Below are 57,461 nucleotides of genomic sequence, written 5' to 3'. Positions count from 1 at the left end.
CTGCTCTACCTCTTCGAACACGTCCTCGACGCCGACGGCAGCGCGCTCCGCGACGCCGATTCGCGGCACAGCAGCGCGCTGCTCGCCGAACTCGCGGACGCCGGCTTCTCGACCGCCGAGATCCACAAGGCCTTCGACTGGCTCGACGCACTCGCGCAGGCACGCCCGGCGCCGCAGCCGTCGCGTGGCGCCGGCCCCGTGCGCGTCTACGCCGGCGCCGAACTCGAGAAGCTCGACGCGGATACGCGCGGTTTCCTGCTCTTCCTCGAACAGCACGGCGTACTGGATGCGGGCCAGCGCGAGCTGGTAGTCGACCGTGCACTGGCGCTCGAGCAGGACGCGGTCGACATCGACGATCTGAAGTGGGTCGTGCTGATGGTGCTGTTCGACCAGCCCGGCAGCGAAGCGGCCTACGCGTGGATGCAGACGCAGATGTTCGACGACGAGCCCGAGCCGGTACATTAGGCACCGGACGGCGCCTGGGGAGGCGCCGCACGCATCGACCGGGGGACTGTTTGGACTGGTTTTTCCACGATCCCGGCCAGGGTCGGGTCGGGCCGCTGTCGCCTGACGAACTGCGCACGCGCTATCGCGACCGCCGCATCCAGCGCGACACCCTGGTCTGGCGGGACGGCATGCGCGAATGGCAGCCGCTCGACCGCATGGCCGAGGAACTCGAGCTGTCGTCGGTGACGCCCGATGCGCGCCTGCCACCGCCACTCCCGCCGATCGCCACGCTGGCCCACGCGGGGCCCGCCCCCGTCGGCGGCGCCTATCCGCACGCCGCCCGGCCGATGCCGCGCCCGCGGATGTCCGGGTGGCTGATCGCGGTCGTCGTCGGCCTGGTGCTGGCGGTGCCCCTGATCGGCATCACCGCGGCGATCGCGATCCCGGCCTACCACGCGTACCTGGACCGCTCGAAGGTCGCTGCCCGCGTCGATGCGCTGGCGCCGGCGATCGAGGCCGCCGTCCAGCAGGCCCGGGCCAACGCGGGCCGCTGCCCGGCGTCGGCCCGCGAGGCCGGGCTCGGCGACGTCCCGACTCTGGCCTTCGGCGAGGTCGACGGCCGCTGCGCATTCCGCATCACCGTCCAGGGCGTGAATCCGCGGATCGACGGCCGGTCCGTCGTGTTCGTCGCGCCCGCGTCGCCCGCCGACGCCTGGGACTGCACCGGCGGCGACCTGCCCGCCCAATACCGCCGCCCGGCGTGCCGGGCCGAGGACCGCACGCCATGACCGCCTGGTACTACAGCGACACCGACCGCAACCGGCTGGGGCCGGTCGCCGCCTCCGACCTCGCCGAGCTGCACCGCAACGGGCCGCTGCAGCCGGGCACGCTGGTCTGGCGCGAGGGCTTCGGCGACTGGATCCCGTGGCACCGGGCGATGGACGAGGTGCTGGGGCCGCGCGCGCCGTCGCCGGCCGCCGCGCCGTCGAACGCAGCGGCGTCGCTCTTCGCGCTGCCCGCCGACGAGCCGGGCCTCGCCGTGGCCACCGGCTACAACCCGTACCAGGTGGTGGATCGCGTCGCCGCCTCGCCCTATGCACCGCCGGCCGCCCGGCTCGAGGACCAGACGCTGCTCGTGCAGGGCGGCGAGGTCGTGTACGCGGGCTTCTGGAAACGCGTCGCCGCCTATTTCATCGACCTGTTCATCGTGGTCGTCGCCAGCGCGTTCGTCGGCGGCATCATCGGCGCGACCGCTGCCGTCGGCGGCGCGCGCGGCACCGAGATCAACTGGGTCGTCCAGCTGCTGACCTCGCTCGGCGGCCTGCTCTACTTCATCGCCTTCCATGCGTCCCGCCTGCAGGCCACGCCGGGCAAGCTCGCGATCGGCATCAAGGTGGCGCGGCCGGACGGCCGCCGGATCGGCGTCGGGCGGACCATCGGCCGGTATTTCGCGACGATCCTGAGCAGCCTCGTGCTGATGATCGGCTACGTCATGGCCGGTTTCACCGACCGCAAGCAGGCGTTGCACGACATGGTTTGCGATACAGTGGTCGTCGACCGGTGGGCGTTCACCGCCCACCCGGAGCGGCAGCGCCCCGGGCTGGGCGCGGTGGCGATCGCGGTGATCGCCGCGGGCGTCGTCCTGACGCTGCTGGCCCTCGTGGCGTTCGCGGGACTGGTCGCGGCCTTCGCCGGCATGGCCCGCTGATTTCCCACCCGCACCGGTCCGGCTTGACAGCGCCGGCCGGCGCGTGATGACACTAGATATAGAGAATGACACGCCCGCGGACGCCGTCCGCGGGCGTCGCCGCTTTTCCACGTCCCTTTTTCATGGCCGCGCGGACCCTTCGCGCTGCCGGATTCCGGGCCGCCCGCCCCCACGGAGCCGCTCATGGCCAAGAACCTCCTCCTCGTCGAGTCGCCCGCCAAGGCCAAGACGATCAACAAGTACCTGGGCAAGGACTTCACCGTCCTCGCCTCCTACGGCCACGTGCGCGACCTCGTCCCCAAGGAGGGTGCGGTCGATCCGGAGCACGGCTTCGCCATGCGCTACGCGCTGATCGACAAGAACGAGAAGCACGTCGACGCGATCGCCAAGGCGGCCAAGGGCGCCGAGCACCTGTATCTGGCGACCGACCCGGACCGCGAGGGCGAGGCGATCAGCTGGCACATCGCCGAGATCCTGAAAGAGCGCGGCCTGCTCGCCAACCGCTCGCTCGAACGCGTGGTCTTCACCGAGATCACGCCGCGCGCGATCAAGGAAGCCATGACCCGGCCGCGCGCGATCGCGGAGCCGCTGGTCGATGCACAGCAGGCGCGTCGCGCGCTCGACTACCTGGTGGGCTTCAACCTGTCGCCGGTGCTCTGGCGCAAGGTGCAGCGCGGGCTGTCCGCGGGCCGCGTGCAGTCGCCGGCGCTGCGCATGATCGTCGAGCGCGAGGAGGAGATCGAAGCCTTCATCGCGCGCGAATACTGGACGATCGAGGGCGAGGTCGCGCATCCGTCGCAGCAGTTCAACGCCAAGCTCACCAAGCTCGACGGGAAGAAGGTCGAGCAGTTCACGCTGACCGACGAGACCGACGCGCATGCCGCGCGCGACCGCATCGTGCGCGACGCCGCCGGCATGCTGCAGGTCACGGACGTGACCAGCAAGGAGCGCAAGCGTCGCCCGTCGCCGCCGTTCATCACCTCGACGCTGCAGCAGGAAGCCGCGCGAAAGCTCGGCTTCACCACGCGCCGCACGATGCAGGTCGCGCAGAAGCTGTACGAAGGCCTGCCCATCGGCGCGGAAGGCACCGTCGGCCTGATCACCTACATGCGTACCGACTCGGTGAACCTGTCGCAGGACGCGATCGTCGAGATCCGTGACGTGATCGCACGCGACTTCGGCACGCGCGCCGTGCCGGACAAGCCGAACACGTACACCACGAAGTCGAAGAACGCGCAGGAAGCGCACGAAGCCATCCGCCCGAGCTCCGCGCTGCGTACGCCGGCGTCGGTGGCCAAGTACCTGCCCGACGACGAGCGCCGCCTGTACGAGTTGATCTGGAAGCGCGCGGTCGCGTCGCAGATGGTGCCGGCGACGTTGAACACCGTGAGCGTCGATCTGGCCGCGGGCAGCGAGCACAGCTTCCGCGTGTCCGGCACGACGGTGGTCGACCCCGGCTTCCTGGCCGTCTACGAGGAAGGCAAGGACACCAAGGGCGCCGACGACGACGAGGAAGGCCGCAAGCTGCCGGCGATGAAGACCGGCGACCGCCTGCCGCTCAACCGCGTGGTCGCCGACCAGCACTTCACCGAGCCGCCGCCGCGCTTCTCCGAAGCCTCGCTGGTGAAGGCGCTCGAGGAATACGGCATCGGGCGGCCGTCGACCTACGCGTCGATCATCTCCACGCTGCAGGCGCGCAAGTACGTCGAACTCGAGAACCGCCGCTTCCGCCCGACCGACGTCGGTCGCGCGGTAAGCAAGTTCCTGTCCGCGCACTTCACCCAGTACGTCGACTACGACTTCACCGCCAAGCTCGAGGACGAGCTCGATGCGGTGAGCCGCGGCGAAGAGGCGTGGGTGCCGCTGATGGAGCGCTTCTGGAAGTCGTTCAAGACGCTGGTCGACGACAAGAAGGACAACATCGACCGTGCCGACGCCGGTAGCGTGCGCGTGCTCGGCACCGATCCCAAGAGCGGCCGCCCGGTGAGCGCGCGCATCGGCAAGTTCGGTCCGCTCGTGCAGATCGGCACGAGCGAGGACGAGGAGAAGCCGCAGTTCGCCTCGCTCAAGCCCGGGCAGAGCATCTACTCGATCTCGCTGGAGCACGCGCTGGAGCTGTTCGGCCTGCCGCGCACGCTCGGCGAGAGCAACGGCGAGGCGGTCACGGTCGGCATCGGGCGCTTCGGCGCGTTCGCCAAGCGCGGCAGCACCTACGCCTCGCTCGCGAAGGAGGACGATCCGTACGCGATCAGCTTCGAACGCGCGGTCGAGCTGATCGAGCAGAAGGAAGAGATCGCGCGCAACCGCATCATCAAGCAGTGGGACGGCTACGACGTGCAGGTGCTCAACGGGCGCTTCGGGCCGTACCTGTCCGACGGCAAGTTGAACGGGCGCATCCCGAAGGATCGCGATCCGGCGACGCTGTCGCTGGTGGAAGCGCAGCAGATGCTGGAAGCGACCGGCAAGCCGATGCGCGCGCGCTTCGCAAAGAAGGCGACCAAGAAGGTCGCGGCGAAGAAGACCGCCGAGGCCGCGCCGAAGAAGGCCGCCGCGAAGAAGCCGACCGCCAAGAAGGCCGCGAAGAAGGCCACGAAGAAGGCGGCGAAGACGTCGACGGCGAAGAAGGCCAGCGCCAAGAAGGTGTCCAAGGTCGCGGTGGAGAAGGCCGCGACGAAGGCGGCCGCGCTGGCCGACGACGACACGCCGTTCTGAGGCGCCGATGCGCGATGCCGCGCCTGCGCTGAACCCGGCGGCGACGTCCAGCGACGTCGCCGCCATCGACGCACTCGTCGCCGCGTTCTACGCGCTTTTCGACAACCGCGACGCGCCGTCGCCGCTGCTGGATGCGCCGCATCGCGTGTTCCTGCCCGGCGCGACGGTCACGCGGCGCGACGGCGACACGGCGTCGACCCTGACGCTCGACGCCTTCCTCGCACCGCGTCGGGCGTGGCTGGCCGACGGCACGCTGACCGGCTTCCATGAATGGGAAACCGCCGAGCGGACGCACGTCGCGGGCGGCATCGCCACGCGACGGTCGCGCTACCGCAAGCGCGGGCGCCGCGACGGCGTCGCCATCGACGGCGCGGGCGTGAAGTCGCTGCACCTCGTTCGCACCGGCGACGGCTGGCGCATCGCGGCCGTGCTGTGGGAAGACGGCGACGACCTCGACTGGCCGACGACGCCGTGAACGACGGCACGCTCAACATCGCGAGCGCGGTCGCCCTGCTCATCCGCGGCGGCGTGCTGGCCTACCCGACCGAGGCCGTATGGGGCCTGGGCTGCATTCCGTTCGACGGCGAAGCGGTGCACCGCCTGCTGGCGATCAAGCGCCGGCCGGTCGAGAAGGGGCTGATCCTCGTCGGCGCGCGCGCCTCGCAATTCGACGGCGTGGTCGACTGGTCCGCGCTGGATGCGGCGCAGCGCGCACGCGTGGAGGCGGGCTGGCCCGGCCCGCATACGTGGGTCGTGCCCGCAAAGGCGTCGACGCCCGCGTGGATCACCGGCGGCCGCGCGGACGTGGCGGTGCGGGTGAGCGCGCATCCGGTGGTCGCCGCGCTGTGCACGCGGCTGGGCGGGCCGATCGTCTCGACCAGCGCCAACCTCACGGGCGAGCCGCCGGCGCGCCGGCGCGACGAACTCTCGCCCGCGTTGCGGGCACTGGTCGACGGGGTCTGCGAAGGCGAGACCGGCGGCCTCGCGACGCCCACGCCGATCCGCGACGCCCGCAGCGGCGACGTGCTGCGCGACTGACGCGGCCGGGCTGAACCAGCGCGAACACGGGCCGCCGGCCGGCTTCCGCGTCCCCGGTGCCGGGCGCAAGATGCCGGCATGTCGCGCCTGACCGCCCCGCCCTGGCTGCTCGGCCTGCTCGGCCTGCTCGGACTGCTGGCGCTCCCGTCGCCGGCGGCGTCGGCCGGGCCGCCGGTCACGATCTACCGCTGCACCGACGCGCGCGGCCACCTCACGCTGCGCGACTCGCCCTGCCGGCCGGGCGAACGCCAGGACGTGCGCACGATGCTCCGCCCGACCGACCCGCCGCCGTCGCGCGCCGTCGCCACGCGCGCGCGGGATCGCGGCCCGGCGGTGCTGCCGCCCACGCACGTCGTCTATCGCACCGCGCCGCGCCCGGTCTACGAATGCGTGACCCCGGACGGCGAGCGCTACACGAGCGGCTCGCCCGAGGGGAATCCGCGCTGGGTGCCGCTGTGGACGCTCGGCCACCCGGTGGTCGGCGTCGCGCCGCCGGCGGTGGAGGGCGGCTACGGCGCGCGCGTCGAGCATCGCGACGGCGGCACGCGCATCCGCGTGGACGCCGGGCGGCGCTGGCGCTATCCCGGCTACGGCGGCGTGCCGGTCGCGACCGCCGGTGGCACGTGGGTGCGCGATGCCTGCGAGCCGCTGCCGGCCAGCGAAGCCTGCGCGCTGCTGCGCGATCGCCGCGACGCATTGGACCGTCGCTGGTTCAGCGCGCTGCAGGGCGATCGGGACGCGATCGAGCGCGAGCAGCGTCGCATCGATGCCCAGCTCGGCGAGTCCTGCCCGTGACCGGCCCGCAGCGTGCGCTGCTGGCGCTCGCCCTGGCGCTCGCCCTGGCGCTCGCGTGGCCGGCGTCGGCGGGCTCGCTGGTGATCTACCGCTGCGTGCCGCCGACGGCGCGGTGACGCTGCAGAACGGTACGAAGTGTCCGAAGGGCACCCGGCAGGCGCGGCGCGTCGTCGCGACGCCGGCCGTCGTGGCACCGGTCGCGCCTCGCGCGCCCACCCTCGCGCCGGCGCCGACGCCCGTCGCGCCGGTGGCCGGGCCCGCCCTCGTCCCCGTGCCGCCGTCGGCCGCGGCCGGCGAGCCCGCGAGCGTTACCGCGCGGCTGCCGCCACCGATGCTCTACGCCTGCCTCACCGCCGACGCGCAGCGCTATTACAGCGAGGACGCCGAGAGCACGCGGTGCGCGCCGGTCGACGCCGTCGGGCTCGACGGCCGCAGCCCGGCGCCGGCGCAGGCCTGCGAAGTGGTGCGCGACCGCTGCACCGAGGTGGCGGAAGCCGAGCGTTGCGCGGCCTGGGCCGAGCGCCGTCGCGTCGCCGAGCAGGCGCTGACGTTCGCACCGGAAAAATTCGACGCCGCGCGCGATGAGCTGGCGCGCGTGGACGCGGCGATCGCCGGCACCGCCTGCGCGCACTGACCACGGGTCGGCGGCCTCGACCCGCGGGTGCGCCGGCGGGCTATTACTGCTCGTCCTCGTCGGCCGGCTCGGGCTCGGGCGGCGGGGCGTCCGCAGGCGGCGCGTCCTCGGGCGCGTCGACCGGAATGGGCACGTCGATCACCTCCACCGGCGCGTCGGCATCCTCCGGCGGGAGCGCGCTCACGTCCTCGACCGGCTCGGGCAGCACCTCGCCCTCGCCGCCGAACATCGAGTCGTCCGGCATCGCCACCGGTGGCGGCAGCGCGCGCTGCGGACGCAGCATCGGGCCGGCCGAGGGCGCGATGCGCACGGCGCCCTTCATGAAGTCGCGCCAGATGCGCGCGGGCAGCGAGCCGCCGGTGACGCGCTTCATCGGCGTGCCGTCGTCGTTGCCGACCCACACGCCCACGACCAGGTCCCCGGCCATGCCCACGAACAGGGCATCGCGATGCTCCTGCGTGGTGCCGGTCTTGCCGAACGCCGGCATGTCGCCGAGCCGCGCGGCGCGGCCGGTGCCGCGGTCGACGACCTGCCAGAGCATGTCGAGCATCATCGCGCGCAGGTCCGGATCGATCGGCGTCGACGGCCCGACCGGCGCGCCGGGCAGGCCGTGCGGGGTCACCGGCGCGGCGCCCTGCGCGAAGGCGGCGTAGGCCGAGGTGAGTTCGAGCAGCGTGACTTCGTACGTGCCGAGCGCGATGGACGGATCCGTGCCCAGCGGGCTGGCGACGCCGAGGTCGCGCGCGGCCTGCACGACCGAGTGGGGTCCGACCTGCTGCGCCAGCCGCACCGCGGCGACGTTGCTGGAGCGCGCGAACGCGTCGCGCAGCGGAATCGGGCCGGCGTAGCGCCCGTCGTAATTCGACGGCGACCACGTGCCGAGCTTGAGCGGCGCGTCGTCGATGAGCGTGTCGGGCGTGGCGCCGCTGCGCAGCGCGGCGTAGTAGGTGAACAGCTTGAAGGCCGAGCCCGGCTGGCGGCGCGCCTGCGTGGCGCGGTCGAACTGGCTCTTGGCGTAGTCGCGGCCGCCGACCAGCGCCAGCACCTCGCCGTTGGGCGTCATCGCGACCAGCGCGGCCTGGGTGGCGCCCACGCGCCGGCCTTCCCCGCCGAGCCAGTGCCGCACCAGGCGCTGGGCAAGCTTCTGCATGCGGGCGTCGAGCGTCGTCCGCACGCGGATCTCGCCGTAGTCGGCGTCGAACGCCTCGCGCGCCTGCGGGGCGACCCAGTCGGCGAACCACGTGCCGCCGGTCAGGCGCTCGCTCGAGGCCAGCACGCGCGGGTCGCGCACGCGCTTGGCTTCGCCCTCGCTGATGACGCCCGCGTCGGCCATCGCCTTGAGCACCACCCGCATGCGCTTGAGCGCGGCCTTGCGGTCGTGGGTGGGCGACAGCGCCGAGGGCGCCTTGATCATGCCGGCCAGCATGGCCGACTCGCCGATCGAGAGCTTCTCCGGCTCCTTGCCGAAGTAGTGATGCGCCGCGCCGCGCAGGCCGTAGACGCCGTCGCCGAAATAGATCGAGCTGAGATACCGCGAGAGGATCTCGTCCTTGCTCAGCCGCGCCTCGAGGTATACGGCGATGAGCGCTTCGCGGATCTTGCGGCGGATCGTGCGGTCGGGCTCCAGGAACGCGGTCTTGGCGAGCTGCTGGGTGATGGTGGAGCCGCCCTGCTTCACGCCGCCGGCGCGCCAGTTGCGCGCCATCGCGCGCGCCACGCCGCGCGGATCGATGCCGAGGTGGTGGTAGAAGCGCCGGTCCTCGATCGCGACCACCGCGCCCGCCACGTGCGGCGGCAGCGTCGTCACGTCGACGGGCGGCTCCTTGACCGCGCCGCGGCGCGCGAAGTCGACGCCGTTGCGGTCGACGAGCACGAGCGTGGGATCGGGCAGCGGCTCGAGCGCGCGATTGAGCGGGAGCCGCCACGCGGCCCAGGCGAGCAGGAGCACGAGCACGCCCAGCGCGACCAGCCCGATACGCACGAGCCGGCGTTGCAGGAAGGGAATGGGAGCGGTGGTGGAGGCGGGGGCGGACGGATCGGAGGCCGGCGCGTCGCCGTCCTCGTCGAAGGGCATCTTCAGCATGCCGACGGTGTACCACCGCGCGCGTGATCGCGACAGGTGCGTCGCCCGCAAGCGCGAATCGGTCCACGCGCGGCTGCGCCACACGTCGCGACATCGCTGAAAGACCTGAACCCCGTTAGTTGCACTTTCACCGTGCCAAAGCCGCCTGCTAACGGCCGCGTTCCTAGCATCGATCGCGGATCGGGTCGAAGGCATGCCGACGGCCCCGTTCCCGACGACAGACCGGACCCTTTTCCCCCCACGCGACCCCACGTCGCAGACAAGGAGCTTGGACATGGCGAACAACAACGACGGCAACAACGGAGGCCGCAGCAACCGCGGTTTCGCGGCGATGGACCCACGTGAGCAGCGCGAGATCGCCCGCAAGGGCGGCGAGGCGGTCAGCCAGGATCGCGAGCACATGGCCGCGATCGGCCGCAAGGGCGGCGAAGCCTCGGGCGGCGGCAACCGCGGGGGCAACCAGGGCGGTCGCGGCGGCAACGAGGGCGGTCGCGGCAACGAGTGACTGTTCCATGCTTCACCCGGTGAAAAGCGCCCCAAGCGGGCGCTTTTCCATGTCCGGCGTCAGAAGCCGTAGTGCAGGAAGCCGCCGTCCACGGCGATGCATTCGCCGGTGATGTAACCCGCCGCGGGCAGGCACAGGAACGCCACCGCCGCGGCCACCTCCTCCGGCTCGCCCACGCGGCCCAGCGGCGTGCGCAGCAGCACGTCGTCGAGATAGTCCGGATCGGCCAGCTTGGTCGACGTCCGCCGCGTGCGGATGTACCAGGGCGCCACCGCGTTCACGCGCACGCCGTCCTCGGCCCATTCGACCGCGAGGTTCTTGGTCATCTGGTGCAGCGCGGCCTTCGCCATGCCGTAGGGCGCGCCGGTGCGCACGTGCGTCAGGCCCGACACGCTGCCCACGTTCACGATGCTCGACTGCGGATGGCGCACCAGCATCGGGTGCGCGTAGCGCGACAGCTCGAAGGCCGAGAACAGGTTGACCTCGAAGATCTGCCGCCATTCGTCGTCGGCGTAGTCCGTGGCCGGCTTGCTGAGGTTGCCGCCCGCGTTGTTGACGAGGATGTCGAGCTGGCCCTCGCCCTGGTCCTCGACCCAGTCGAGCAGCTCGCGGCGTTGTTCGTCGACGCCGACGTCCGCCGTGAATGCCATCACCAGGCGGTCGGGGAACTCGTCGGCCAGCTCGGCGCGCGCGGCGTCCAGCGCGTCGCCATCGCGCGCGGCCAGCATCACGTCGGCGCCGAAGCCCAGCAGTTCGTGCGCGATCGCGCGGCCGATGCCGGCGCTTCCGCCGGTCACCAGCGCGAGCCGGCCGTCGAGTCTCCAGCGTCGATCGTCCATGCGTCCTCCCGCGGTGTGGCGCGTAGGATAGCCGTCGACGGACGGCCCTTCGTCCGCTGGAGTCCGCCCATGATCCGCGTGCTCACCGCCGTCGCCGTCCTCGCCCTGCTCGCCGCCTGCTCCAAGCCGGAGATGCCCGACAAGGACAAACCGGTCGAACCGAAGGCCACGGCGCGGCACGACGACCTCGCGCGGGCGGTGCAGGCGCCGTTGCGGCAGGCGCGCGCCTCGCAGGCCGCGCTCGACGCGGCCTCGAAGGCGCAGGACGCGGCGATCGATGCCGCCACCGGGGACGCAGCCGCGCCCTGAGGACGCGTCAGTCCGCCGGCTGGCCCTGCTCGCGGCAGGCCTTGGCGATCCCGAGCAGCGCCTCCACCGACGCCGGCTTGCGCAGCACGCGCACGCCATAGCGCGACTTGAGGTCACGCGAGAGCGTCGGGTCGACGTTCGCGCTCAGCACCGTCACCGGGATGCGGTCGCCGTCCTCGCGGCCATGCAGCACGTCGAGGAACGTCCAGCCGTCCATCACCGGCATCGACAGGTCGAGCAGGATCAGGCACGGCTCGACGTGGTCGTCGTCGAGGCGGTGCAGCGCGTCCTGCCCGTTCTCGGCGACGTGCACGTCGAAGCCTTCCAGCTCGAACAGCGTGCGGAAGATGTCCCGGATGTCCGGGTTGTCCTCGACGATGAGAATGGCTTTGCCGGAGGTCATGGGACTGCCGCGAAGCGCCGGGTGGCGCCGTTCGCGGCCAATCTCGCGTGCGGCGTCCGTAGCGCGCGTGAAACGCGGGCGCGCGTACGGCCGGTATTCAGCCGGCGAACAGCTGCCGCTCAGCCGGCGAGCAGGGCCATCACCGTCGCCGGATCGACCGGCTTGGTGAGGTAAGCATCGAAGCCGGCTTCGCGCGTGCGGTCGCGGTCCTCGTCGCGCCCCCAGCCGGTCACCGCGACCAGCCGCGCGGCCGCGCTGCGCGGGTCGGCGCGCAGGCGCCGCGCGAGTTCGTTGCCGCTCATGCCGGGCAGGCCGATGTCGAGGAACGCCACCTCGGGCACGAAGCGCTCGAGCAGTGCGAGCGCTTCGCCGCCGCTGAACGCGGTGCGCACGTCGTGCCCGCCGAGCGCGAGCAGCGCGGCCAGCGTGCGCGCCGCGTCGGCGTTGTCGTCCACCACCAGCACGCGCCGGCCGGCCGACGGCGCGACCGAGGGAACCGCGCGCGGGGCGGCGACCGCGCCCGCGTCGGCGAGCGGCAACTCGACGGTGAAGCGGCTGCCCTGCCCCGGGCCGTCGCTCTCGGCCCACAGGCGGCCGCCGTGCAGCTCCACGAGGCGGCGCGCCAGCGTGAGGCCGATGCCGAGGCCGCCGTGCATGCCCGCACCGGCGCCGCGCACGAACATGCCGAAGATCGAATCGAGCTGCGCGGGCGCCAGGCCGATGCCGGTGTCGCTCACCTCGATGCGCAGGCGCGCGTCGTGCAGGGCCGCGCGCAGCGCCACGCGACCGCCGCGCGGGGTGAACTTGGCGGCGTTGTTGAGCAGGTTGGTCAGCACCTGGACCAGCCGTGCGTCGTCGGCCTCCAGCAGCGCGCCGGGCGCCTGCACGTCGACGTCGAGCGCGAGCCCGGCCGCCGCGAGCAGCGGCCCGCTGGCCTCGACGGCGCCGGCGACCACGCGCGCGCCGCGACCGGCCGCCGCTGCAGTTCCACGGTGCCGCGGGTAACGCGCGAAAGGTCGAGCAGGTCGTCGATCAGCCGCACCATGTGCGCGAGCTGGCGCTCCATGATCCCGCGCGTGCGCGCATTGCGCTCGGGGTCGGTGTCGGCCTGCAGCAGCGCGAGGCCGGTGCGGATCGGCGCGAGCGGATTGCGCAGCTCGTGCGCGAGCGTGGCGAGGAACTCGTCCTTGCGGCGGTGCTCGTCCTGCAGCTGCGCATAGAGCCGCGCGTTGTCGACCGCGGCGGCGGCGCGGCGCGCGAGCTCGAGGGCCAGCCCGACGTCGGCCTGCTGGTAGCGCCGGCCGCTCTCGGCCTGCACCAGCGTGAGCGTGCCGATCACCGTGTCGCGCGCGATCAGCGGGACGATGATGTACGAGCGCAGCTCGAGCTCGGCGAGCATGCGCGCCTGCTCCGCATCGACCGCGCTGGCGCGGATGAGCGCCGGCGGGATGTCGGCCGCCCATTCCGGGTTGCGCGTCTCGATCACCTTCCACGCACCGCTGCCGCGCTGCGGCGGATAGCGCTCGAACAGGCGGGTGGCGATCGCCACGCGCGCGGCATCCGGATGGTGCACGGCCACGCGCTGCAGCGCGCCGTCCTCGGTCACCAGGTCGACGGCGAACCAGTCGGCCACGCGCGGCACGACCACGCGGGCGAGGTTGTCGAGCGTGGCCTCGTAGTCGAGCGAGCGGCCCAGGATCTCGCCGGCATCGGCGAGCATGCGCACCGCCTCCTCGGCGTGGAAGCGCTCGGTGATGTCGACCGTGACGCCGAGCATGCGCACGGGCCGACGCTCGGCGTCGAACTCGACGTGGCCGCGCGACTGCACCCAGCGGCCGCGCCCGGTCGCCGACGCCAGCCGGTACTGCATGCGCTCGAAGATGCCGGTCGCGAGCGCGCGTTCGGCGGCCGCGTTCACCTTCGGCAGGTCGTCGGGGTGGATGGCATCGAGGAACGCACCGGATTGCCCGACGTCGAGCCCGAAGAAGTCCGCCGCGTTCTGCGAGCACTCGATGCGGTTGCTGACCAGATCCCAGTCCCAGACCACCAGCTCGCCGGCCGCGAGCGCACGGTTGAGCCGCTCCTCGCTCCCGCGCAGCTTCAGCTCCGCGCGCCGCGATTCGGTCACGTCCTCGTGCACCAGCACGACTTCACGGATCGTGCCGTCGTCGTCGCGCACCGGATACGCATAGGCGCTGATCCAGCGCGTGGCGTCGTCGCGGTGGTTCGCGGCCGGGACCGACATGGCCGGGTCGTAGGCGATCACCGGCAGCGCGGTCGGCGTGCCGGCGAACGCCTGCCGCAGCAGCGGCGCGATGCCCTTTTCCTCGAGTTGCGGATCGGTGAGCACGCTGTAGTCGCCGAGCGATTCGAGCGTGAGGCCCCACAGGCGTTCGAAGGCCGCGTTGACGCTCACGGTGCGGCCGTCGCGCGCGAGGCGCTGGGTCGACAATGGCGATTGCTCGGTGATCGCACGGAAGCGCTGCTCCGACAGCCGCAGCGCGGCCTCGGCCTGCTCGCGCCGCGCGATCTCCTGCTGCGCATTGCGGTACAGCCGGGCGTTCGCGACGGCGAGCGCGGCGCGACGCGCGATCTCCTCGCCCAGCTCCTGGTCGTCCGGCCCGTAGCGGCGATCCGATTCGGTGATGCCCAGCGTCATCACGCCGACCACGTCGTCGTGCGCGCGCATCGGCACGATCAGCAACGAGCGCACGCCGAGCGCGTGCGCGAGCCGCGCATGCTCGTCGCTGTGGGTGTTCGCGTCGATCAGCGCATCGGTGACTTCGTCGATGCGCTCGGTGATGCCGCTGGCCAGCACGCGCGCGGCGGGCGCGGGCGAACGCGACGGATCGGGGTTCGCCTGCGCCAGTGCCTCGACCAGCGCTCGGCGGTCGGCGCGCACGTGCTCGGTCGCGACGCGGCGCAGGCCGCCGTCCTGCGCGACGTCGACGACGCACATGTCGCCGAGCTCGGGCAGCGCGAGCCGCGCGACGTGGCGCAGCGTCGCTTCGTAGTCCAGCGAGGAGGCGAGCAGTTCGCCGGCGCGCGCGAGGAATTCCAGACGCCGCAATGCACGGGTATCACCGTTGGGCATGGGCGGCGGCGCGTCGGGCGGGAGGCCGGCCACTATAGCCGCGGCCCGTGCAGGCGCGATGCGACGCGCGGACGCGAAGAAGGCGGCCCGGGGGCCGCCTTCGTTCGCTGGCACAACGGTTCAGAGTCCGCAGAAACAGTAGGCCACCGCCTTCACCGGCGCGCCACGGCGATCGTTCGCCGAGGCCTCGAGGAACTGCAGGTCGCGCGCGGCCTGAGGCGCCGACTTGGCGAGCAGCGCGCGCGCCATGTCGGATTCGCGCAGCAGGCCGAGACCGATGCGGCTCTGCGCCATGCCGGTGAAGAACTTCTCGAACGGCGTCGGCGTCTTCTCGATGTAGCGCACCTGGTATTCGCCGCGCTTGCCGAGCTTCGCCCGCTGCGCGGCGTCGTCGAGCGCCACCTGCAGGCCGCCCATCGAATCGACGATGCCACGCTGCATCGCCTGCGCACCGCTCCACACGCGGCCCTGCGCGATCGCGTCGATCTGCTCGACCGTGCGGCCGCGCGCCTTCGCCACGCGACCGGTGAAGTCGCGGTAGCCCTTCTCGATCACGCTCTGGATCATGCCGCCGACGGCCGGGTCCAGCGGGCGCGTCAGGTCGAACGCACCGGCGTAGGGCGTGGTGCCGACACCGTCGGTGTGCACGCCGATCTTCTCCAGCGCGCGCGACAGCGTGGGGATCACGCCGAAGATGCCGATCGAGCCGGTGATCGTCGACGGATCGGCGTAGATGCGATCGGCGTTCATGCTGATCCAGTAGCCGCCGCTCGCGGCGACGTCGCCCATCGACACCACCACCGGCTTGCCGTCCTTCTTCAGGCGCTCGACCTCGCGGCGGATCTGCTCGGAGGCGAACACCTCGCCGCCCGGCGAGTTCACGCGCAGCACGACCGCCGCGACGTTGTCGTCGTCATGCGCCTCGCGCAGCAGCTCGCTCGTGGAGTCGCCGCCGACCTTGCCCGGCGGCAGGTCGCCGCCGGCGATCTCGCCCTCGGCCACCACCACCGCGACGTGCTTCTGCGGCAGCGCGCCTTCCAGGCCCTTGTCGAGGTGCGCAAGGTAGTCGTCGAGCTCGATGCGGCGGAAGCCGCCGGTCGCGTCGTCGTCGGCCACGCCCTTCTCGCGCAGCAGGTCCCAGACCTCCTGGCGCGTCTTCAGGCCGTCGACCAGGCGCTGCGAGAGCGCGAGCCTGGCCAGGTCGCCCTGCGCGGCGGCCACGCCCTGCGGCAGCGTCTGGACATCGGCGTTGAGGCGGGCGGCGTCGATGCGGCGCGCCTTCGCGACGTCGCCGAGGTAGCGCTGCCACACGTCGTTCATCCAGAACAGGTCGGCTTCCTTCGACGCCGGCGACGCGGCGTCGAGCACGTAGGGCTCCGCCGCCGACTTGAACGTGCCGACCTTGAACAGGTGCACGTCGACGCCGAGCTTGTCCTGCAGGCCCTCGCGGAAATACTGGCGGTAACGCGACAGGCCCTCGAGCGTCACCTGGCCCATCGGGTCGAGGTAGACCTCGTTGGCCTGCGCGGCGAGCAGGTACTGCTTCTGGTCCATCTGCTCGGAGAACGCGACCACCGGCTTGCCCGCGGCGCGCACGCGCGCGATGGCGTCGGCGACTTCGCGCAGGCTCGCCATGCCGCCGGCCTGCAGGTCGTCGACGTGCAGGAACACGCGTTCGATGTTGCGGTCGGTGCGCGCGGCATCGAGCGCGCGAAGCACGTCACGTAGCTGCAGTTCCGAATGCCGGTTGCCGGCCACGCGCTCGAGCGCGCGACTCACCGGATCGGACGTGTACTGCTCGACCAGCTCGCCTTCGGGCGCGATGACCAGCGTGGTGCGCGCGAGCAGCGGGTGCGCGTTGCCGCCGGCCAGCGAAGCCAGGACAAGCAGCGCGACCAGGAGGACCAGGCCGAAGAAGACCAGGTTGAGGATCAGCCGGCGCGTGAAGTTCATCACGTCCCACAGGCCGACGAAGAAGCTCGCGATCGGGCCGCGACGGGGGGCATTCATCGGGGAGGTGTCTCGGAAAGATGCACGCACAGGGTACCGCGTGCATCCGTGCGGTCATGTCCCGGAGGTCATCGGGTCGACCTGCCCGGTCGTCAGTCCGTGGATGCGCGCCGGGCGGCTGGACCGGGCGAAGCGGCCGCCGAGCAGCAGCGCCGCGACGGTCAGCCCGGCGATCAGGCCGGCCCACATGCCGCGGGGCCCGGCAGGCGGTCCGCCGAGCAGCCCGAGGCCGAGCGTCGCGCCCAGCGGCATGCCGATGCCCCAGTACGCGAACGCGGCCAGCAGCATGGGCATGCGGGTGTCCTTGAGGCCGCGCAGCGCGCCGGCCGAGAGCACCTGGATGCCGTCGGGGAACTGGAACGCGGCCGCGTACAGCAGCAGCGAGGCGGCGAGCGTCGCCACCGCCGCGTCGTGCGTATACAGCGAGACCACCGCGTGGTTGCCGGCCACCAGCGCGATCGCCGACAGCAGCTGCGTCGCCAGCACGATCGCGTAACCGGCCAGCGCCGCGCGGCGCACGCCGGCGGCGTCGCGGCGCCCGAGCGCATGGCCGACGCGCACCGTGGTGGCCTCGGCCACCGCCAGCGGCACCATGAAGCACAGGCTGGCGACGTTGATCGCGATCTGGTGCGCGGCCGCCGGGACCGGGCCGAGCCGGCCGATCAGCAGCGCGGTGCCGATGAACAGCCCGCCCTCCATCAGCACGGTCACGCCGATCGGCAGGCCCGTGGCCAGCAGGCCGCGGATCACCCGCGGCCGCGGCGGGTCGAACCGCGCGAACACCTTAAGCGGCCGCATCCGGCGCGCGCGCATGCACCAGCGCGAAGGCCAGCGCCTGCAGCCACATCATCACCGAGGAGGCCAGGCCCAGCCCGCCGGCACCGAACTCCGGCAGGCCCGCCACCCCGAAGGTCAGCACGTAGCCCAGCGGCACCAGCACCAGCAGGCCGCCGCCGCCGAGCAGCATCGTGGGCAGCGTCCAGTGCAGGCCTTCGGCGAGGTAGCGCATCGCGAGGTAGCAGGTCAGCGCGGGCACGCCCCAGCGGATGCCGTGCAGGAACGCGGTGGCGCCGGGCACGATGTCCGGCGCGATGCCGAACGGCGTGAGCGCGTACGGCACCAGCGTGAGGAACAGGAACATCAGCAGGCCGAGCCCGAAGGCCAGCCACAACGACTGCCGGAACAGCGGCCCGATCTCGTCGCGACGCCCCGCGCCGTCCAGGTGGGAGACCGCCGGCGGCATCGCCATCAGCGTGCCCATCGGCACCATCATCGGCAGCCAGAACAGTGCGGTGCCGACCGCCACCGCCGCGAGCGTGCCGGTGCCGTGCTGGCCGGCGATGGTGCTGTCGACGAAGCCGATCAGGCCGGTCGAGACGTGGCCGGCCACGAGCGGCGCGGCCAGCGTGGCGGTGCGGCGGATCTCCTGCGGGAGGCGGGCGGGCGCGGACACGGCAGCCTCGGCGTTCGGCGCGCCATCGTAGCGGGTCGGGCTGCACGGCATCGTCGCAACGTGCTGCAATGCACGCCGACGACGACGCGAAGGGGACGCGATGCACGCCGCCGCCGATACACCGACCGCCTGCGAGAACTGCGGCACCGCGCTGATGGGCGACTACTGCCACGCCTGCGGGCAGGGCGCGCACAACCCGTTGCGCGACATGAAGCACGCGCTGGAGGAAGTGTTCGAATCGTTCTGGCACCTGGACGGCCGCGTGTTCCGCACGCTGCGCGACCTGCTGGTGCCGGGGCGCGTCGCCTGCAACTACCTGCGCGGCCACCGCGTGCGCTACATCCCGCCACTGCGCCTGTTCGTGGTGCTCATCGTGCTCACCTTCTTCGTGGGCCGCCTGACCATCGGCGGCGACGAGGGAACGACCGGCGGCAAGGGCGGCACGCACGTCAACGTCGGCAGCCAGGGCGGCTCGGGCTTCGACAAGGCGGAGACCGAGGCCGAGGTGCAGGCCGAACTCGATCGCGCGCTCGCCGGCATCGCCCAGGGCCGAAAGAAGACCAAGGACATGCCCTTCATGGGCGAGGCGATGGCCAAGGCCGAGCGCGAAGTCCGCGCACACGCGGCCGCGCGCATCGCGGAGCTGCGCAAGCATCCGGTCGCGCCTGCAGCGGCGCCCGCGACGACCGCGACGACCGCGGCGCCGTCGGGCGGCCACGCCGCCGTGGCCCTGCCCTCGGTGTCGACCTCGCCCAAGGGCGCCGAAGGCACCGACGAGAGCAAGGAAATCGCGAAGTCGATGGACAAGTTCGTGCGCTCGATCGACGGCGCGCGACTGCAGGATCCGAAGCAGCCCTGGGATGCGAAGGCCAACCCCGTCGACGTGCCGTGGCTGCCCGATGTCGGCGATCGTTGGTTCAACCATCGCATCGCGAACTTCGGCGACAACGTCACGCGGCTCAACAAAGACGGCAGCCTCATCTTCGAACTGATGATGGCGGCGGTGCCGTCGGCGCTGTTCATGCTCGTGCCGGTGTTCGCGCTGATGCTGCGCGTGCTCTACCTCTTCAGCGGGCGCAGCTACCTCGAGCACCTCGTCGTCGCGCTCTACAGCCACGCCTTCCTGCTGCTCACGCTGTTCGCGAGCTTCGTGCTCGCGCTGCTGCCGCTGACCGCCGCCGTCACCGTGCCGATCACGCTGCTGCTGTGGGCCTGGGCCGGCGTGTACCTGCTGATCATGCAGCACCGCGTCTACGGGCAGTTCTGGCCGATCACCATCGGCAAGTTCGTCGTGGTCGCGTTCCTCTACCAGTTCCTCATCGTCGGCGCGGCGCTTTACATCGTGTTCGCCGGCCTGACCAGCGGGCACTGACGATGGTCGTGTACGAGGTGAGCGTCGACGTCGATGCGCCGATCCGCGCCGACTACCTGCGCTGGCTCAAGGGCCACGTGGCGGAGCTGCTCGCGCTGCCCGGCTTCACCGGCTGCGACGTGTTCGAGGTGATCGATCCGACGGGCGACGAGACGCTGCGGGTATGCATGCAGTACCGCCTCGTCGACGAGGCCGCGCTCGCGGCCTACCTGCGCGACCACGCGCCGCGGCTGCGGGCCGAGGGCGCGGAGCGCTTCGGCGCCCGCATGCGCGCGCAGCGGCGCGTGATGCGTCCGCTGCGGTTCGCCTGACGGCCGGGCGCCTCAGCGCTCGAGCTGCAGCGCCAGCCAGCCGCCGCGGTTGGCATCCGACGTCGAGACCAGCGCGCGCCGCAGGCCGGCGCGGGCCTGCGGCGGCGTGCGCTGCACCAGCACGGCGAGGCGGTCGCGTTCTTCCACGCTCATCGCGTGCAGCGTGCGCAGCAGGGCCGCTTCTTCGCCGGCCGGCACCTGCGCGAGCAGCGGCTGCAGGCGCGGATAGTCGACACCAAGGCTGGGGCCGAGGCGCCAGCCCTGCTGCGTGCTCAGGTCGAGCGCCTCGAACTGCGCGCGCAGCGCCTGCCGCGACGCGGGATCGAGCGCCGCCTGCGCCGCCGCGGCATCGCGCAGGCGGGCCTGTTCGACGGCCGGCAGCGCACGCCAGGCCTCCCATTCGGCGCGGCGCTGGGCGCGCGTGGCGGGCGGCAGGCGATCCCACTCGGCGGCGCGCGCGGCGAAGGCGTCCCGCTGGACGGGGGTCCAGGCCTCCCAGGCACGCGCGTGCCGAAGGATCGCCGCGCGCTGCAGTGGCTGCAGGCCCGCGAGGACGTCGGCGAGGTCGTCGGGCAGGGACTGGGCGAGCGCACCGCCCGCGAGCACCGCGGCGGCGAGCGCGAGTCGCGCGGCGCTACGGCGCATCTGAGGCCTCCGCGGTCTCGGGCACCGAGGGCGCGTGGATGTCGTCGATCGTCGGTGCGACCGGCACCGCGTTGCGGCCGACCGTCCAGGCGAGGAACGCGGCGTCGCGCGCCAGGCGCGCCTCGGCCGGATCGGCGAGCAGGTCGAAATCCGGATGTGTGAGCAGTCCGGTCACCTTCGAATAGCGGCTGGCCGGGCTGCCGGCTGGGCGGAGCGCTTCCACCGCGACGGGTCCGTCGGCATCGGCGGGCGCCCGCCAGGTCGCGGCGAGCGCCAGCACCGTCAGCGCGGCGGCGGCGCCGGCGGCCTGCAGGCGATGGCGCTGCCAGCCCGTCGGCGCGACGAAGAAGCGCGCCGCCGGTCCCGCCAGCGCGCCTTCACGCATGCGCGCCAGGCGCAGCGACCGCTCGGTCGGCAGCCCGCGCACGCGCTGCTGGACGTCGGCCTGCAGGCGCTGCCACGCGCCGGCGTCTGGCACGCCCTCGGGCGCGGTCGGCAACGCGCGCAGCACCGCCTCGCGCAGCCGCGGCGGCGGTACGTCGAGCACCGCGGCGGCGGCGGCCTCCTCCAGCCCGGCCGCGAGACGCAGCAGCATCGCCGCGCGCAGCGCGGGCGAGCAGCGCGGCATGAACGCCGCGGGGCGCGCGCGGGTGGCGCGGCGCAGCGCCGGCTGCGCCAGCAGCGCCTGCCAGAACAGGCGCGGCCAGTCGGCCATCGGCGCATCGACCGCGACCTCGCGGAACGCCGCCATGGCGCGGGTGAGGGCGGCATCGCCCAGCGTGGGATCGCCGGCCTGCAGCTCGGCGAGCACGGCGGCGCGACGTTCGACGCCGCGGAGGAAGGCGGCCAGTGCGGCCGGCCGCACGAGGTCCGGCGGCGGCGTTTCGGAAGCGGAAACCATCGGCGGGATGATAGCGGCGGGGCAGCCGCCGGGCGGCCTGGCGGTCCGACGGCCGCCTTGACAGCGGCCGTTACCGGCGTCCCAGCCTTCTGTGACGCGGGTTCGGGCCCCGAAGGGTTGTTCACAGCCGTCGCCGGGGCGGGGTTCGCAGCCTCTGCGACGGTGCCGCGCTAATGTGGCGACCTTGTTTCACGCGCAACTCGTTGAAAATACAACGAATAACCGTGGTGGTGAATTTTTCGCCAACCCGCGGCCGCTGCCCGTGGCATCTGGCTCGCGCACATCGGCCGACAGTCCATTCACAGACTTATCCACATGCCGTGTGGATAAGGAATCTTCCCCAATGCGGACGGGCACTTACGATCGATTCATGATTGTCGCGCGAGCAATCGCGCCCAAGCTCGACCCGCGACCCGCCGGCGTCTCCGCCTAGACTGCGACCATGCCTGCCCCGTCTCCGACCGCCCCGCTCGACCCGGCCGCGACCGTCTGGAAGGTCGCGATCGGCGGGCTGCCGCTCGCTCGCCTGTTCGATTACCTGCCCTCGGATGACGGCGAGGCGGTCGTGGGCTGCCGGGTGCGCGTGCCATTCGGGACGCGCGAGCGGATCGGCGTAATCGCCGGCCTCGGCCCGGCCGACCCGGGCACCGAACCGAAGGCGGCGCTGGAGCGCCTGGACGGCGAACCGCTGCTCGCCGGCGAACTCTGGGATTCGCTGCGCTGGCTCGCCCACTACACCCCCGAACCGTTCGGCGAGGTGGTCGCGACGGCGCTGCCGACGCTGCTGCGCCACGGCGAGCCGCTGCCGCCGACCGACCGCCTGGGCTGGCGCCTGTCGGCCGCGGGCGTCGACACGCTGCCCCGACTGCGTCCCGGCCGGCCGCGCCGCCTGGCCGAGCGGCTCGGCGCCGGCGCCGTCGCCGAGGACGAACTCGACAGCCTGTTCGAGGACTGGCGCCCGGCACTGCGCAGCCTCGCCCAGCGCGCGCTGGTCGAGCAGGTGGTCATGACGCCGGCGACCACGCCCGCACAGCCCGGCCCGCCGCCCAACGACGAACAGCGCAGCGCGATCGACGCGATCCTCGACAGCCGCGACCGCTTCGGCGCGTTCCTGCTCGACGGCATCACCGGCAGCGGCAAGACCGAGGTCTACCTGCACGCGATCGCCGACTGCCTCGCGCGCGGCAGGCAGGCGCTGGTGCTGGTGCCGGAAATCGGGCTCACGCCGCAGACGCTCGCGCGCTTTCGCGCGCGGCTCGGCGTGCCGGTGTATGCGCTGCACTCGGGCCTGTCCGACGGCGAGCGCGCGCGCACCTGGGCGGCCTGCCTGCGCGGGCAGGCGCGCGTCGTGGTCGGTACGCGCAGCGCGGTATTCCTGCCGTTGCCCGAGGCCGGCGTGATCGTCGTCGACGAGGAGCACGACGGCAGCTACAAGCAGCTCGACGGCATCCGCTACCACGCGCGCGATTTCGCGCTCTACCGCGGCCATGCGCTCGGCGTGCCCGTGGTGCTCGGCAGCGCGACGCCGTCGATGGAATCGCTGCGCAACGCGCGCACCGGGCGCTACGTGCACCTGCACCTGCGCAAGCGCGCGGGCGTGGCGAAGCCGCCCGGCGTTCGCGTGATCGACATCCGCAAGCGCGCGCTCGACGCCGGCCTGTCGAACGAACTGATCGACACGCTCGCCCGCACGCTCGAGGCCGGTGGCCAGGCGCTGGTGTTCAAGAACCGCCGCGGCTATGCGCCGGTGCTGCTCTGCCACGACTGCGGCTGGACCGCCGAATGCCCGCGCTGCGACGCATCGATGACCGTGCACGCGAAGGGGCGCCGCCTGCAGTGCCACCACTGCGGGGCTTCGCGTCGTTCGCCCGATGCCTGCCCCGACTGCGGCGGCCTCGCACTGCAGCCGCAGGGCGCCGGCACCGAGAAGCTCGAGGAGACGCTCACGGCGCGCTTCCCGCAGGTGCCGGTCGTGCGCATCGACAAGGGCACGACGCGCAACCGCGATGCGCTGGCCGGCCACCTCGACACGCTCGGCGACGGTCCCGGCATCCTCGTCGGCACACAGATGCTCGCCAAGGGCCACGACCTGCCGGGCCTGACGCTCGTCGCCGTCGTCGGCATCGACGAAGGCCTGTTCTCCGCCGACTTCCGCGCACCGGAAAAGCTCGCGCAATTGCTGATCCAGGTGTCGGGCCGCGCCGGTCGGGCCGAAAGCCCGGGCGAGGTGCTGCTGCAGACGCATCATCCCGAGCATCCGTTGCTGCATACGTTGCTCACCGGCGGCTACGCGCAGTTCGCCGACGAGGAACTCGCGCTGCGCGAACATGCGCAGTTCCCGCCGTTCGCGCACATGGCGATGTTCCGCGCCGAAGCGCGCGACATGGACGTCGCGAACGCGTTCCTCGCGCTGGTGCGCGGCCATCTCGAAGCCAGCGACGCCGGCGCCGTGCTGACCACGAGCGGCCCCTTGCCCGCACCGATGCCGCGTCGTGCCGGCTTCCAGCGCGCGCAGCTGGTCGTGTCGTCCAACGCACGCCCCGCGCTGCACGCCGCGCTCGACGCGGCGCTGCCGGCGATCCGCGAATTGCCGGAAGCGCGCAAGGTGCGGTGGTCGCTGGATGTGGATCCGGTTGACCTGTATTAGGATGGTCGCGTAGACCCAAGGACGGGGCCATGACAATGATGGATCGACAGTCTTTGTCCGCCACGGGCGCGACCATCGCTGTCGCGCCTACATCAGCGGACCCGCAGGTGCATCGAAGGAGTTCCGCGCTACTCGCCGGCGACTCACGCTTGCGCAGGGCACGGCGCCGAGCGTGCCCGCGTGTCAATGCAAAGCTTCGAGTCGCGACGCCCGACTATGCGACAGGCGCGACAAAGCCCGCTGCCGGGTCGCGCCGCATCCTTTCGCACGGGCTAACCGAGTTTCAACGACCGTCGCGCGGCGCATTACGCGTGCCCATAGCATCCGACCTTGGTCACCAATCCGACCTTGGGAGGACAGGTGCGACACGGCAGCGTGCCGCTCGACTTGCCCTCACGGCCGCCACATTGGGCAACACGCTTGCGCGCGGCGATGAATGTCCTATGGGCACGCCGGCGATCGTGGTGCCGCAAGTCGGCTCCCCGACGCGAGTCCTCCGTCGCCCGCGCCTTTGCCCGACGCTCCGCAGCATGCGTCGACGGGCAGGCCCACGATCCATCGGGGCCACCGCGCGGTGCAATACCGATGCGTCCACTCTCCCGCAGTTTGTCGTTTACTGAACTCAACCTTCAGGTAGGCCCATGATCAGTCGGTTCGTCTGCGTCCCCAGCGCGCTCACTTTGATTCTCGCATTGGCAGGATGCAATCAACCGACGGCCCAACCGTCGGCGACCGCCACTCGGGTTGCTCATTCCACCGCGACCGCGACCGCGACCACGGCATCGACTCCGACTACGCCGGTCCCCCCACCGCCCGCTACGACGTCGCTCGCATCCGCGCGCCTCACCGGGATCGTCGACCGCGTGCTTCGAGCTCAATATTCCGACGGCTTCGATGCCGCTCATGGGTGCTGGAAGGCTCAATACGGGGACGGCGACGACGCGTTGCCGTATTGCATGCGCCCCCTGCCCGCCGGTGCTGTCATGGAAAACGGTGACCAGGTGATCTACATCGCGACGGCCAGTGCGTCGGACGTCGAGGCCGACGCCTACCGCTACGGCGCGACCGACCCGGGCATGTTCGACGCATTCAGAGTCCTTGTCGCGGCCGACGGAACTCCGTCGCTCACCTCGTCAATCAGGGGCATGGACTTCGGCAGTGCCGGCGACTGCGGCTGCGCGAACGCTGATTTCGTGCAGCTCGGCCCCAATGTCCATGGTTGGGTCTTCAGCAGCGGCAGTACACAACAGGGGATCACAACGGCGACGCATGCGCTTGTTGCGCCTTTGGGCCGCACGTTCGTGGATGTTGGAAACATCCCCCAGTACGTCGAAGGGGATCAGGACATTGAATACCGCCTGACGCTCGGGAGCGAAAACGCGAGCGACGGCTGGTTCCCCATCACCGTATCGAAATATCGAAACGACCGCCGCATCGCGTCACAGGTCGCGCGCTTCGACAGAAGCGCGAAACGCTACGTGGTGCGTCAGTCATTTTAAATCTCCGCGCCCCGGCGCCATACGAAGGATCGTGACATGCCGAACTCGAAAGCGATTGAGCGCCGCTGGCTGGAAAATCAGCAATTTTTGATCCGTGCAGCGCGCGATGCCGGTGTGGATCCGGAGATACTCGTCAAGATTGCGGGCTTCGAATCGGGCTTCGATCCTCAGGCTCGACCGATAAGCAGCCGTCAACCCGAACGCAACACGGTCAGGCAGTTCGACGGAACGCTGGCGCTTTCGTCCGCGCATGGTCTCGGGCAGTTCACCAACGACACGTGGTCCGGGACCATCCGTCAGTACGGCGCAAAGTACGGCGTCGCCAACGCGTACCGGTTGACGAAAGACGAAGCGAACGCGCCTTCGCTGCGTAACGATCCTCGACTTCAGGCCGCGATGCTCGCGGAGTTCACCCGCGACAACGTTGCCCGGGGTCAACGGCTAGGCGGCCCTGATCCGGACGCGAACGTCTACGCTCTCCATAACCTCGGCAGCGGTGACGGGCCAAAGTTTCTCGACGCGCTGCGAACCGACCCCGATGCACCCGTAGCCGCTGTGTTGTCCGCCCGGGTCATCCGCGGCAACCCAGGGCTCTACGGCGATGGCAGCCGCACCGTTGCGGAGGCCTACCGGGTCATGGGTGCCAAGATGGACGATTACGCGGACTTCGCATCGCGCGTCCGCTCGGCTGCGTCGGTACAGTCGCCGACACCGGCAAGGCCCACGGCAGCCCTACCCGCAGCGGCCCTGGACCGCAATGCTGCCATCTACGAAGAAGCTCGGCTCCATTTTCTCGACGCCAAGGAACGCTTCGAGTACGGCCGGGGCGATGTTCGACGCATGCCCAACACGAATGGTGATGGCAGGACCGACCAGAGCCGCAACGAACGAGATCTCGACGGTGACGGCCGTAAAGGCGTCGACTGCTCATCGTTCGTCTGGCGCGGCCTCCGGAATGCGGGGTTTGACGTTCCCACCTCGTCCTTCACGACATACGACCTGTTCAATGGCCGCAATGTCACACCGTACTCGCGCCAACACTTCGATGTCATTTCGGCGGAACGCGATCTTGGGTCGCATGGCTCGCTTCGCGCCGGCGACATACTGATGTTCAGGAGCACGCACGGATCAGGCCAGCACGTCGGGATCTTCAAGGGGTATGACGCTGAAGGCCGAATCCAGTTCATCGGTTCGCAGGTAAGGACAGGGCCGGCATTGGTGACGGTCCATCCGGGAGGCTACTGGGATGGACGCGACCAGGAAATTGTCGGGGCACTACGCGCCAAGCCCGAATTCTTCGTACGCGCCCCCGTGCACGCACGCGCGGCTTCTGTCGCGGGCGACCAGGCGCCGGCACACGCATCCCCGACAGCGGCCGTCCCGATGCCTGTCGCGACCGCCCGCGCGCGCGTGCCGTCCGACGCCGACGGACACCTCCAATACGGCAACAAAGGGCCTGCCGTCGCGACCCTGCAGCAGCGGCTCGCCGATCTCGGCTACCGCGGGCGCGATGGGCGGCCGCTGGGCGTGGACGGCGACTTCGGCGACGACACGCGATCCGCACTGCAGGCGTTCCAGCGCGAACATGGCCTGCAAGGCCGCGGGGTGGCCGGGACGAAGACGGCTGCGGCGCTCGACCGTGCCGAGCGCGGCCTGCTGAGCCACCCGACGCATCCGCAACACGCGCTCTACGCGCAGGTGCTGGAGAAGGTACGCGCGGAGGAGCGCGCGAGGGCGCTGCCATCCGGCCATCACAGCGAGCGCATCGCGGCCGCGTTGACGGTCGACTGTGTGCGCGAGGGCATCGTGCGCGTCGACCGCGTCGAGCTCAATCGCGACATCACGCGGGTGCGCGGCGTGCAGGTGGACGGCCTGCGCGACGAGCCCGGCCTCAATCGCACGACCGATGCCATCAGCACGCGGCAGGCATCGCACCAGCCGTTGCTCGAGAGCACCGAGCAGAGCCGTCAGGTGGCGGTGAATCGCCAGGCCCTACAGCACGATGCGGCGCAGAGGCAGGTGCCCGGGGCGCCCGAGCCGCAACGCACCCACGCGCCACCGGTGCTCGCACACTAGAGTCCCGGCGCGCGTTCATGGGCCTGCGGCGCCGGCTGCGCGACAATCGCCCCATGACGAACCAACTCGACGCCCTCCGCCAGCACTCCACGATCGTCGCCGACACCGGCGACATCGAGGCCATCGCCCGCTTTCGCCCGCTCGACGCGACGACCAACCCGTCGCTGCTGCTCAAGGCGGCCAGCCTGCCCGCCTATGCCCCGCTCGTCGATGCCGCCGTGGCCGGCGCGCAGGGCACGGATACCGCGTCGCGCGTCGCCGACGCTTCGGACCGGCTCGCGGTCGCGATCGGCGGCGAGATCCTCAAGCTGATCCCAGGTCGCGTGTCGACCGAGGTCGATGCACGGCTGAGCTTCGACACCGCCGCGACCGTCGCGAAGGCGCATCGCCTGGTCGAGTTCTACGATGCGGCCGGGATCGGCCGCGATCGCCTGCTGATCAAGATCGCGTCCACCTGGGAAGGCATCCGGGCGGCAGAGCAGCTCGAGCGCGACGGCATCCACTGCAACCTCCCGCTGCTGTTCTCGTTCGCGCAGGCCGTCGCCTGCGCGGAGGCGGGCGTGTACCTGATCTCGCCGTTCGTGGGCCGGATCCTCGACTGGCACGTCGCGAGCGGCGCGGCGAAGCCGGCGACGCCGCAGGACGACCCGGGCGTGCAGTCGGTCACGCGCATCTGGAACTGGTACAAGCGCCACGGCTACGACACCGTGGTGATGGGCGCGAGCTTTCGCAACGTCGGCCAGATCGCCGCGCTCGCCGGCTGCGATCGCCTGACCATCTCACCCGAGCTGCTGGGGGAGCTCGAGGCGGCCGACGCGCCGCTCGAACGTGCCCTCGCCCACGACGGCGGGCGAGCCGCCGCGCCGGCTCGCCTCGACGAGGCCGCGTTCCGCTGGCGCCACAACGAGGATGCGATGGCGACGGAAAAACTCGCCGAAGGCATCCGCAAGTTCGCGCAGGACCAGGTGAAGCTCGAACAGTTGCTGGCCGCCCGGCTGGGTTGACGGACGCGCCACGGCGCGCCGACCGCGATCGGCCCTGCCGCGACTGTAACGAGGCCGACCCGTCACGCTCGGCCGTAACGCTCACCGGCGTTCGATCAGAGCGCGAGGGTGTCGATGACCGCGGTCGCACGGCCGTGCGCGAGGTCGAGGTGGCCGACGCTCACGGGCAGGCGGAATCGGCGCGGTCCTGCGCTGCCCGGGTTGACCACGAGCACGCCCTCGCGGGTTTCGACGAGCGCGCGATGCGAATGCCCGGCGACGATCACGTCGACGGCGCCGGGTGGCGGATGCGCCGCAAGCGTCTTGATGTCGTGGATCACGTAGATCGCCACGCCGCCGACCACCAACCGCGTGGTGTCCGGCAGGTCGTGTGCCCACGCTTCGGTGTCGTTGTTGCCGCGGATGGCGGTGAGGGGCGCGATCTGCGCGAGCGCATCCAGGATGCCGGGGTCGCCGATGTCGCCGGCGTGCACGATGCGGTCGCTCCCGCGGAGCGCGTCCAACGCCTGCGGCCGCAGCAGGCCGTGCGTGTCGGCGATCAGGCCGATGCGCACGGCGGTGCCGCCTGCACGAGGGCTTGCCGCTTGCGCGGGGCGGGCCGGTCACGCACCCGCGTCGATCTCCGGCACGGGATAGTCGAGGAACGCGCGCGGCACCGACTCGACGAGCCACACGCCGTTCTCGGCGCGATGGAAGAGGTGCCCGGCCGTGTGCATCGCGTGGGCACGCACGCCGAGCACCGCCGGCAGGCCATGCCGCGCGCCGACCCGCTTGGCGGTCACGACGTCGGTCGACAGGTGCACGTGCCGGCGACGGCCGCGCTGCAGGCCGTCGCGCAGGATCGCCTGCAGGAACCGCGTCGCGGTGCCGTGGTAGAGGCGCTCGGGCGGCTCGACCGGCACCAGTCCGAGGTCGACGTCGATCGAGTGGCCCTGCACCGCGCGGATGCGCGTGCCGGCGTCGTCGTAGGCATAACGCTGCTTGTCGTTGAGGGCGACGATCTCGTCCAGCGCGGCGCGGTCGAGCGGCATGCCGTTCGCCCGCGCACGCGCGAGCAGCGTGTCGACATCCGCCCAGCCCGACTCGTCGAGGGAGAGCCCGATCGACGCCGGGGCGTGGCGTAGCACGCGGCTCAGGAAACGGCTCTGGCGGACGCGCGCCGGCTGCATCAGTGGCGACGGTCGCGCCGACCGAACAGGCGGCCCAGGCCGCGCGGCGCACCGCGGTCGGCATCGCCCGCGCGCGCGGGCTCGCGCGCCTGCTCGGCGGCGATCGAAGCCAGGCGCTGGTCGAGTTCGGCGATCAGCTCGTCGAGTACGTCGCCCGTCGACCGGTCGGGCCAGCGCTGCAAGGCCTCCATGCCCATCTCGACGAACTGCGCGCGCGTCTCCGCCGGCAGCTCGAGTTCGTGCGAGGCGAACCAGCGATCGAAACGCAGGCTGACCTCGCCGGCGGCGGTCACCGGGTCGACGTGGATCGAGGCGGGCGGCGATGGCTCCATGGCATGCATCCGGGCGGGCGCTCCGGTATAGCCGACCGACGCGGCACGTTGCGTGAGCGGCCGTGCGCGCGTCGCGCGGTGCCGCTGTGACGCACGATGCGTCGCGCGGATGCCCCAAACGCGAACGGCCCGGTTTCCCGGGCCGCCCACCAGAACACCTGGTGACGCGACTTACGCGGCGAACAGCGCGCGCATCTTCTTCAGCGCGTTCGCCTCGATCTGGCGGATGCGCTCGGCGGAGACGCCGTACTCGTCGGCCAGCTCCTGCAGCGTCACCTTGTTCTCGCTGTCGAGCCAGCGGCGCTTGATGATGTCGCGCGAGCGCGCATCGAGTTCCGCGAGGCCTTCGCGCAGCACGTCGAGCTGGCTGCCTTCCTCGTCCTCGCGCTCGTACAGCTGCGACGGGTCTTCGCCCTGCGCGGCGAGATAGGCGACCGGCGACGGCGGGCCGTCCTCGTCGCCGTCGTCGGGCATGTCGAAGCCGATGTCGCGGCCGGACAGGCGCGATTCCATCTCCAGCACCTCGCGCTCGGAGACGTTGAGGTCGGCGGCGACGGCGCGCACCTCCTCCGCGTTCATCCAGCCCAGGCGCTTCTTGCTCTTGCGCAGGTTGAAGAACAGCTTGCGCTGCGCCTTGGTCGTGGCGACCTTCACGATGCGCCAGTTCTTCAGGATGAACTCGTGCATCTCGGCGCGGATCCAGTGCACCGCGAAGCTGACGAGGCGCACGCCCTGGTCGGGGTCGAAGCGCTTGACCGCCTTCATCAGGCCTATGTTGCCTTCCTGGATGAGGTCGGCGATGCCGAGGCCGTAGCCGTTGTAGCCACGGGCGACATGCACCACGAAGCGCAGGTGCGAATGCACCAGCTCGCGGGCGGCGTCGAGGTCCTCGTCGTCGCGGTAGCGGCGCGCGAGGCGCTGCTCGTCGTCGACGCTGAGCACGGGGATGCGGTTGACCGCGCCGATGTAGGCCTCGAGCGAGCCGAGCGGGCTCAAACCCCAGGCCGACGGGGTCGGCAGGTTGTTGGTGACGAGAGCGGTGGCGGCTGTCGTGGTCATAGGGTCTAGGTTAGCAGTCGGGTCCTTTGACTGCTAAAGGGCCCGGAAGTTCCGGAGTGTTGCGCGGATGGAACGAAAGACGCCGAAGAATGCCGATCGGTGCGTGGACTGCGGGTAAAGCCGGCCGTAATCGCCGAACAAGCACCATGCGGGCGGCCAAGCGGCTTTTCCAGCCCCACCGATGGCAGGGGGCCGGCCGGCGGCCGGTACACTCGGCCGCGCATGAGCAAGAAATCCAGGCCCACCTCGTTCGACATCGCCTTCCGGGCCGGCGTGTCCCAGGCGACCGTCTCGCGGGTGCTGCGCGGCAGCCCGCTGGTGAACGAGGAGACCCGGAAGCGGGTCGAGGCGGTCGCCCGCGAGCTCAACTACAAGGTCGACCGGCGCGCCTCCAGCCTGCGCACCCAGACCTCCGGCACCCTCGCCCTGCTGCTGTTCGAGGACCCGACGCCCGACGAGTCCCACATCAACCCGTTCTTCCTGTCGATGCTGGGCTCGATCACCCGCGCCTGCGCCCGCCACGGGCAGGACCTGCTGGTCTCGTTCCAGCAGCTGTCCGACGACTGGCATTCGGACTACGAGGACTCGATGAAGGCCGACGGGCTGATCCTGCTCGGCTACGGCGACTACGAGCTCTACCGCGACAAGCTCTCCACGCTGGTGGAGCGCGGCACGCACTTCGTGCGCTGGGGCGCGGTGGCCGACGACCAGCCGGGCGTGTCGATCGGCTGCGACAACGTCCACGGCGGGCAACTCGCCGCGCAGCACCTGCTGGCCGGCGGGCGGCGCACCGTCGCCTTCCTCGGCCATGCCTCCAGCCACTACCCCGAATTCCTCGACCGCTTCCGCGGCTGCGAGTCGGCGCTGGCCGAGGCCGGCGTCGTGCTCGACCGCGCGCTGCAGGTCGACGCCGAGACCAGCGAGGAAGCCGGTTACACGGCCGCCGTGCAGTTGCTCGCGCGCGGCCGGCCGTTCGACGCGATCTTCGCCGCCAGCGACCTCATCGCCATCGGCGCCATGCGCGCGCTGCACGAGGCCGGCATCCGCATCCCGCAGGACGTGTCGGTGGTGGGCTTCGACGACATTCCGATGGCGCGCTTCTCCACGCCGCCGCTTACGACGGTGATGCAGGACACCACCCGCGCCGGCCAGCTGCTCGTCGCCACGCTGATGCAGCTGATCCGCGACGAGCCGGCCAGCAGCGCGATGCTGCCGGCGTCGCTGGTGGTGCGTAAGTCCTCGTTCACGCTCGGCTGAGCGACGCGGCTCAGCGCCGCGCCTTGCGCAGTGCCGCCTGCTGCAGTTCCGCGCGCAGGGCGCCGTCGGTGACCGGCGCGTTCAACACGTAGACCTCGACGCCGTGCGCCGGCACGCTCGCCTCCAGCGCGCCGCCGGTGGCGACGTCGACAGCGCCGCCGCGCAGCAGCGGGGTCCAGCGGCCGGCCTGCAGCCAGCGATCGACATGGAACGCCGCTTCGCGCTCGCCCTTGTTGAGCAGCACGAGCGCGATCTGCGCCGCCTCGCGCGTCTGCAGCACGCGGTAGAACGCCGCGCGGTCGCCCTTGAACTCGAGGTTCACCTGCAGGCCGCGCTGCAACGCGGGCGTGGCCGCGCGCACGTTCGCGATGCGGCGCAGCGCGTCATGGATCGGATGCGCCTTCGCCTGCTCGATCCGCGCCTGGCCGAAGTAGTTGCGGTTGCCGGTGTGCTCGGCGGTGCCGCGCTCGAAGCCGATTTCCGAACCGTAATAGATGACCGGGATGCCGCGCGCGGTGAACAGGAAGTTGTGCGCGTCGATGAAGCCGGCGTCGCTGGCGTCGAGCCGCGCCATGTCGTGGTTGTCGTAGAAGGTCATCAGCTCGTACGGGTTCGCGTACGGGCCGTCGGTGAGGTAGAGCCGTTCGGCGATGCGCTCGTAGCTTGCACCCTTGCGGCCGAACACCTCGGCCACGCGCTCCTTGAGCGGGAAGTCGAGCACGCTGACGCCCGCGTTGCGCGGCAGCGTATGCGCGGCGATCGTCGCCGAATCGAAGTCGAAGGCCTCGCCGAACATGAAGAAGCCGGGGCGCTTTTCGCGGATGCGCTCGCTGAAGGCGTGCCAGAACGAATGCGGCATCCAGCCGATGGTGTCGATGCGGAACGCGTCGGCGCCCTGGTCGATCCACTGCGAGTAGGCACCGACGAAGTAGTCGAGCACCGCGGGCTCGTTCTCGTTGAGATCCGACAGCTGCGCGAGGCCACCGGACGTGTTGTACCAGCGGTGCAGCGGGTTCTTCTTCGGATCGAGCTTCGCCGGCGGCAGGTTCTGGTGGTCGGCGAGCAGTTCGCCGCGCGGGCCGTAGATCTTGCCGTACTTCGGCTGGTCCTTCGGCATCGTGTACGCGGGCGAGCCGTGGTTGGCCACGATGTCGAGCACGGTCTTCAGGCCGTGCCGTTTCAGGCCCGAGGTGAGCCCGCGGAAGTCCAGCCCCGCGCTCGGCAGGTGCTCGTCGAGCACGTAGAAGTTGTCGCCCCAGTAGCCGTGGTAGCCGGTCTTGCCGCGATCGGTCCACATGCCGCCCCACTTCACCGCATCGCCGCCGGTGAAGGCCTCGTCCGGGTTGTCGACAATGGGCGTGATCCAGACCGCGCCGAAGCCCATGTCGCGGATGTAGCCGGCGTTGTCGAGCAGGCCTTTGAAGTCGCCGCCGAGGTAGCCGATGTTGTCGCTGTGGCCCTTGGGCGCGCCGGGCGTCGGACGGTCGAAGGTGTGCAGCGCCTTGCCGCCCTGCTCGCGATGGTCGTTCGAGGGATCGCCGTTGACGAACCGGTCGATCATCACGAAGTACACCGCGTCGCTCGCGAAGGGCTCCTTCGTGCCGACGAATTCGCGCGCGCTGACCTGTGCCCGTTGGGCCTGCGCGGGCAGCGCGAGCGACAGGGCAACGGCGAGCGACGCGAGGCGGAACGCACGCATCACGGCGACGTCGCCAGTCGCGGCGCGCGCGCCGCGGGCTCGCGCACGCGCAGGACGCAGAGGCCCGCGACGATCATCGACGCGCCGCCGATCGCCAGCGCATACGCCGGGTGTCCGCCGAACAGCGTCTTCAGCAGGAAGCCCAGCAGGCTCGCGGCCACCAGCTGCGGGATGACGATGAAGAAATTGAAGATGCCCATATACACGCCCATCTTGCGGGCCGGCACGCTGTCCGACAGCAGCGCGTACGGCAGCGACAGGATCGATGCCCAGGCGAAGCCGACGCCGACCATCGACAGCAGCAGCCAGCGCGGGTCGCGGATCAGCATGATCGACACCAGCCCGAGCCCGCCCACCACCGCGTTGACGAGGTGGCTGGTGCGCAGGCCCCAACGCGCGACCATCTTCGGGATCACCACCGCCGCGACGGCGGCGAACAGGTTGTAGGCGGCGAACAGCACGCCCACCCAGTTCGCGCCTTCGTTGTAGGCGTCCGACGCCGGATCGGTGCTGTGGAAGTGCAGGTCCGCCACCGCGGGCGTGGTGTAGATCCACATCGCGAACAGCGCGAACCAGGAGAAGAACTGCACGACCGCAAGTTGGCGCATCGTCGACGGCATGTCGTAGAGGTCGTCCATGATCTGGTCGAACGCGCCGCCGGTCGCCGCGGTGGCGCGCAGCAGCAGCGCGAGCCCGTAGCCCGCGATCAGTCCGCCGAGGATGTAGAGCTGCTTGTCGAGCCCTTCGACGTAGACGACCGCGAGCAGCACCGCGCCGGCGACGAGCCATGCGAACGCACCCGTGCGCATGCGCGACGCATCGCGCGGGCGGCGCGCAGCGGGCGGCGCCTCGTCCCAGCGCTGCAGCGTCTCCGGCGGATACTCGCGCGTGCGCAGGATGGTCCAGCCGATCGCCGCCAGCAGCACCACGCCACCGGCGTAGAACGACCACCGCACCGTATCGGGCACCACGCCGGGCTCCGCCGTATTGGCCACGCCGAAATGCGCCAGCACGTACGGCAGCGCGCTCGCCACCACCGAGCCGATGCCGATGAAGAAGCTCTGCATCGAGTAACCGGTCGGCCGCTGCTCCACCGGCAACTGGTCGCCGACGAAGGCGCGGAACGGCTCCATCGAGATGTTGATCGACGCGTCGAGCATCCACAGCAGGCCCGCGGCGATCCACAGGCTCGGCGAGTTCGGCATCAGCAGCAGCGCGACGCTCGCCAGCACCGCGCCAGCAAGGAAGTACGGGCGGCGCCGGCCGAGCCGCGTCCACGTGCGGTCGGAAAAGTGACCGACGATGGGCTGCACGATCAGGCCGGTCAGCGGCGCGGCGATCCACAGCATGGGCAGTTGCTCCATGTCCGCGCCGAGCGTCTGGAAGATGCGGCTGACGTTCGCGTTCTGCAGCGCGAAGCCGAACTGGATGCCGAGGAAGCCGAAGCACATGTTCCAGATCTGCCAGAACGTGAGCCGCGGCTTGGACTGCGTGGTGGGATTCATGAACCGCCCTGCGATGCGCCGTGTCCGGCGAGTGTGGCCTGTAAGCCGCGAGAAACCGGTGTGCAATGCAGCATCGCGAAACGGCGGCGATGCGGCGTGGCCGGCATGGTAGACAGCGGCTCCCCTGCACAAATCGCGCTGCAAACGTATTCAGCCCGGCGCGGGCGCAGGGGCCGGCATGCTCCGCAGCCCGCGTGGAATCCTTCCCGCGGCGACGGATGAACGCGACAGGATCGGTACCTCGATGACGACGAAGCGCTGGTGGCGAGGCGCGGTGATCTACCAGATCTACCCGCGCAGCTTCCTCGATACCAATGGCGACGGCATCGGCGACCTGCCCGGCATCGTCGAGAAGCTCGACTACGTCGCGAGCCTCGGCGTCGACGCGATCTGGATCAGCCCGTTCTTCAAGTCGCCGATGGCCGACTTCGGTTACGACATCGCCGACTACCGCGACGTGGATCCGATGTTCGGCACGCTCGCCGACTTCGATCGACTGCTCGCGAAGGCGCATTCGCTCGGCCTGAAGGTAATGATCGACCAGGTGCTCAGCCATACCTCGGCCGAGCACGACTGGTTCAAGGCCAGCCGCAGCGCGCGCACCGGCGAGAAGGCCGACTGGTACGTCTGGGCGGACCCGAAGCCCGATGGCACGCCGCCCAACAACTGGATGTCGCTGTTCGGCGGCGTGGCCTGGCAGTGGGAGCCGCGGCGCTGCCAGTACTACCTGCACAACTTCCTCGTCGAGCAGCCCGACCTGAACTTCCACAACCCGGCGGTGCAGCAGGCGCAGCTGGACAACGTGAAGTTCTGGCTCGACCGCGGCGTCGACGGCTTCCGGCTCGACGCGATCAACTTCTGCTTCCACGACGCGCAACTGCGCGACAACCCGCCCAAGCCCGCGCACCTGCGCACCGGCCGAGGCTTCGCGCCGGACAACCCGTACGCGTTCCAGTACCACCACTACAACAACACGCAGCCCGAGAACCTCGGCTTCCTCGAGCAGATCCGCGCGCTGATGGACCGCTATCCCGACGTCGCCGCACTGGGCGAGATCTCGTCGGAGGATTCGCTCGCGACGATGGCCGAGTACGTGCGCCCCGGTCGGCTGCACATGGGCTACAGCTTCGAGCTGCTCACCGACGACTTCAGCGCCGCCTACATCCGCGGGACGGTGGAGAAGCTCGAGGCGAGCATGGTCGACGGCTGGCCGTGCTGGGCGATCAGCAACCACGACGTGCAGCGCGCGGTGACGCGCTGGGGCGGCGACGCGCCGGGCGATGCGCTCGCGCGGCAGCTGGTCGCGCTGGTCTGCTCGCTGCGTGGCTCGGTCTGCCTGTACCAGGGCGAGGAACTCGGCCTGCCCGAGGCGGACGTGCCGTTCGAACTGCTGCAGGATCCCTATGGCGTGACGTTCTGGCCGACGTTCAAGGGTCGCGACGGCTGCCGCACCCCGATGCCTTGGCGCGACGGCGCGCAGGCCGGCTTCAGCGAGGCGACGCCCTGGCTGCCCGTGGCGGACAGCCACGCCGCGCGCAGCGTCGCGGTGCAGGACGCCGATCCGTCCTCCGTACTGAACGCGGTGCGCGCGTTCCTGTCGTGGCGCCGCGCGCAGCCCGCCCTGGTCGAAGGCGACATCCGCTTCCTCGATACGCCCGAGCCGGTGCTGGCCTTCGTGCGCACGCGCGGCGACGCGCGCCTGCTGGTGGCATTCAACCTGTCGGCCGCGGCGGTCGAGTGCGCGGTCGACGTCGGCGCCGCGCGCGCGCTCGACTCACCGGGCGTGGACGCCGGAACGCTGAATGACGGCCGCCTACGACTACCGCCGCATGGCGCGCTGTTCGCGGCGCTGGACTGAGTCCGCCATGCGCGGCTGGCACGGCCTCGCACTCATCCTGCTGGCGACGCTCCCGTCGCAGGCGATCGCGGCGGGCGACCCGGCACGCGCGGACTGCGATGCGTCGGCGACGTCGCGCGTGCTGCAGCCGGCCGCCGACGCACGCACCGATGCCCGCGCCTACTGGCTCGACGGCAGGACGCTGCGCTGGCCGGGCAAGCCCGACGACGGCCGCTACCGCCTCGCGTGGTCGAGGTCGGCACAGCTGCGCGTCGGAACCGACCGACGCCTCGCGGGCGCGGACGGCACGTTGCCGCTGGCCCGCTCGACCCGCGCCGCGCCCGCGGCGTTCGCGTTCGTCCCGACCGGCGCCCAGCGTGCGCTCACCGCCGCCGACGCGGCCACGTTACGCGCGCATGTGGACGCGCAGTGGTGGGCGATCCAGCTGGACGCGCAGGGCCGCGTGGTGGATGCGACGTACGTGCAATCGCCGGGCCTGCTCGACGCCGGCTTCGACGGTGATCGCGCCGCGCTGGGCCCGCGGCGCCAGGGCGACGACCTCGCACTCGGCGTCTGGGGGCCGACCGCGTCCCGCGTGAGCGTCTGCCAGTACGCGGATGCCGACGCGCCGGCCTCGGCGGTCGTCCCGCTGCAGCGCGACGCCGCGACCGGCGCATGGCATGCGCGCCTGCGCAAGGCGGGCGGCGCGTACTACACCTATCTCGTCGACGTGCTCGTGCCGGGCATCGGGCGCGTGCGCAATCGCGTTACCGATCCGTACGCGACCGGCCTCGCCACCGATTCCACGCGCAGCGCCGCGCTCGATGTCACCGATGCCGCGAACCCGTCACTCGCGCCTTCGGGCTGGGCCGCGCATCCACGTCCTGCGCCCGCCGCGAGCAACGTCGACATGACGGTGTACGAGCTGCACGTGCGCGACTTCTCGGTGAGCGACGAGAGCGTGCCGGCCGCGCACCGCGGCAAGTACCTCGCGGTCACCGACGGCGCGTCGAACGGCATGCGCCACCTGCAGGCGCTGCAGCGCGCCGGGCTCACCGACCTGCACCTGCTGCCGGTGTTCGACATCGCGACGATCCCCGAGCGCGGCTGCGTCACGCCGGCCATCCCGCCGTCGGCGCCCGACAGTCCCGCGGTGCAGGCCGGGATCGGGGCCGTCGCCGCGCGCGACTGCTTCAACTGGGGCTACGACCCGTACCACTTCGGCGTGCCCGAAGGCAGCTACGCCACGTCGACCGACGATGCGGCCACGCGCATCCGCGAATTCCGCGCGATGGTGCAGGCGCTGCACGGCCTCGGGCTGCGCGTCGGAATGGACGTCGTCTACAACCACACCACCACCTCGGGGCAGGCCGACACCTCGGTGCTCGACCGCATCGTGCCCGGCTACTACCACCGCCTCGACGCGAACGGTGCGGTCGAGCGCTCGACCTGCTGCGCGAATACCGCGACCGAGCACCGCATGATGGCGCGGCTGATGGCCGACACGCTGGTGACCTGGGCGCGCGACTACGGCATCGATTCGTTCCGCTTCGACCTGATGGGCCACCAGCCGCGCGCGGCGATGGAACGCGCGCAGGCCGCGCTGCGCGAGGCCGTCGGCCACGACGTCCCCCTGATCGGCGAGGGCTGGAACTTCGGCGAAGTCGCCGACGGCGCGCGCTTCGTGCAGGCCGCGCAGGGCCGGCTCGACGGCACGCATGTCGCCACCTACAGCGATCGCGCGCGCGATGCGCTGCGCGGCGGCGGCTGCTGCGATTCGGGCGAGGCGCTGCTCACGCAGCAGGGATGGCTCAACGGGCTGGTCGATGCGCCGGAACGCCGCACCGAGGCGATGAAGGCGGCCGACCTGGTGCGCGCGGGCCTTGCCGGCACGCTGCGCGGCTACACCGCTACGTTCGCCGACGGCCGCACCGCGCCGCTCTCGATGCTGGACTACAAGGGCGCGCCGGCCGGCTACGCCAGTCAGCCGGACGAGGTCGTCAACTACGTCGAGAACCACGACAACCTCACGCTGTTCGACGTCGATGCGCTGCGCCTGCCGCGCGGAACGTCGCCCGCCGAGCGCGCGCGCGTGCAGGCGCTCGGCATCGCGGTCGTCGCGCTGAGCCAGGGCGTCGCCTACTACCACGCCGGCATCGACGTGCTGCGCAGCAAGTCGCTGGACCGCAACAGCTTCGATTCCGGCGATGCCTTCAACCGGCTCGACTGGACGTACACCGACAACGGCTTCGGTGTCGGCCTGCCGCCCGCGGCCGACAACGGCAAGGACTGGCCGCTGCTCGCGCCCGTGCTGCGCGATGCGTCGATCAAGCCGGCGCCGCGCGACATCGCCTGGACGCGCGATGTCTTCCGCGACTGGCTCGCGCTGCGTGCCGCCACGCCGCTGCTGCGTCTGCGCAGCGGAGCCGAGGTGCAACGCCGCCTGACGTTCCCGGCGTCCGGCCCGTCGCAGGATCCGGCGCTGATCGTCGGCCACCTGGATGGCAGCGGCCTGCCCGGTGCCCGCGAGCTGCTGTATCTGGTCAACGCCTCCGCGCGCGAACGGGTGGTCGAGCTGCCCGGCGAAGCCGGGAAGCCCTACGTCCTGCATCCCGTGCAGCGCGCCGGCACCGACGCGCGCGTGCGCGACGCCCGCCACGACGGGCGCGGCCGCTTCACCGTGCCCGGCCGCAGCGCCGCCGTCTTCGTCATCGAGTGACCCCATGAGCCTGCTCCGACGCACCGCCCTCGCCGTCCTGCCCCTCGTGCTCGCGGTGCTGCCCGCGCATGCCGCCACGGTCGCCAGCGTCGAATCGCCCGGCCACGTGCTGCGCGTCGAACTCGACGTCGACGACGGCCGCATCGGCTACCGCGTGTTCCGCAAGGGCATGCCACTGATCGGCACGTCGCGGCTGGGCTTCCTCTTCCAGGACGCCGAGCAGCTGCAGCGCAACCTCGCCTTCACGTCGCAGGCCACGCGCAGCGTCGACGAGACCTGGGAACAGCCCTGGGGCGAACGACGCGTCACGCGCAATCGATACAACGAGCTGCGCACGCGCTTCACCGAGACGATCAACGGCAAGCGCGCGATCGACGTCACCTTCCGCGTGTACGACGACGGCCTCGGCTTCCGCTATGAATTCCCGGACCAGGCGTCCGTGAAGGACGTGCGCATCACCGACGAGCTCACCGAGTTCGACGTGTTGCCCGACGCGACCGCGTGGTGGATTCCGGCGGGCGAGTGGAACCGTTACGAGTACCTGTACGACCGCACGCCGCTGCGCGAGGTGTCGCAGGCGCATACGCCGATTACGCTGAAGACGGCCGATGGCACGTACCTGTCGTTCCACGAGGCGGCGCTGGTCGACTATTCGGGCATGTGGCTGCGGCGCGTCGAGGACCAGCGCCTGAAGGCGCAGCTCGCGCCGGGCAGCGAGGGCTGGAAGGTGCGGCGGAGCGCGCCGTTCAGCACGCCGTGGCGCACGATCACCATCAGCGATCGCGCCGGCGGCCTCGTCGAGTCGAGCCTGATCCTCAACCTCAACGAACCCAACACGCTCGGCGACGTCAGCTGGTTCAAGCCGGCGAAGTACGTGGGTGTCTGGTGGGCGCTGCACCTCGAGGACCGTACCTGGGCGACCGGTCCGAAGCACGGTGCGAACACCGAGGAAACCAAGCGATATATCGACTTCGCCGCGAAGCACGGTTTCCGCGGCGTGCTGGTCGAGGGCTGGAACCCCGGCTGGGACGGCAACTGGTTCGCGAACGGCTGGGGCTTCGATTTCGCCCGCGCGACGCCCGACTTCGACATCGAGGCGCTGTCGAAATACGCGGCCTCGAAGGGCGTGCACCTGATCGGCCACCACGAAACCGGCTGCGCCGTCAGCCACTACGAACGCCAGCTGCCGAAGGCGCTCGATCTCGACGCGCGGCTCGGCATCGACGTGGTCAAGACGGGCTACGTCTGCGACGCCGGCCAGATCGAGCGGCAGGATGTCGAGGGCGGCCCGGTGCTGCGCGAATGGCATGACGGCCAGTGGCGCGCGAACCACCAGCTGCGCGTCGTGCAGGAGGCGGCGAAGCGCCATGTCGCGATGGTCGACCACGAGCCGATCAAGGACACCGGCCTGCGCCGCACCTACCCGAACTGGATCTCGCGCGAGGGCGCGCGCGGCATGGAATACAACGCCTGGGGCCACCCGCCGAACCCGCCGGAGCACGAGGCGAACCTGGTGTTCACGCGCCTGCTCGCCGGCCCGATGGACTTCACCCCGGGCGTGGTCAGCCTGAAGGGCCGCGGCGGCCAGCCGATCCAGAGCACGCTCGCCAAGCAGCTCGCCAACTACGTGGTGATCTACTCGCCGGTGCAGATGGCCGCCGACCTGCCCGAGCACTACGAGCAGCACCCCGACGCGCTGCGCTTCATCGAGGACGTGCCGACCGACTGGGAGGACACCCGCGTCGTCAATGGCGAGCCGGGCGACTTCGTCACCATCGCGCGCAAGCAGCGCGGCGGCGATGACTGGTTCGTCGGCAGCGTCACCGACGAGAACGCGCGCACGCTTTCGCTGCCGCTCGACTTCCTCGACGCCGGGCGCACCTACGAAGCGCAGGTCTACCGCGACGGCGACGGTGCGGACTGGAAGACGAAGCCGTTCGCATTCGTGGTGGAACGCCGGCGCGTGAAGCGTGGCGACTTGCTGTCGCTGAAGCTGGCGCCGGGCGGCGGCGCGGCGATCCGCCTTCGCGCGCTGGAATGACGGGCGGGTCAGTCCAGGCTGAACTTGCGCATCGGCCGCGGCGGGTACACCGACGTGAACTGCGCGCCGCCGGCCAGCCGGTACGCGGCCGACACGCCGCGCTCGATGCCCTTGGCGTCGAGCACCGACTTCACCTTGCGGAAGGTCACGCGCGGATCGTCCGTCTGCACGAACAGGTTGATGTCCTTGGGGCGCACGTCGTAGCCGTCGGTGCGCGCGGCGCCGATCACCGGCCGCAGCTCGTCCTCCAGCGTGGCCAGGAAGGCCTCGTCGGGCAATGATTTGCGATAGAACTTGATGACGAGCTCGTATTCCATGGCGACGATTGTAGGCGGCACGGGGCAACACGATGTGCAGCGGCACGCGGTGGCGGCCGTCGCGCTGGCGCTTCTCCTGGCGGCTACCGCCGCACCCGCGGCACCGCGCATCCGGACGCTGCACGTCCCGGCTCCCGGCGTGGCCGATGCGCCGCTGCGCGTGCGCGTGGCGGTGCCGCCCCGGTGCCTCGACGCCCGCGCGCGCTGCGACACGCTGTACGTGAACGACGGCCAGGATGCCGAGGCCACCGCGCTGTTCGAGACCGTCGCGGCGCTCGACGCCCGCGGCGAGATCCGCGCGCCGGTCGTGGTCGCGATCGACGCGCCGCCCGACCGCATGGGCGCCTACGGTTTTTCCGACCGCGCGAACGGCCGGCCGGTGATCGCGCCGACGCGCTACGGCGACGTCGGCGCACGCGCGCAGGCGTACTCGGCCTGGCTGGTCGACGTACTGGTGCCGCGCATCCAGGCGCGCTGGCCGGTGCGCCGCACGCCGGCCTCGCGCACGCTGCTGGGCTGGTCGCTGGGCGGCGCGCATGCCTTCGATGTCGCGTGGCAGTACCCGGACGTCTTAGGCGGCGCGGGTGCGTTCTCCCCGTCGTTCTGGTTGTCGACCGAGCGCGACGACGCCGACGCGATCGCACGCACGCGCATCGCGCATTCGAAGCTGACGCACGCGGCCCCACCGTCGCTCCGGCTGTTCCTCGCCGTGGGCACCGACGAGGAGCGGGACGATCGCGACGGCGACGGCGTCAACGACGCGCTCGACGACGTGCGCGAGCTGGTCGACGGCCACGCCGGCGCACCGGGCCTGCGCGCGCTCGGCTATCGCATCGACGCCGACGGGCGCGTGCAGCCGGGCCACGGCGACGTCGCGCTGTACGTGTTGCCCGGCGGCATCCATCGGCAGTCGAGCTGGGGCCGCGTGCTGCCGGCCTTCCTGCGCTGGGCGTACCCACGCGGGCGCTGATCCGGCGCCAGCGCGTGCGCGATACGCGGTCGCGCCCTTGCGCGAGCCGCCAACGCAACCGTCCCACGTGCCGCGACGGCAGGTGCGCGTCCGCGCGGGCGGGCGCCGTCACGGTCCGGCCATGAATACGTTTGCAGCGCGATTTGTGCAGGGAGGCCGCCCTCTACCATCGCCGCAGCTCGGTGGAACGGCCGCCGCAGCGGCCCGGGGCCCGCGTCATGCGATCGCCGGTCCCATCGCCAAATCACAGTTCGGGAGTACCAGGGGATGAATCTGAAACGCAACCTGCTCAGCGTCGCGCTCGCCTCGGCGGCGATGATGGCGGCAGCCGGCGCGCAGGCGCAGACGGCGACGTCGGCCAAGCCGAAGTCCGACGCCGACCAGCTCGACAGCGTCGTGGTGAAGGGCATCCGCCGCGGCATCGAGCGCTCCATCGACACCAAGAAGAATTCGACGTCGATCGTCGAGGCGGTCTCCGCCGAAGACATCGGCAAGCTGCCCGACATCAGCATCGCCGAGTCCATCGCGCGCCTGCCGGGCCTGGCGGCGCAGCGCGTCGCCGGCCGTGCGCAGGTGATCAGCGTGCGCGGCCTGTCGCCCGACTTCTCGACGTCGCTGCTCAACGGCCGCGAGCTCGTCAGCACGGGCGACAACCGCAGCGTCGAGTTCGACCAGTACCCGTCCGAGCTGCTCAGCGGCGTGACTGTGTACAAGACGCCGGACGCGGGGCTGGTCGGCCAGGGCCTGTCGGGCACGATCGACATGCAGACGGTGCGCCCGCTCAACTTCCAGGACCGCGTGATCGCGGTGAGCGCGCGGGGCCAGCACAACTCGCTGGGCGCGGCGTCGAACCAGGACGCATTCGGCAACCGCTTCAACGCGGCCTACATCGACCAGTTCGCGGACCGCACGATTGGCCTGTCGCTGGGCTACTCGCATTCGGACACGCCGATCCAGGAGAACCAGGTCGGCCTGTACGAGCCGTGGCAGCAGCTCGGCACCGGCTGGCGCCCGGGCGTGCCGGCGGGCACGTACTACTCCGACGGCATCAAGGCGCTGCGCCGCACGGGCTACATCAAGCGTGACGGCGTGATGGGCACGCTCGAGTTCCGTCCGAACGCGAGCTGGACCAGCACCGTGGACGTGTTCCATTCGGAATCGCGCCAGGAAGACACCGCCAACCAGTTCGAGGTGAACCTCAGCGGCTACAACGGCACCAATCCGTACGTGCCGCTGGTCGTCACGGGCGCGCAGGTCAACGGCAACGGCACGTTCACCGGCGGCACCGCGGCCAACGTGTACCCGCTGGTGCGCGGCATGTACAACGACCGCAAGGACAAGATCGACGCGTTCGGCTGGAACAACCGCTTCAACGTCGGCGCGGTGAAGCTGGTCGCCGACGTCAGCTGGTCGAAGGCCAAGCGCAACGAGCTCAGCCTCGAGAACAACCTGCAGCTGGCCCCGGGCAACCTGGACACGCTCAACCTGCAGTACAGCAGCAACGACTTCTCGCAGATCAACCCGCACCTCGACTACTCCGACCCGACCAAGCTGCTGCTCAGCAACACGATCTACGGCTCGGGCTACGGCAAGGTGCCGCGCGGTCGCGACGAGCTGAAGAGCTACCGTCTCGCGGCGAACATCCCGGCGCCGGCAGGCCTGTCGTCGTGGATCGCCGACTTCGACGTCGGCGTGAACTACGCCGACCGCGAGAAGGAAAAGCACCAGCCCGAGGCCTCGACGCTGCTCGGCCCGCAGGGCGTCACCACGATCCCGGCGGACCTGCAGTACGGCCTGGTCGACCTCGGCTTCGCGGGCGTCGGCCTGATCCCGACCTGGAACGTGCCCGGCGTGGTCAGCCGCTTCATGACCTTCGACCCGAGCGAGACCGCCGCCGGCTACCTCGTCGCCAAGGCGTGGACGGTCAACGAGAAGATCACCACCACGTTCGCCAAGGCCAACATCGACACGCAGTGGGGCAGCGTCCCGGTGCGCGGCAACGTGGGCGTGCAGGTGCAGCACGTCGACCAGTCGTCGACCGGCAACGTGTTCGACGGCACCCGCCCGGCGGGCCAGCAGATCGTCTCGTACACCCGCGGCAAGACCTACCCCGACGTGCTGCCGAGCCTGAACCTCGCGTTCTCGCTGCCGGCCGACCAGACGGTGCGCGTGGCGCTGGCCAAGCAGGTCGCGCGCCCGCGCGTCGACGAGCTGCGCGCCTCGCGTGACTTCGGCGTCGACCAGACCAAGACGCCGGCGGTGCCGGGCGCGAGCGGCGGCAACCCCGAGCTCGATCCGTGGAAGGCCAACGCGTTCGACATCTCCTACGAGAAGTACTTCGGCACCAAGGCCTACGTGGCGGCGGCGTACTTCTACAAGGACCTCACCACCTACATCTATTCGCAGAAGCGCGACGGCTACGACTTCTCCGACCTGCTGCAGGGCTACGTGGTGCCGCCGGGCGGCACGACGCCGCAGTCGACCGGCACGTTCACCGCGCCGTTCAACGGCAAGGGCGGCAAGATGCAGGGCGTCGAGCTCACCGCGTCGCTGCCGCTGAACATGTTCACGCCGGTGCTCGACGGCTTCGGCATCGTCGCCAGCGCCACGTACAACGACAGCAACATCACGATCCCGCCGGACGACTCGAACGTCAGCAGCGTCGGCAGCGCGCCGATCGCCCTGCCCGGCCTGTCCAAGCGCGTCTACAACTTTACTGCGTACTACGAGAAGGCCGGCTTCGAGGCGCGCGTGAACCAGCGCCGCCGCTCGGACTTCATCGGCGAGATCGGCAACTTCAACGGCAACCGCACGCTGCGCTACGTGGTCGGCGAGAACATCACCGACGCGCAGGTCAGCTACACGTTCGGCGATGCGAGCAGCCTCAAGGGCCTGAGCCTGCTGTTCCAGGCCAACAACCTGACCAACGAGTCGTACCGCACCTACGCCGGCACCAAGGACCGCCCGCTCGAGAACATCGAGTGGGGCCGCACCTACCTGGTCGGCGTCAGCTACAAGTTCTGATCCCGTCCTAGCCGCACCCCTCGGGCCCCTGCCGGTTCTCTCCGCCGGCAGGGGCCTTTTTGTTTTCCGATGTCCCGACGAGGTTCCCGATGTCGTCCAATGCCGTGCAGATCGCCGTGTTCATCGCGCTTACCGCGCTGGTCGCGCTCGCCACGTGGTGGCGTTGCCGCCGTGAGCGCCACGCCGCGGACCGCGGCCGCGACTACTTCCTCGCCGGCGGCTCGCTGACCTGGCCCTTCATCGCCGGCAGCCTGCTGCTGACCAACATCTCGGCCGAGCAGATCGTCGGGATGAACGGCGCGCAGTCGATGCTGGTGGCCTGGTGGGAATTCGGCGCCGCCGCGGGCCTGATCGTGCTGGCGCAGGTACTGGTGCCGATGTACTACCGCTACAAGTGCACCACCACGACCGAGCTGCTCGAGCGCCGTCTGGGCGATCCCGGCATCCGCCGCGCGGTGTCGCTGCTGTTCCTGCTCGGCTACACCTTCATCCTGCTGCCGATGGTGCTCTACACCGGCGCGAAGTTCATGCAGTCGATGTTCCAGCCGGACCTGTCGCTGCTCACGCTCGCGGTGCTGTTCGCGATCGGCGGCCTCGCCTACGCGGCGATCGGCGGCCTGCGCGCGATCGCGGTGTCCGACACCTACATGGGCGTGGTGCTTCTGGTGATGGGCATCCTCGTCACGGTGTTCGCGATGAATGCGATCGGCTGGGATCTGTCCGGCCTGCCGACCGACCGGCTGACCCTGCTCGGCGCGCCCGACTCGGACATCCCGTGGCCGACGCTGCTCACCGGCATGCTGTTCGCGCACCTGTTCTACTGGGGCACGAACATGGTGATCGCGCAGCGTGCGCTCGCCGCGCCGACGGTGCGCGAGGCGCAGAAGGGTATCTACGCCGCGGCGTTCTTCAAGCTGCTGACGCCGGCGATCGTGGTGCTGCCAGGGCTGATCGCCTTCAAGCTGTTCGGCGACGTCGACGACGATGCCTACGGCCGGCTCGTCAGCCACGTGCTGCCCTCGTGGATGTCGGGCGCGTTCGCGGCGGCCATCACCGGCGCGGTGCTGTCGAGCTACAGCGCGGCGCTGAACTCCGCCGCCGCGCTTTACACGGTGGACGTGCATCTCGCGCTGGTGAACCCCAAGGCCGACGCGAAGCGTCTCGGCCGCTGGGCGACGATCGCGTTCACCGCGGTCTCGCTGGCGATCGTGCCGCTGTACACGCAGTCCAAGAGCATCATCGCCACGCTGCAGCAGCTCAACGGGCTCTACTCGATGCCGGTGCTCGCCGCCTTCATCGTCGCGATCTTCTTCGACGGGGTGAACGCACGCGCGGTGCGCTGGGCGCTACTGTTCGGCGTGGCGCTGTACGCGGTGTTCACGTTCGTGTGGACACCGCTGCACTACCTGCACCTGATGTTCGTCACGCTGCTGTCGACGATCGCGTTCGCGCTGGTCGGCAGCCGGTTGATGCGGCGCGCGCCGATCGCCGCGACCGCGGTGGACGCCGCCTGAATCCGGGCGAACCCGTCGCCCTGCCAAGGCGGCGGCGTCGCCGGGACGCGGACGCCGTCTCGCGCCGGGGCGCGGCGACGACGTAAGCTGCCTCCCGATGATCCTCGACTTCGCCCTCGACCACGCCCCGGTGACGCTGGTGGCGCTGACGCTTCTCGCGATCGGTGCGTTCGCGCTCGCCCGCGCCCTGCGCGCGGGTTCGCGGCCGCGACGCTAGCGGCGTCGCGGGCCGCTCAGCCCGCTCGCAGCGACGCCGCCTCGCGCGCGAGGCGGGCGATGCCGTCCCAGTCGCGCGCGGCCAGCTGCGCGGGCGGCACCATCCACGAACCGCCCACCGTCGCGACGTTCTTCAGCGCGAGGTAGGCCGGTGCCTTGGCGGCGTCGATGCCGCCGGTGGGGCAGAAGCGCACGTCCGCGAACGGGCCGGCGAACGCGCGCAGCGCGACCGTGCCGCCCGCGGCTTCGGCCGGGAAGAACTTGAAGCGCCGGTAGCCGTGCTCCATGCCGAGCATCAGCTCGCTCGCCGTGGCGACCGCGGGGATGAACGCGAGCGCGGTGAGTTCGGCGGCTTCGTACAGCGCCGCGGTGGTGCCGGGTGCGATGCCGAACACGGCGCCGGTGGACTCGACGGCGAGGAAATCCTCCTTGCGCAGCATCGTGCCGGCGCCGACCAGCGCGCCCGGCACCTCGTTGACGATCGCGCGCATCGCATCGAGCGCGCAGGGCGTGCGCAGCGTCACCTCGAGCACCGGCAGGCCGGCGTCGACCAGCGCACGCGCCAGCGGCACGGCGTCGTCGCAGTCCTCGATGGCGAGCACCGGCAGCACCGGCGCCTGCGCCAGGATCGAATCGACGCGCGCGGCGCGCGTTTCGGGGGTCCAGATCATCGGGCGGTCTCCGTGGAAGCGCGCAGCGCGACGGCGGCGCCGAGCAGGCCGGGCTGCGGATGGACGATGACGTCGACGGCGACGTTCTCGAGGTACGCGGCGAAGCGCCCCTTGGCGAGGAAGCGCTCGCGGAACGCGCTCGCGCGCAGGAACGGTACGAAGCGCGGCACGATCCCGCCGGCGATCACCACGCTGCGCGCGCCATGGATCAGCGCCGCATCGCCGCAGACCGCACCGAGGATCGCGCAGAAGCGCGCGAGCGCGCGGCGCGCGGCGACGTCATGGCCTTCGAGCGCGAGGCGCACCACGTCCGCGGGGTCGCGCAGTACCGGCGCCTGCCCGGCAGGACGATCGGGATCGCGCATCACTGCGTCGATCTGCGCCAGCCCCGTGCCGCAGAGCACGCGTTCGTTCGACGTGCGCCCGTGCAGCGAATCGAGCCAGCGCGCGATCAGGCGATCCTCCTCGATGACCGGCGCGAACGTCGCGTGGCCGCCCTCGGTCTCGATCACGTGCCAGCCGCGCGCGTCGTCGCCGACCAGCAGCGCGACGCCGAGCCCCGTGCCTGGGCCGATCACGGTGACCGGCGATGCGGGCGGCCGCGACGACGGGCCGTAGAGATGCACGACGTCGGCGTCGCCAAGCGCCGGCACCGCCCACGCGACCGCGCCGAAATCGTTGAGCATCAGCAGGCGTTCGAGACCGAGCGCCTGTTCGAGTTCGCTGCGGCTGAAGGACCAGGCGCGATTGGTCAGGCGGATCTCGTCGGTGCTCACCGGCGACGCCACGGCGATCGCCGCGCGCGTGGGCTGGGCCCCGACCGATTGCAGGTAATGCTCGCAGGCGTGCTGCAGGCTGGCGAAATCCGCGCAACGCAACGGCGTGACATCACGCAGCGCGGCCTGCGGCGCGTCGAGGTCGGTCAGCGCGAAGCGCGCGTTGGTGCCGCCGATGTCGGCGATCAGGCCAAGGGTCATGCGGAGAGTTCCCGGTCGCTCGCGTCGAGCAGCGCGCAGGCGCCCTCCTCCGCGCTGCCGACCTCGTGGCGCATGAGCGCGAACAGCTCGCGACCCATGCCGGTGCGGTTCGCGGACAGGTCGGTGCGATGGGGCTCGCGCGCGGCGAATTCGGCGGCGTCGACACGCACGTCGATCGTGCCGGCATCCGAATCGATGCGCACGACGTCGCCGGGCTGCAGGCGCGCGATCGGGCCGTCGTTCGCGGCCTCCGGCGTGAGATGGATCGCCGCCAGCACCTTGCCCGACGCGCCGGACATGCGGCCGTCGGTCAGCAGCGCGACCTTCTGGCCGCGGTCCTGCAGCACCGACAAGGTCGGCGTGAGCTTGTGCAGCTCCGGCATGCCGTTGGCCTTCGGGCCCTGCCCGCGCACCACGGCGATGAAGTCGCCCTCGAGCAGGCCGGCGCGGAACGCATCGAGCAACGCTTCCTGCGCCTCGAACACCTGCACCGGGGCCTCGATGACGCGATGCTCCGGCGCGACGGCCGATACCTTGACCACCGCGCGGCCGAGGTTGCCCTGCAAGCGGCGCAGGCCGCCCTCGCTGTCGAACGGCTCGCTCGCCGGGCGCACCACGGACGCATCGCGCGACTGCGCGGGCGCTTCCGCCCACTTCAGCGCGGTGCCATCGAGATAGGGCTGTTTCGCCTGGTCGCGCAGGCTGCCGCCGTGCACGCAGCGCACGTCCTCGTGCAGCAGTCCCGCATCGAGCAGCTCGCGGATCACGAAGCCCACGCCGCCAGCGGCCTCGAAATGGTTCACGTCGGCGCTGCCGTTCGGATACACGCGCGCCAGCAACGGCGTGACGCGCGAGAGCTCGTCGAGATCGTCCCAGTCGATCACGATGCCGGCGGCGCGCGCGATTGCGACGAGATGGATCGCATGGTTGGTCGAGCCGCCGGTCGCCGCGAGGCCGACCATCGCATTGACGATCGAGCGTTCGTCGACGACGTCGCACAGCGGCGTGTACGCATCGCCGAGCGCGGTGATCCGCAGCACGCGCTCGGTCGCCGCGACGGTCAGCGCGTCGCGCAGCGACGTGCCCGGGTTGACGAAGGCCGTGCCTGGCATGTGCAGGCCCATCACTTCCATCAGCATCTGGTTGGAATTGGCCGTGCCGTAGAACGTGCAGGTGCCGGGTGCGTGGTACGAGGCCGCCTCGGCTTCCAGCAGCTCGTCGTAGCCGACCTTGCCTTCCGCATGCAGCTGGCGGATGCGCGCCTTTTCCTTGTTCGGGATGCCCGACGGCATGGGCCCCGCGGGCACGAGGATGCACGGCAGGTGGCCCCAGCTCAGCGCGCCGATCAGCAGGCCGGGCACGATCTTGTCGCAGATGCCGAGCAGCAGCATGCCGTCGAACATGTCGTGGCTGAGCGCGATCGCGGTGCCGAGCGCGATCGTGTCGCGCGAGAACAGCGACAGCTCCATGCCGAAGCGGCCCTGGGTGATGCCGTCGCACATCGCCGGCACGCCGCCCGCCACCTGCGCGCTGCCGCCGTTGGCGCGCGCGATGGCGCGGATCAGCGTCGGAAACGTCTCGAACGGCTGGTGCGCGGAGAGCATGTCGTTGTAGCTGGTGACGATGCCGATGTTCGGGCCGACCTGCCCGCGCAGGAACGGCTTGTCCTCGCCCGCCGCCGCGAAGCCGTGCGCGAGGTTGCCGCAGCCGAGCGCACGGCGCGCAGGGCCGTCGTGGCGCATCGAGGCCATGCGCGCGAGGTATTCGCCGCGACGCTTCGCGCTCTTCTCGCGGATGCGACCGGTGACGCGTTCGACGACGGGATGCAGGGACATCAGGGACTCCAGTGGACGTGCACCGCCGCGCCGGGCGCATGCAGCAGCGCCGCGATCGGGCGCGACATCGCGTCCGCATCGTCGATGGCCCGCGCGAGCACGGCGCGCTTGGCCTCGCCGGTGACGGCCAGGTGCAGCACGCGCGCGCGTCGCAGGCGCGCGGCGGTGAGCGAGATGCGGGGAAACGGCGCCTCGGGCGGCAACGGATCGGGATCGACGCGCAGCGCCTCGACGTCGGTGGCGGGATCGAGCGCCATGGCGAGCTGCGCCGCGCCCGGGAACAACGACGCGGTGTGCGCGTCCTGCCCCATGCCGAGCACCACCGCGTCGAATTCGCCGCGATGGTCGGCCAGCATCGCGCGTGCATAGCGCTCCGAGCGCGCCGGATCGCCGTTGGCGACGGTCAGTGCCTCGATGCGCACGTCGGTGTCCTTGAAGATCGCGCGCAGCTCGCCCACGTTGGAGCTCGGGTGGTCGTGCGGCACGCAGCGGTCGTCGGTTGGCATCAGCACGATGCGCGCGGCATCGTCGCGCTCGCGCCAGCGCGCGGCCAGCGCGCGGTACGCGGGCAACGGCGTGCGGCCGCCGGCGAGTGCGAGCAGCGCGGTGCGACGCTGCGCGAGCGCCGCATCGACCGCCGTGGCCAGCTCATGCGCGAGCGCGACGGCAAGCGCTTCGCCGTCGGCATACGTGTGGTCGATCCGCGCCATGCCTCACTCCCGCCAGGCGTGGCCGTTGCGGTCGATCAGCGAGACCGCCGCGCTGGGGCCCCACGTACCCGCCGGATAGGCTTTCGGCGCGAGACCCGCCGCGCGCCAGCCCTCCTCGATCGCGTCGACCCACTGCCATGCGGCCTCGGTCTCGTCGCGGCGAACGAACAGCGTGCCGTTGCCTTCCAGCGCGTCGAGGTAGAGCCGCTCGTAGGCGAGGCGGCGCCGCACGCTGGCGAACTCCTCGTGCATGTCGAGGTCGAGCGCGACGGGCGAGAGCTGCAGGCCGCCGCGGTCGAGGCCGGGCGTCTTGCTCATCAGCTGCAGCTCGATGCGCTCGTCCGGCTGCAGGCGGATCACCAGCGCGTTCGGCTGCGGCGCGGCGCCGAAGATCGAATGCGGCACCTGCCGCAGCTGCACGTAGATCTCGGTGGAGCGGCGCGGCATCCGCTTGCCGGTGCGCAGGTAGAACGGCACGCCGGCCCAGCGCCAGTTGTCGACCTGCGCGCGGATCGCGACAAAGGTTTCCGTGCGGCTCGGGCGCCCGAGCTCGTCAAGGTAGCCGGGCACGGCGCGCCCGTCGATCGCGCCCGCCGTGTACTGGCCCGCGACGGTTTCGCTGGCCACCTCCGCGCGCCCGATCGGCCGCAGCGAGCGCAGCACCTTGATCTTCTCGTTGCGCACCGCCGACGGATCGAAATGCGACGGCGGCTCCATCGCCACCAGGCACAGCAGCTGCAGCAGGTGGTTCTGCAGCATGTCGCGCATCGCGCCGTAGTCGTCGTAGTAGTCGCCGCGGCCCTCCACGCCCACGGTTTCGGCGACGGTGATCTGCACCTGCTGGATGTGCCGCGCGTTCCACAGCGGCTCGAACATCGCGTTGCCGAAGCGCAGCGCGAGCAGGTTCTGCACGCCTTCCTTGCCGAGGTAGTGGTCGACGCGGAAGATGCGCGCCTCGTTGAACACGGCCGCCACGCTGTCGTTGATCGCGTTGGCGCTCGCGAGGTCGTGGCCGATCGGCTTCTCCAGCATCACGCGCGTGCCTGCACCGGCGAGGTCCATCGCGCCCAGCGTGCGGCAGATCTCGCCGTAGAACTTCGGCGCGGTGGAGAGGTGGTAGACCGCGTCGCCGCTGCCGCGCAGCTCGCGCACGCGTTCGCCGAGGCGCGCGAACGACGCCTCGTCGCCGAGCGTGGCGGGCGCGTAGGCGACGCGCTCGAGCAGGTCGCGCACGACCGCATCGTCGCGATCGGCGTCGGGAACGAAGCGACCGATCGCCTCGGCCACGCTCTCGCGGAAGCCGGCGTCGTCGAGCTCGCTGCGCGCGGTGCCGAGGATGCGCAGGCCGTCGGGCAGCAGCCGGTCGCGATGCAGGCCGTAGAGCGAGGGCAGCAGCATGCGCTGCGCAAGATCGCCGGTGGCGCCGAAGATGGTCAGGAGCGAAGCGGGCGTGGGACTCATGGCGTATCGCGTCGACTGGACTCCGAAGCGTACGGCGCCGGCCATGAAGGACGCGCTGTATACGATTACAGCCGCCTAGACGGGCGGCAGCAGCGCGGCCGGCGGCAGCGACCAGTCGATCGGCCGGCCGCCACGGCGCGCGAGGTACTGGTTGGCGGCCGAGAAATGCCCGCAGCCGATGAAACCGCGGTGCGCCGACAGCGGCGACGGATGCGGCGCCTTCAGCACGCGGTGCCTGGCGGTGTCGATGCGCTTGCCCTTGGCCTGCGCATAGCTGCCCCAGAGCAGGAACACGAGGCCCTCGCGCTCGGCGTTGAGCACGTCGACCACGTGGTCGGTGAAGCCTTCCCAGCCCTTGCCCTGGTGCGCGCCGGCGCGGCCGGCCTCGACGGTAAGCACCGCGTTGAGCAGCAGCACGCCCTGCCAGGCCCAGGGCAGCAGGCAGCCGTGGTCGGGCTTCGGGATGCCGAGGTCGCGCTGCAGCTCGGCGAAGATGTTGAGCAGCGACGGCGGGATCGGCACGCCGGGCCGCACCGAGAACGCGAGCCCGTGCGCCTGCCCCGGCCCGTGGTAGGGATCCTGGCCGAGGATCACCACCCGCGTGTCGTCGAACGGCGTCGCGTCGAAGGCGTTGAAGATCTCCGGGCCCGGCGGGAAGACCTGCGCGCCCGCGCGCTTGCGCTCGCGAAGTAACGCAGCGAGCTGCTGCATGTCGTTTCGCAGCAGGTACTCGCCGACGCGGGCTTTCCAGCCGGCCTCGAGCTTGACGGTATCGGTCGCGGTCATCGCCCTATCGTCGGGAATCGCCCGACACGGCGCAACGAATGCGTCAGGCTTCGACCGGCAGGCGCGAGAGGCGCAGCTGGAACAGCGTCTTGGTCACCAGCAGGCGTTCCTCGATCGGCTTGAGCACGAGGTCGTTGGCGCCCGCCCGCAGCAGCTCGCTCTGGTTCTGCGGGTTCGCGTCGCCGGTCATCACCAGGATCGGCAGGCGGCGCTTGCCGTAACCGAACTGCACGCGCAGGCGGCCGAGCAGGTCGTGGCCGCTGAGTTCGCCCTTCAGGTAGACGTCGGTGAGCACGAGGTCCGCGCCGATGTCCTCCTCGCCGCGCTGCTGCTCGAAATGCGCGAGCGCTTCCTCGACGCCGATGAAGTGCAGCACCTTCAGGCCATGGCGCTCGAGCATGCGCTTGGTCGCCACCGCGACGACCTTGCTGTCCTCGACGTACAGCACGCGCGCGCCGGGGATCGGCTCGGGATGCACGTAGCCGCGGATGAAGGCGGCGAGCGCCGCGTGGCCGAGGCCCTTGTCGAAGTAGTCGGTGACGTCCTCGGTGAACGCACGCGATTCGAGGTGCGACTGCGCATCGCCGGAGACGACGATGATCGGCACGTACTTCTGCCCCGCGGCCTCGCGCACCGTATGCGCCAGCGCGATGCCGTCGCCGTCGGGCAGGCCGATCGCGGTGGTAACGAGGTCGACCGGGCCGTTCGCCAGCGCCTCGCGCGCCTGCGCCACGCTCTCGCAGGCCACCACCTCGACGCCCGGCACTTCGCGCACCAGCACGTCCGCGATGAGCTTGCGCACCAGCTTGCTGCCGTCGACGACCATGATGCGCGCCGGCGTGGCCGGCAGATGGCGAAGGTCCTGGTGCTCCGTGCTCACGTCATTCGCCGGTCGAGCGGGTCTGCCTCAGATAGTGACCGGTCACCAGCCCTGCGCCAAGCCAGCCGAGCAGGCCGGCGCCCAGAACTGCGACGGCGGCCCGGATCGGGTCGAAGCCCTGCAGGCGGAACGCGCTGCCGTAGGACTGCGCGAGATGGACGATCGGATCGTGCAGCGCGATCTCGGCGCCGGTGAGCAGCGCCAGCGCGATCAGGCCGGACAGCACGCCGTAGCACGCGCCCAGGTACAGGAAGGGTCGCCGCACGAAGCCGTCGGTCGCGCCGAGCAGTTGCAGCACCTCGATCTCGTCGCGCCGCGACTGGATGTCCAGCCGCACCGTATTGCCGACGACGAGCAGCGCCCCCAAGCCGAGCAGCACCGCCAGCACCCAGGCGATGCGCTCGCCCAGCGTGAGCCAGCGATCCAGCCGCTGGCGCCATGCGGCGTCCTGCTGCACCACGTCGACGTCGGGCAGCGACTGCAGCGCGCTGGCGACGACCGCGTCGTCGCCGCGCGGCGTGACCCGCAAGAGATGCGGCAACGGGTTCTCGCCGAGCGCCGCCGCGGCATCGCCGAGTCCGCCCTGCTCGCGCAGCTCTTTCAAGCCTTCGTCGGCGCTGCGCACCTGCACCGCCGCGACGTCCGCGCGCGTGCGCACCTCGGCGGCCAGCGCCTGCGCGCGATCCAGCGGCGTTCCGGGCTTCAGGTAGGCGCTGACCTGCCGCGACTGCTGCACGTCGCCGGTGAACTGCGAGAGGTTCGACAGCACCGCCCACAGGCCGAGCGGCAGCGCGAACGCGATCGCCATGACGCCGACGGTGAGGCCGGTCGCCCAAGGCTTGCGCGCCATGCGGCGCAGGCTCGCGACCAGGCTGTGCACGTGGTGGTCGACCCAGGCGCCGAAGCGCGAGCGCGTGCGCACCACGTCGTTGCGCCGGGCTTTCGTGCTCATTCGGCGAGGTCTCCGGGCGCGATGTCGTCCACGAGCTTGCCGTGGTCGAGCACCAGCACGCGCTTGCGCATGCGCCGCACCAGCGCGAGGTCGTGGCTCGCCACCAGCACCGACGTGCCGCGCAGCGCGAGCGATTCGAGCAGCGCCATGATCTCGGTGGACAGCGCGGGGTCGAGGTTGCCGGTTGGCTCGTCGGCGAGCAGCAGCCTAGGCTCGGCGACGATCGCGCGCGCGATGCCCACGCGCTGCTGTTCGCCCGCGCTGAGCTGGCGCGGCAGCGACTTCTCGCGATCGGCCAGTCCCACCTTGTCGAGCGTGGAGCGTACGCGCTTGGCGATCTCGACGCGGTGCATGCCGCGCAGCCGCAGCGGCAGCGCGACGTTGTCGCCGACGCTGCGGTCGGCGAGCAGGCGGTGGTCCTGGAACACCACGCCGACCTCGCGGCGGTGCAGCGCGACGCGACGGCCGCGCAGCTTGCCGAGGTTGCGGTCGGCGAACACCACGGTGCCGCGCGTGGCGCGCTCGGTGAGGTGGATGAGGCGCAGGAGCGTGCTCTTGCCCGCGCCGGAGTGGCCGGTGACGAAGAGCATCTCGCCGGGCGCGACCTCGAAGCTGACGTCGGCGAGCGCATCGCGACCGGAGGCGTAGCGCTTGCCGACGCTGTCGAAACGCAGGAGGGTCATGCCGCGGAGTATCGCAGATGGGCCGCGTCGACTGGCGCGCCCTGCGCCGCCGAATCCTCAGGTGGCGCAGCGGCAGGCACTGCGATGCCGGCACGCGCCGTTCTACCGCCGGAAACGAAAACGGGCGACCGCATGCGATCGCCCGTTCGGAGCCCGTGCCGCATGCGCGGCGGGACGACGTCAGTGCTGGCTGCGCGGCGCGCGCGTGATCAGCGACTTCAGCCCGCGTGCGACGCGACCGAGCAGCCCCGGCTTCGCGGCCTGCGACGCCGCGGCGGCCGGCGCCTCGCCCGATGCGCGCGCGGGGCGCGGATCATGGCGCGGCGGGCGCGGCGTCCGTTCCGGGCGCGGCGTGGCCGGCG

At 71.2% G+C, this 57,461-nt stretch carries 47 protein-coding genes and 2 pseudogenes (1 of these 49 running past the window's edge); 23 read left to right on the top strand and 26 right to left on the bottom strand.

Annotated elements, in window-relative coordinates; genetic code table 11:
* The 8 genes from E4F61_RS04310 to E4F61_RS04275 all read left to right on the top strand — a co-directional run.
* On the top strand, window positions 1-465 hold the 3' portion of the coding sequence (locus E4F61_RS04310; protein ID WP_133478438.1) for a DUF494 family protein. The gene continues 24 nt to the left of window position 1, outside the view; 465 of the gene's 489 nt are visible here — the last part of the coding sequence; its start codon lies beyond the left edge, outside the window; the stop codon is at window positions 463-465.
* Window positions 466-515: 50 nt separating this feature from the next.
* Window positions 516-1,235, top strand: coding sequence for a GYF domain-containing protein (locus tag E4F61_RS04305; protein ID WP_162301402.1), 720 nt, complete (start codon window positions 516-518; stop codon window positions 1,233-1,235).
* On the top strand, window positions 1,232-2,155 hold the full coding sequence (locus E4F61_RS04300; protein WP_133478436.1) for an RDD family protein: 924 nt from the start codon (window positions 1,232-1,234) through the stop codon (window positions 2,153-2,155). The genes E4F61_RS04305 and E4F61_RS04300 overlap by 4 nt, the downstream gene beginning before the upstream one ends.
* A 183-nt stretch (window positions 2,156-2,338) precedes the next feature.
* Window positions 2,339-4,867: a DNA topoisomerase I gene (locus E4F61_RS04295; RefSeq protein WP_133478435.1), complete on the top strand. Its 2,529-nt coding sequence runs from the start codon at window positions 2,339-2,341 to the stop codon at window positions 4,865-4,867.
* Window positions 4,868-4,874: 7 nt separating this feature from the next.
* On the top strand, window positions 4,875-5,342 hold the full coding sequence (locus E4F61_RS04290; RefSeq protein WP_133478434.1) for a nuclear transport factor 2 family protein: 468 nt from the start codon (window positions 4,875-4,877) through the stop codon (window positions 5,340-5,342).
* Complete coding sequence (tsaC, locus tag E4F61_RS04285) at window positions 5,339-5,905, top strand: L-threonylcarbamoyladenylate synthase type 1 TsaC (RefSeq protein ID WP_133478433.1); 567 nt, start codon at window positions 5,339-5,341, stop codon at window positions 5,903-5,905. The genes E4F61_RS04290 and tsaC overlap by 4 nt, the downstream gene beginning before the upstream one ends.
* A gap of 78 nt (window positions 5,906-5,983) precedes the next feature.
* Window positions 5,984-6,700 carry a DUF4124 domain-containing protein gene (locus E4F61_RS04280; protein WP_133478432.1) on the top strand — a complete coding sequence of 239 codons (717 nt, stop codon included), beginning with the start codon at window positions 5,984-5,986 and terminating at the stop codon, window positions 6,698-6,700.
* 112 nt (window positions 6,701-6,812) lie between these two features.
* Window positions 6,813-7,334 (top strand): DUF4124 domain-containing protein, encoded by a 522-nt coding sequence (locus E4F61_RS04275; RefSeq protein ID WP_133478431.1) that lies wholly within the window; start codon window positions 6,813-6,815, stop codon window positions 7,332-7,334.
* A gap of 43 nt (window positions 7,335-7,377) precedes the next feature.
* On the opposite strand, the gene E4F61_RS04270 is transcribed toward E4F61_RS04275, so the two are convergent.
* Window positions 7,378-9,417 (bottom strand): transglycosylase domain-containing protein, encoded by a 2,040-nt coding sequence (locus tag E4F61_RS04270; protein WP_162301401.1) that lies wholly within the window; start codon window positions 9,415-9,417, stop codon window positions 7,378-7,380.
* Window positions 9,418-9,691: 274 nt separating this feature from the next.
* Here E4F61_RS04270 and E4F61_RS04265 point away from each other — a divergent pair, with 274 nt between their 5' ends.
* Complete coding sequence (locus E4F61_RS04265; protein ID WP_133478429.1) at window positions 9,692-9,922, top strand: KGG domain-containing protein; 231 nt, start codon at window positions 9,692-9,694, stop codon at window positions 9,920-9,922.
* Window positions 9,923-9,981: 59 nt separating this feature from the next.
* On the opposite strand, the gene E4F61_RS04260 is transcribed toward E4F61_RS04265, so the two are convergent.
* Window positions 9,982-10,761 (bottom strand): SDR family oxidoreductase, encoded by a 780-nt coding sequence (locus E4F61_RS04260; protein WP_133478428.1) that lies wholly within the window; start codon window positions 10,759-10,761, stop codon window positions 9,982-9,984.
* A gap of 69 nt (window positions 10,762-10,830) precedes the next feature.
* Between E4F61_RS04260 and E4F61_RS04255 the strand changes: the two genes are divergently transcribed.
* Window positions 10,831-11,070, top strand: a complete 240-nt coding sequence (locus E4F61_RS04255) for a hypothetical protein (protein ID WP_202908939.1) — start codon at window positions 10,831-10,833, stop codon at window positions 11,068-11,070.
* Window positions 11,071-11,077: 7 nt separating this feature from the next.
* Here the strand turns inward: E4F61_RS04255 and E4F61_RS04250 are convergent, their stop codons facing one another.
* From E4F61_RS04250 to E4F61_RS04230, 5 genes and pseudogenes are all read right to left on the bottom strand, one after another.
* Window positions 11,078-11,473 carry a response regulator gene (locus E4F61_RS04250; RefSeq protein ID WP_133478427.1) on the bottom strand — a complete coding sequence of 132 codons (396 nt, stop codon included), beginning with the start codon at window positions 11,471-11,473 and terminating at the stop codon, window positions 11,078-11,080.
* A gap of 119 nt (window positions 11,474-11,592) precedes the next feature.
* Entirely contained in the window at window positions 11,593-12,309 is a 717-nt protein-coding gene (locus tag E4F61_RS04245; protein ID WP_238382796.1) for a hybrid sensor histidine kinase/response regulator, read from the bottom strand.
* Window positions 12,303-14,567: a GAF domain-containing protein gene (locus E4F61_RS14840; protein ID WP_133478425.1), complete on the bottom strand. Its 2,265-nt coding sequence runs from the start codon at window positions 14,565-14,567 to the stop codon at window positions 12,303-12,305. Before E4F61_RS14840 ends, E4F61_RS04245 begins: the two co-directional genes overlap by 7 nt.
* A 120-nt stretch (window positions 14,568-14,687) precedes the next feature.
* Window positions 14,688-16,577 (bottom strand): signal peptide peptidase SppA, encoded by a 1,890-nt coding sequence (gene sppA, locus E4F61_RS04235; protein WP_133478424.1) that lies wholly within the window; start codon window positions 16,575-16,577, stop codon window positions 14,688-14,690.
* Between the two features lie 54 nt (window positions 16,578-16,631).
* Window positions 16,632-18,081: pseudogene (locus E4F61_RS04230) on the bottom strand (MATE family efflux transporter).
* A 49-nt stretch (window positions 18,082-18,130) separates the two neighbouring features.
* Here E4F61_RS04230 and E4F61_RS14835 point away from each other — a divergent pair.
* Window positions 18,131-18,428: pseudogene (locus E4F61_RS14835) on the top strand (DUF3667 domain-containing protein); the annotation flags it as partial.
* A 976-nt stretch (window positions 18,429-19,404) separates the two neighbouring features.
* Window positions 19,405-19,713, top strand: a complete 309-nt coding sequence (locus E4F61_RS04220) for a DUF4286 family protein (RefSeq protein ID WP_133478423.1) — start codon at window positions 19,405-19,407, stop codon at window positions 19,711-19,713.
* Between the two features lie 12 nt (window positions 19,714-19,725).
* Here the strand turns inward: E4F61_RS04220 and E4F61_RS04215 are convergent, their stop codons facing one another.
* Both E4F61_RS04215 and E4F61_RS04210 read right to left on the bottom strand, forming a co-directional pair.
* Window positions 19,726-20,358, bottom strand: a complete 633-nt coding sequence (locus tag E4F61_RS04215) for a DUF3106 domain-containing protein (RefSeq protein WP_133478422.1) — start codon at window positions 20,356-20,358, stop codon at window positions 19,726-19,728.
* Window positions 20,348-21,259: a hypothetical protein gene (locus tag E4F61_RS04210; RefSeq protein ID WP_133478421.1), complete on the bottom strand. Its 912-nt coding sequence runs from the start codon at window positions 21,257-21,259 to the stop codon at window positions 20,348-20,350. The genes E4F61_RS04215 and E4F61_RS04210 overlap by 11 nt, the downstream gene beginning before the upstream one ends.
* Window positions 21,260-21,701: 442 nt before the next feature.
* Between E4F61_RS04210 and E4F61_RS04205 the strand changes: the two genes are divergently transcribed.
* From E4F61_RS04205 to tal, 4 genes are all read left to right on the top strand, one after another.
* The gene (locus E4F61_RS04205; RefSeq protein ID WP_133478420.1) at window positions 21,702-23,906 is read left to right on the top strand and encodes a primosomal protein N'; all 2,205 of its coding nucleotides are present in this window, start codon (window positions 21,702-21,704) and stop codon (window positions 23,904-23,906) included.
* Window positions 23,907-24,547: 641 nt separating this feature from the next.
* A complete protein-coding gene (locus E4F61_RS04200) occupies window positions 24,548-25,405 on the top strand; it encodes a hypothetical protein (RefSeq protein ID WP_133478419.1) in 858 nt (285 codons plus the stop codon).
* A 36-nt stretch (window positions 25,406-25,441) separates the two neighbouring features.
* Window positions 25,442-27,481: a peptidoglycan-binding protein gene (locus tag E4F61_RS04195; protein ID WP_133478418.1), complete on the top strand. Its 2,040-nt coding sequence runs from the start codon at window positions 25,442-25,444 to the stop codon at window positions 27,479-27,481.
* 53 nt (window positions 27,482-27,534) lie between these two features.
* A complete protein-coding gene (gene tal / locus E4F61_RS04190) occupies window positions 27,535-28,485 on the top strand; it encodes a transaldolase (RefSeq protein WP_133478417.1) in 951 nt (316 codons plus the stop codon).
* A 95-nt stretch (window positions 28,486-28,580) separates the two neighbouring features.
* Here tal and E4F61_RS04185 read toward each other — a convergent pair whose 3' ends face one another.
* The 4 genes from E4F61_RS04185 to rpoH all read right to left on the bottom strand — a co-directional run bounded on the left by E4F61_RS04185 (window position 28,581) and on the right by rpoH (window position 31,045).
* Entirely contained in the window at window positions 28,581-29,039 is a 459-nt protein-coding gene (locus E4F61_RS04185; RefSeq protein ID WP_133478416.1) for a metallophosphoesterase family protein, read from the bottom strand.
* 48 nt (window positions 29,040-29,087) lie between these two features.
* A complete protein-coding gene (locus E4F61_RS04180; RefSeq protein ID WP_133478415.1) occupies window positions 29,088-29,654 on the bottom strand; it encodes an RNA 2'-phosphotransferase in 567 nt (188 codons plus the stop codon).
* Window positions 29,654-29,986 (bottom strand): hypothetical protein, encoded by a 333-nt coding sequence (locus E4F61_RS04175; RefSeq protein ID WP_133478414.1) that lies wholly within the window; start codon window positions 29,984-29,986, stop codon window positions 29,654-29,656. The genes E4F61_RS04180 and E4F61_RS04175 overlap by 1 nt, the downstream gene beginning before the upstream one ends.
* Window positions 29,987-30,157: 171 nt before the next feature.
* Window positions 30,158-31,045, bottom strand: a complete 888-nt coding sequence (gene rpoH / locus E4F61_RS04170) for an RNA polymerase sigma factor RpoH (protein WP_133478413.1) — start codon at window positions 31,043-31,045, stop codon at window positions 30,158-30,160.
* A 222-nt stretch (window positions 31,046-31,267) separates the two neighbouring features.
* Here rpoH and E4F61_RS04165 point away from each other — a divergent pair, with 222 nt between their 5' ends.
* On the top strand, window positions 31,268-32,302 hold the full coding sequence (locus E4F61_RS04165; RefSeq protein ID WP_133478412.1) for a LacI family DNA-binding transcriptional regulator: 1,035 nt from the start codon (window positions 31,268-31,270) through the stop codon (window positions 32,300-32,302).
* Between the two features lie 10 nt (window positions 32,303-32,312).
* Here E4F61_RS04165 and E4F61_RS04160 read toward each other — a convergent pair whose 3' ends face one another.
* Window positions 32,313-34,001, bottom strand: coding sequence for an alpha-amylase family glycosyl hydrolase (locus E4F61_RS04160; RefSeq protein ID WP_133478411.1), 1,689 nt, complete (start codon window positions 33,999-34,001; stop codon window positions 32,313-32,315).
* On the bottom strand, window positions 34,001-35,506 hold the full coding sequence (locus E4F61_RS04155) for an MFS transporter (RefSeq protein WP_133478410.1): 1,506 nt from the start codon (window positions 35,504-35,506) through the stop codon (window positions 34,001-34,003). The genes E4F61_RS04160 and E4F61_RS04155 overlap by 1 nt, the downstream gene beginning before the upstream one ends.
* A 244-nt stretch (window positions 35,507-35,750) precedes the next feature.
* Here E4F61_RS04155 and E4F61_RS04150 point away from each other — a divergent pair, with 244 nt between their 5' ends.
* Genes E4F61_RS04150 through E4F61_RS04140 form a run of 3 tightly spaced genes read left to right on the top strand, consistent with a single transcriptional unit; the run spans window position 35,751 to window position 42,103 of the window.
* A complete protein-coding gene (locus E4F61_RS04150; protein WP_133478409.1) occupies window positions 35,751-37,364 on the top strand; it encodes an alpha-glucosidase family protein in 1,614 nt (537 codons plus the stop codon).
* 7 nt (window positions 37,365-37,371) lie between these two features.
* On the top strand, window positions 37,372-40,062 hold the full coding sequence (locus tag E4F61_RS04145; protein ID WP_133478443.1) for an alpha-1,6-glucosidase domain-containing protein: 2,691 nt from the start codon (window positions 37,372-37,374) through the stop codon (window positions 40,060-40,062).
* A 4-nt stretch (window positions 40,063-40,066) separates the two neighbouring features.
* Window positions 40,067-42,103, top strand: coding sequence for a glycoside hydrolase family 97 protein (locus E4F61_RS04140; protein ID WP_133478408.1), 2,037 nt, complete (start codon window positions 40,067-40,069; stop codon window positions 42,101-42,103).
* 8 nt (window positions 42,104-42,111) lie between these two features.
* On the opposite strand, the gene E4F61_RS04135 is transcribed toward E4F61_RS04140, so the two are convergent.
* The gene (locus E4F61_RS04135; RefSeq protein ID WP_133478407.1) at window positions 42,112-42,420 is read right to left on the bottom strand and encodes a hypothetical protein; all 309 of its coding nucleotides are present in this window, start codon (window positions 42,418-42,420) and stop codon (window positions 42,112-42,114) included.
* On the opposite strand from E4F61_RS04135, the gene E4F61_RS04130 reads away from it, so the two are divergent.
* The 3 genes from E4F61_RS04130 to E4F61_RS04120 all read left to right on the top strand — a co-directional run bounded on the left by E4F61_RS04130 (window position 42,419) and on the right by E4F61_RS04120 (window position 47,928).
* The gene (locus E4F61_RS04130) at window positions 42,419-43,390 is read left to right on the top strand and encodes an alpha/beta hydrolase (protein WP_162301400.1); all 972 of its coding nucleotides are present in this window, start codon (window positions 42,419-42,421) and stop codon (window positions 43,388-43,390) included. The two genes, E4F61_RS04135 and E4F61_RS04130, sit on opposite strands and share 2 nt — an antisense overlap.
* A gap of 267 nt (window positions 43,391-43,657) precedes the next feature.
* A complete protein-coding gene (locus E4F61_RS04125) occupies window positions 43,658-46,414 on the top strand; it encodes a TonB-dependent receptor (RefSeq protein WP_133478405.1) in 2,757 nt (918 codons plus the stop codon).
* A gap of 89 nt (window positions 46,415-46,503) precedes the next feature.
* Window positions 46,504-47,928 (top strand): solute:sodium symporter family transporter, encoded by a 1,425-nt coding sequence (locus tag E4F61_RS04120; RefSeq protein WP_133478404.1) that lies wholly within the window; start codon window positions 46,504-46,506, stop codon window positions 47,926-47,928.
* A gap of 233 nt (window positions 47,929-48,161) precedes the next feature.
* Here E4F61_RS04120 and eda read toward each other — a convergent pair whose 3' ends face one another.
* From eda to E4F61_RS14640, 10 genes are all read right to left on the bottom strand, one after another.
* Window positions 48,162-48,815 carry a bifunctional 4-hydroxy-2-oxoglutarate aldolase/2-dehydro-3-deoxy-phosphogluconate aldolase gene (gene eda / locus E4F61_RS04115; protein WP_133478403.1) on the bottom strand — a complete coding sequence of 218 codons (654 nt, stop codon included), beginning with the start codon at window positions 48,813-48,815 and terminating at the stop codon, window positions 48,162-48,164.
* Window positions 48,812-49,792 carry a glucokinase gene (glk, locus tag E4F61_RS04110; protein ID WP_133478402.1) on the bottom strand — a complete coding sequence of 327 codons (981 nt, stop codon included), beginning with the start codon at window positions 49,790-49,792 and terminating at the stop codon, window positions 48,812-48,814. Before glk ends, eda begins: the two co-directional genes overlap by 4 nt.
* Window positions 49,789-51,627 carry a phosphogluconate dehydratase gene (edd, locus tag E4F61_RS04105; RefSeq protein WP_133478401.1) on the bottom strand — a complete coding sequence of 613 codons (1,839 nt, stop codon included), beginning with the start codon at window positions 51,625-51,627 and terminating at the stop codon, window positions 49,789-49,791. The genes glk and edd overlap by 4 nt, the downstream gene beginning before the upstream one ends.
* Window positions 51,627-52,337: a 6-phosphogluconolactonase gene (pgl, locus tag E4F61_RS04100; RefSeq protein WP_133478400.1), complete on the bottom strand. Its 711-nt coding sequence runs from the start codon at window positions 52,335-52,337 to the stop codon at window positions 51,627-51,629. Before pgl ends, edd begins: the two co-directional genes overlap by 1 nt.
* A 3-nt stretch (window positions 52,338-52,340) precedes the next feature.
* Entirely contained in the window at window positions 52,341-53,798 is a 1,458-nt protein-coding gene (gene zwf, locus E4F61_RS04095; RefSeq protein WP_133478399.1) for a glucose-6-phosphate dehydrogenase, read from the bottom strand.
* Window positions 53,799-53,873: 75 nt separating this feature from the next.
* Complete coding sequence (ung, locus tag E4F61_RS04090; RefSeq protein WP_133478398.1) at window positions 53,874-54,584, bottom strand: uracil-DNA glycosylase; 711 nt, start codon at window positions 54,582-54,584, stop codon at window positions 53,874-53,876.
* 43 nt (window positions 54,585-54,627) lie between these two features.
* Entirely contained in the window at window positions 54,628-55,410 is a 783-nt protein-coding gene (locus tag E4F61_RS04085; RefSeq protein WP_133478442.1) for a response regulator, read from the bottom strand.
* Window positions 55,411-55,465: 55 nt separating this feature from the next.
* Entirely contained in the window at window positions 55,466-56,416 is a 951-nt protein-coding gene (gene ftsX / locus E4F61_RS04080; protein ID WP_133478397.1) for a permease-like cell division protein FtsX, read from the bottom strand.
* The gene (gene ftsE, locus E4F61_RS04075; RefSeq protein ID WP_425480107.1) at window positions 56,413-57,090 is read right to left on the bottom strand and encodes a cell division ATP-binding protein FtsE; all 678 of its coding nucleotides are present in this window, start codon (window positions 57,088-57,090) and stop codon (window positions 56,413-56,415) included. Before ftsE ends, ftsX begins: the two co-directional genes overlap by 4 nt.
* A 189-nt stretch (window positions 57,091-57,279) precedes the next feature.
* The coding region (locus tag E4F61_RS14640; RefSeq protein ID WP_202908937.1) for a hypothetical protein at window positions 57,280-57,461 on the bottom strand (182 nt) is incomplete at its 5' end.

This window comes from Cognatilysobacter segetis, from assembly GCF_004359965.1.
GTDB classification, from domain to species: Bacteria; Pseudomonadota; Gammaproteobacteria; order Xanthomonadales; family Xanthomonadaceae; genus Cognatilysobacter; species Cognatilysobacter segetis.
This window is presented reverse-complemented; position numbering and strand designations above follow the sequence as displayed.

Excerpts from the sequence above, each read along its gene's own strand:
- E4F61_RS04180 (WP_133478415.1), bottom strand. The coding sequence starts at position 29,654 with ATGCAGCCGGCGCGCGTCCGCCAGAGCCGTTTCCTGAGCCGCGTGCTA.
- tal (WP_133478417.1), top strand. The coding sequence starts at position 27,535 with ATGACGAACCAACTCGACGCCCTCCGCCAGCACTCCACGATCGTCGCC.
- E4F61_RS04260 (WP_133478428.1), bottom strand. The coding sequence starts at position 10,761 with ATGGACGATCGACGCTGGAGACTCGACGGCCGGCTCGCGCTGGTGACC.
- zwf (WP_133478399.1), bottom strand. The coding sequence starts at position 53,798 with ATGAGTCCCACGCCCGCTTCGCTCCTGACCATCTTCGGCGCCACCGGC.
- E4F61_RS04300 (WP_133478436.1), top strand. The coding sequence starts at position 1,232 with ATGACCGCCTGGTACTACAGCGACACCGACCGCAACCGGCTGGGGCCG.
- E4F61_RS04165 (WP_133478412.1), top strand. The coding sequence starts at position 31,268 with ATGAGCAAGAAATCCAGGCCCACCTCGTTCGACATCGCCTTCCGGGCC.
- E4F61_RS04280 (WP_133478432.1), top strand. The coding sequence starts at position 5,984 with ATGTCGCGCCTGACCGCCCCGCCCTGGCTGCTCGGCCTGCTCGGCCTG.
- E4F61_RS04120 (WP_133478404.1), top strand. The coding sequence starts at position 46,504 with ATGTCGTCCAATGCCGTGCAGATCGCCGTGTTCATCGCGCTTACCGCG.
- E4F61_RS04250 (WP_133478427.1), bottom strand. The coding sequence starts at position 11,473 with ATGACCTCCGGCAAAGCCATTCTCATCGTCGAGGACAACCCGGACATC.
- edd (WP_133478401.1), bottom strand. The coding sequence starts at position 51,627 with ATGTCCCTGCATCCCGTCGTCGAACGCGTCACCGGTCGCATCCGCGAG.
- E4F61_RS04295 (WP_133478435.1), top strand. The coding sequence starts at position 2,339 with ATGGCCAAGAACCTCCTCCTCGTCGAGTCGCCCGCCAAGGCCAAGACG.
- E4F61_RS14840 (WP_133478425.1), bottom strand. The coding sequence starts at position 14,567 with ATGCCCAACGGTGATACCCGTGCATTGCGGCGTCTGGAATTCCTCGCG.
- E4F61_RS04195 (WP_133478418.1), top strand. The coding sequence starts at position 25,442 with ATGCCGAACTCGAAAGCGATTGAGCGCCGCTGGCTGGAAAATCAGCAA.
- E4F61_RS04125 (WP_133478405.1), top strand. The coding sequence starts at position 43,658 with ATGAATCTGAAACGCAACCTGCTCAGCGTCGCGCTCGCCTCGGCGGCG.
- E4F61_RS04175 (WP_133478414.1), bottom strand. The coding sequence starts at position 29,986 with ATGGAGCCATCGCCGCCCGCCTCGATCCACGTCGACCCGGTGACCGCC.
- E4F61_RS04135 (WP_133478407.1), bottom strand. The coding sequence starts at position 42,420 with ATGGAATACGAGCTCGTCATCAAGTTCTATCGCAAATCATTGCCCGAC.
- E4F61_RS04085 (WP_133478442.1), bottom strand. The coding sequence starts at position 55,410 with ATGGTCGTCGACGGCAGCAAGCTGGTGCGCAAGCTCATCGCGGACGTG.
- E4F61_RS04200 (WP_133478419.1), top strand. The coding sequence starts at position 24,548 with ATGATCAGTCGGTTCGTCTGCGTCCCCAGCGCGCTCACTTTGATTCTC.
- E4F61_RS04130 (WP_162301400.1), top strand. The coding sequence starts at position 42,419 with ATGGCGACGATTGTAGGCGGCACGGGGCAACACGATGTGCAGCGGCAC.
- E4F61_RS04140 (WP_133478408.1), top strand. The coding sequence starts at position 40,067 with ATGAGCCTGCTCCGACGCACCGCCCTCGCCGTCCTGCCCCTCGTGCTC.
- pgl (WP_133478400.1), bottom strand. The coding sequence starts at position 52,337 with ATGGCGCGGATCGACCACACGTATGCCGACGGCGAAGCGCTTGCCGTC.
- E4F61_RS04290 (WP_133478434.1), top strand. The coding sequence starts at position 4,875 with ATGCGCGATGCCGCGCCTGCGCTGAACCCGGCGGCGACGTCCAGCGAC.
- rpoH (WP_133478413.1), bottom strand. The coding sequence starts at position 31,045 with ATGACCACGACAGCCGCCACCGCTCTCGTCACCAACAACCTGCCGACC.
- E4F61_RS04145 (WP_133478443.1), top strand. The coding sequence starts at position 37,372 with ATGCGCGGCTGGCACGGCCTCGCACTCATCCTGCTGGCGACGCTCCCG.
- E4F61_RS04255 (WP_202908939.1), top strand. The coding sequence starts at position 10,831 with ATGATCCGCGTGCTCACCGCCGTCGCCGTCCTCGCCCTGCTCGCCGCC.
- E4F61_RS04160 (WP_133478411.1), bottom strand. The coding sequence starts at position 34,001 with ATGCGTGCGTTCCGCCTCGCGTCGCTCGCCGTTGCCCTGTCGCTCGCG.
- E4F61_RS04155 (WP_133478410.1), bottom strand. The coding sequence starts at position 35,506 with ATGAATCCCACCACGCAGTCCAAGCCGCGGCTCACGTTCTGGCAGATC.
- E4F61_RS04205 (WP_133478420.1), top strand. The coding sequence starts at position 21,702 with ATGCCTGCCCCGTCTCCGACCGCCCCGCTCGACCCGGCCGCGACCGTC.
- E4F61_RS04150 (WP_133478409.1), top strand. The coding sequence starts at position 35,751 with ATGACGACGAAGCGCTGGTGGCGAGGCGCGGTGATCTACCAGATCTAC.
- E4F61_RS04210 (WP_133478421.1), bottom strand. The coding sequence starts at position 21,259 with ATGGTTTCCGCTTCCGAAACGCCGCCGCCGGACCTCGTGCGGCCGGCC.
- E4F61_RS04220 (WP_133478423.1), top strand. The coding sequence starts at position 19,405 with ATGGTCGTGTACGAGGTGAGCGTCGACGTCGATGCGCCGATCCGCGCC.
- E4F61_RS04270 (WP_162301401.1), bottom strand. The coding sequence starts at position 9,417 with ATGCTGAAGATGCCCTTCGACGAGGACGGCGACGCGCCGGCCTCCGAT.
- ftsX (WP_133478397.1), bottom strand. The coding sequence starts at position 56,416 with ATGAGCACGAAAGCCCGGCGCAACGACGTGGTGCGCACGCGCTCGCGC.
- E4F61_RS04215 (WP_133478422.1), bottom strand. The coding sequence starts at position 20,358 with ATGCGCCGTAGCGCCGCGCGACTCGCGCTCGCCGCCGCGGTGCTCGCG.
- E4F61_RS04265 (WP_133478429.1), top strand. The coding sequence starts at position 9,692 with ATGGCGAACAACAACGACGGCAACAACGGAGGCCGCAGCAACCGCGGT.
- ung (WP_133478398.1), bottom strand. The coding sequence starts at position 54,584 with ATGACCGCGACCGATACCGTCAAGCTCGAGGCCGGCTGGAAAGCCCGC.
- eda (WP_133478403.1), bottom strand. The coding sequence starts at position 48,815 with ATGATCTGGACCCCCGAAACGCGCGCCGCGCGCGTCGATTCGATCCTG.
- sppA (WP_133478424.1), bottom strand. The coding sequence starts at position 16,577 with ATGAATGCCCCCCGTCGCGGCCCGATCGCGAGCTTCTTCGTCGGCCTG.
- glk (WP_133478402.1), bottom strand. The coding sequence starts at position 49,792 with ATGACCCTTGGCCTGATCGCCGACATCGGCGGCACCAACGCGCGCTTC.